Below are 57,671 nucleotides of genomic sequence, written 5' to 3' on the forward strand. Positions count from 1 at the left end.
TATGGCGCAGCGATAACCGCCACAGCGCGGGACGAATCTCCACCCGATAAAAGCTGCGCCGGTGTCCCCGGTCGCCGCGGTGTAGCTCAGCGATTATCCCATGCACGCGGCGCAGCGGCTCGCCGTCCTGCCAAATGGTCAGGGTGGCGTTTTGATCCAAGCAGTCGCTGGGCGACAGGTCGTGGGTGCGGCTGGCAAACTCAACCGAGAGCGCAAACGGCTCCGACAGCGCCTCGCGATGGGTAAAGCGCACCACGGCGGTGTCATCGGCCCCGGGTAGGGTCAGGGTAAATTGCAGGCCCGTTTTGTCCGCCATCGCACCGCTCCTTGGATCAAGTAAATGAGAAACGATCAGGGTAGCGGGCCGGGGCCAGAGAGCAAGGCCTGGAGGGCAAGTGACAGGGATCTCTTACACGCTTGTAAGAGATCTCTTACAAAATTTTAAGCGATGTCTTACAGCTTAAACGCTTAAAGGATGATTGTATGAAAAATGAGCTGCACTCCGTAATGAATCCCGCCCTATTTCAGCGCCTGCCAAATCAAATTAAAACCGACTAAAAACATGGCAAAAATCACCAGTCGGTAGAACAGCGTCTCGTTGACGCGACTTTGTAGCCACAAGCCGTTGCGTACACCGACCCAGGCGATGGGCACCAGCAGCAGCGACGCCCAGGCGCTGGTAACGTTGATTTCGCCAAGCCACATATAGGGCGCTAGCTTGATCACGTTGACCACCGCAAAGGTCACTGCGCAGGTGGCAATAAAGGTCTCTTTCGATAGTTTGCGCGGCAGTAGATAAACGTTGAGCGGCGGCGCGCCCGCATGAGCCATAAAACTGGTAAAGCCGCAGACGCTTGCCGCTGGCAATGCCCAGCGAGTGGAGATCGGTTTCTTGGCAACGGGCTTGAGCAGCATGTAAGCGGCGAACAGCAGGGTGATAACGCCGAGAGTCAGGCGTAAGCCCTGTTCACTCAAACTGCCAAACAGCAGCGTCCCTACCGTCACGCCGATAAACAGCCCCGGCACAAAGCGCCAGACCTCAGTGGCGTCCTGTTTGCCCCACCATGCTTTCACCGCAAACACGTCCATCACTAGCAACAGTGGTAGCAGCAAGCCCGCTGCCTGGGCGGGGCTGATCGCCAGCGCCATGAGCGGCACCGAGAGCGTGCCAAAACCACCCGCGAAACCGCCTTTTGAAACGCCGGTCAGGTAAACGGAAAATGCAATTAACACCCAGGCGATGATGGAGTAGTCGGGGAGCATTGAAGCCTCTGGATAAATGAGATAGCTAACCGTAGGAATAACGAACAATAAAAAGCCCCGCAGCAGCGGGGCTCATTAGCATAGCATTAGATAAACGTTAGCGGGCGAAGTGTCGATCTATCCAGCGTTCATCAGCCATTCGTGATCGGGGTCGTTGTGGAATTTCCATGCCCGCTTGGGCCCCGCCATCACATTTAAGTAGTAGAGCGAGTAGCCATGGGAGGCGCCTACTGGATGGTAGCCCTTAGGCACCAACACGCAGCAGCCGTTCTCCACCGCCATGGTTTCATCAAGGCTGCGGTCATCGGTGTAAACGCGCTGAAAGGCGAAGCCCTGCTCAGGGTTAATGCGGTGGTAGTAGGTCTCTTCCAGATGTGATTCGTGGGGTAAGTTATCCACATCGTGTTTGTGGGGCGGGTAGCTCGACCAGTTACCCGCAGGTGTGAATACTTCGACTACTAATAGGCTATCGGCGGGCTCGGTTTCCGGCAGAATATCGTGAACATGGCGGGTGTTGGTGCCCTGGCCACGGGTGCTTTGCTTGATGTTGTCAGGCGCGATGAGCCGTGGGGCATGGTTGCCATGCCCAGGGGCGGCGCACACCGCTAGCTCTAAGTCTGTGGTCGCTTCCACCGCGTAGCTAACATGGTCAGGTAGGTAAACCGCATAGGGCGGGGTCTGTTCAAAGATATCCATGCGCTGGCCGATATCTTCAAAGCGGTGCTCGCCGCAGGTTACCGTGGCTCGACCGGTGAGCAGCACCAGGCAGATTTCCTGATCATCGCTGCTGGCCTCCAGGCGTTGGCCCTTGGCGAGTTTATGCACCCGAAAGCCAACGTGCGTCCAGCCAGCCGATTCAGGGGTCACGTCAATCACGGTGCCTTGGGCATCTGGGGCGGTGGGGCGTACCAGTAGGGAAGCCATATGTCGCTCCTTCTGATGGTTAGCTGCTCTGTTGGCAGCTAACCGTTTACGATATGAAGGGTCTCCACAGACCCGTTTGCGTCTGTTTAGATCGAGGCGTCGAGCAGAATTTTGCGACCTTCACGCAATGAAAGCTCCGCTGCATCGGCTAAGCGCAATGCCTCTAGGCCATCCTGGGCACCTGCGAGTGGCGCACGTTTCTCCTTCCATGCGGCGACAAAGTCGCCAATTTCAAGTTGGTAGGCTTGGGCGTAGCGCTCCAGGAAGAACCACTTGGGTTTGTCTTCCACTTGGCCTGCTTCACCGGTGAAGCGCAGCCGGGTATCACTCTCGTTCTGGGCTTGCAGCATGCCTTGGCTGCCAAATGCTTCGATACGCTGATCGTAGCCGTAGCAGGCGCGTCGTGAGTTGCTGATCTGGCACAGCTTTCCACTGGTTGTGGTAAGGGTGACCATGGCGGTATCCACATCACCCGCTTCGCCAATCGCTGGGTCGATAATGCTACTGCCGACGGCAAAGACACTTTCGATGGGTTCATCGAGCAGCCAGCGCGCCATGTCGAAATCATGAATCATCATGTCTCGGAACAGGCCGCCGGACTCAGCCACATACTCGGCAGGTGGGGGAGAGGGGTCGCGGCTGATGATGGTCAATGTTTCAAGTGCGCCAATACGCCCTTCGATAATGGCCTTTTTAAGCGCAGCAAATTGAGGATCGTGGCGGCGGTTAAAGCCTAACGCGCAGGTCACCGGATGTTCGCTAAGCACTTGAAGGGCATCACGAGTGCGGGCTAGATCTAGAGCGATGGGTTTTTCGCACAGAATCGCCTTGCCCGCGCGTGCGGCACGCTCCAGATACTCCGCATGGGTGGGCGTGCTTGAAGCAATCAGTACGGCGTCAATGGTGTCATCCGCGAAGATTTCATCCACAGAGGCCGCTCGGCTGGCGTACTGCTCGGCCAACGCTTCTGCGGCAGGCTGATGAAAATCGGCCACGGCGGCCAGGGTAACGTTTGGGTGTGAATAAATGGCCTGGGCATGCACCTTGCCGATGCGTCCTGCGCCGATGAGTGCGAGTTTCATAAGCTCTCCTATTTTGTTTTTGCTGTTGGCTTGCTTTTGGTGTTTAGGCCTTACGTTTTTTGTCACGGCTCTTTTCTTTGTCGCGTGTTTTGTCTTGCCGCACGCCCAGGGCAATCGCCAAGGTCTGGGTCAAGCAGAGCGACGCGGTCAAACTGCGGAAACTTTTTACTTCAGCTTCGTTGACAACGAAGACGACATCCGCGAAACGGGCCAGCGGGCTGAGGTTCGAATCGGTAATCACTACAATAGGTAGACCGCGCTGATGGGCGTCTTCGCAGGCTTTTTGGCTCTCTTCTGCATAGGGGGAAAAGCTGATGGTCAGTAGGGCGTCGTGTTGGCTCATAGCGCGCAGCTGCTCGCCGTACATCCCACCCAAACCATTGACCAGCAGCGCAGGCTTATCCACATGGGCCAGGGCATAGGTCATGTAGCTGGCGACCATGAAGCTTCGCCGTGCCCCCATCACATGAATCGCATGGGCCTTTTCAAAAATATCCAGCGCCTTCTCCAGGCTCTCGGGATCGATACGGCTGGGAAGCTGCTCCAAAACAGCGCGATTAGCATCGGCGAACTCCCACAACAGCTGGGTGCTGTCGGGTGTTTCCCCGGTGGCGCTACGTACTGCGCGAATCCGTTCTGTGTAGTTAGGCAATTCATCGACTAGGCGGCTGCGAAACAGCTGCTGCATTTCGGAAAAACCCTTAAAGCCCAAGCTATTGGCCAAGCGGATTAAGGTGGATGGAGTGACATCTGCCTGCTCAGCAATTTTGGCCACGGTTGCCAGAGCAACCTCCTGGGGGTGATCAAGCACAAAACGAGCGGTTTGCTGTAAGCGTTTGCTTAGCGTGGCGTACTCGGCGGTGATCAGCGTTTCCAGCTCGCGGTAGCTTTGTGGTGGCTGTGGCATACAAATTCCTTCGCGTTAACTCATGTACCACTCATTCACTCATGTACGCCTGGGTAGTAGCGCTGAGCAAAGTGGCTGGTTGTTATGCAGTCTAGTTGATTGGAATAAATATTCCATTTATACCAAAGTATAGAATAAATAATTTGCAAGAATTGCTATTTGGAACCTATATTCCATAGCGCCAAGGCATTCAATGCCACTTCTCTACCAACAACGATAACGTTATGAGGAATTCTTTATGGCACGTCTATCTCAATGGCTTCTAGCCTCTGCCGCCACCACGGCATTAATGGCAGGTGCCGCACAAGCACAAGCACAAGAACCGGAACAAGAAGCGAGCCGTTTCGTCATGGTGACCCATGGTGTTCCCTCTGATCCTTTCTGGTCAGTGGTGAAAAACGGCGCAGAAGCAGCCGCTGATCTCGTAGGCGCAGAGCTGGAGTACCGTGCACCATCGACCTTTGATATGGCCAAGATGCAGCAACTTGTACAGGCAGCGGTGGCATCTGATCCGGATGGCTTGATCCTCTCTTTTACTGACGAAAACGCCCTGGGCGGCGCTGTCCAAAATGCTGTCGATAACGGCATCCCAGTGATCACCATTAACTCCGGTGGTGACGTGGCGAGGGATTATGGTGCCCGGCTGCACGTCGGGCAGAGTGAATACGAGGCGGGCAAACAGGCCGCCGAGCGCATGCAGGAACTAGGTGTTGAGAAAGGCGTCTGCGTTAACCATGAGCAAGGCAACCAGGGGCTTGATCAGCGCTGTGATGGCTTTGTAGAAGGCTTTGACGGCAATGCTGAGCAGCTAGCGACCACCTACGACCCCACCAATATTCGCAATGCCATTGTCGCTTACCTCAACGAGAACAGTGACGTGCGTGGTGTGCTGACCTTGGGTGCGTTGGCCGCTGATCCGATGATTCGGGCCATGCGTGAGCAGGGGGCAACCGATATGTTCACTCTCGGCACCTTTGACCTTTCCCCCGGTATTTTGGAAGCCTTGGATGCAGGTGAACTGGACTTTGCGATCGACCAACAGCAGTACATGCAGGGTTATTTGCCCGTCATGTTCCTAGATCAGTTCGTCAAAAACGGCCTGCTACCCGCAGGGGATGTTGCCACTGGCCCAGGGTTTGTCACTCAAGAAAACGCTGCACAGGTCATTGAGCTGAGTAGCCAGGGCATCCGTTGATAACTACCTAATCGAAAAAGGCTCGACGGTGTCGAGCCTTGGGGGTCGATCGCCATGAATTCTACTGAAACGAAACAGTCGGTTGCGCCAGCAACCGCTCCTCAAGATGAGCGTATCCAGAGAGTCTCTTTCTGGAAGAAGGCGCTTAATCGCCCGGAGCTGGGGGCGCTGGCCGGTGCCGTGCTGGTGCTTGCCTTTTTTATAGCTGCTTCCAGCGGCACTGGGATGTTTACCCCAGCGGGTATTATTAATTTCCTTGAAGTCGCCGCTCAGCTCGGCATTATCGCCACGGCGGCTGCGTTGCTGATGATCGGCGGAGAGTTTGATCTTTCGATAGGTTCGATGATTGGCTTGGCAGGCATTCTGATTGCCATCCCAGCGGTGGAGTATGGCTGGCCGCTGTGGGCCGCAATTTTATTGGCGTTCGCCTGCGCGGGCCTGGTGGGCTGGATTAACGGCAATCTAGTCAATAAAACGGGGTTGCCGTCATTTATCGTTACCCTAGGCTTCCTGTTCATTCTGCGTGGCCTGGCTATTGGTACCAGTCGGTTGTTGACGGGACGTACTCAGGTGGGGGGAGTGCAGGATCATATCCCCGGAGATTGGTTCGCGGCGCTTTTCTCTGGAGAAGTCGCTACGGGACTATTTAGCTGGATGGCGGCAAATGGCTGGATGGCGACCAACTTTGCGGGCAACCCCACGGTCACCGGTATTCCCGTCTCGATTGTCTGGTGGCTGGGCTTAACCGCTGTAGCGACTTGGGTGCTGCTGTGCACGCCTTACGGCAACTGGATCTTCGCCAGCGGTGGCGATGCCAATGCGGCGCGCAATTCGGGCGTCCCCGTCCATCGCGTCAAGATTTCACTGTTCATGTTCACCGCTTTCTCCGCCACCATCTTTGCCTGCATACAAGTCATGGATACCGGTTCGGCGGACACTATCCGTGGCCTGCTAAAAGAACTGGAAGCCATTATTGCTGTGGTGATCGGTGGCGCTTTGCTGACCGGTGGTTATGGCTCCGCTATAGGTGCCGCCCTGGGTGCGCTGATCTTCGGCATGGTGCAAATGGGCATCTTTTATACCGGTGTCAACACGGACTGGTTCCAGGTCTTCCTGGGTGTGATGTTGCTGGTGGCGGTGCTATTCAACAATTACATGCGCAAAAAGGCGATGGAGGCTAAATAACATGACTACACGCACTCCAATGATTGAAATGCGCAGTGTCAGCAAACACTTCGGCAGTGTCATCGCCATTAGTGATATCTCGATGCAGGTCTATTCCGGTGAGGTTATGTGCCTGCTGGGGGATAACGGTGCTGGCAAGTCAACGTTGATTAAAACTCTGTCCGGTGTTCACCAGCCCACCCATGGCGAGATGCTACTGGATGGCAAGCCCGCTCGTTTCAAGTCCCCGGCTTACGCGCTCGACGCCGGTATCGCGACAGTTTTCCAGGATCTGGCGATGGTGCCGTTGATGTCGATTACCCGTAACTTTTTTATGGGCCGCGAACCGACGGTGGGCTGGGGGCCTTTAAAGCGCATTAACTGGAAGTATGCCGACCGGGTTGCCAAAGAAGAAATGGCTAAAATCGGTATTGATGTACGCGACCCAAGCCAGCCAGTGGGCACGCTTTCTGGTGGGGAACGCCAGTGTGTAGCGATTGCCCGTGCCGTTTATTTTGGCGCTAAAGTGCTGATTCTTGATGAGCCTACGTCAGCGCTTGGGGTTAAGCAGGCCTCTGTCGTACTGCGCTACATTGCCAAAGCCCGCGCGGATGGCCTGGCGGTCATCTTTATTACCCACAATGTTCACCATGCTTACCCAGTGGCCGATGCGTTCACCTTATTGTCACGCGGCGGCAGTTTGGGCTCCTTCCGCAAAGAAGAAGTCAGCCGTGAAGAGGTGCTCAACATGATGGCGGGTGGCGCTGAGCTTGAAAGCCTGGATGCGGAGCTTGCGGAATTCCAGCGGGACGATAAAGCCAAGAAGGCCAGCTTAGCCGAACAAGACACTCAACCTTCGGATGAAACAGGCAGCACTGAACCCCCTTCACCGCGAACTGCGAGCGGCTATTAAGGAGCCATGATGAATAAACCTACCCCATCATCCCCGTTCACGCTGGCCGTTTGCGCTGAAATGGTGTTCCGCGATTTACCCGTGTTGGAACGAATTAAGCGCATTTCTGATTTGGGCTTTCAAGTCGAAATCTGGGACTGGACTAAGCACGACATTGACGCACTGGCCAATAGCGGGGCGATGTTTTCATCCATGACCGGCTATGTCACCGGCACCCTGGCGGATGCAGCCGGGGCAGATGAACTGCTACGCACCGCCGCTGAGTCGGTTGAGGTAGCAAAGCGCCTTGGCATTCCGCGCCTTAACCTTCACGGCACCGGGCTGGATGGTAATGGGTTGCCCGTTCAGCCTTGCCAGCAGATGACTGGCGCTATGTGGCTAAAAGCCCGAGACACACTCAATCGGCTGGCGGATCTCGGCGAGCAGAACGACGTCACCTTTGTGCTTGAAAACCTCAATACTGACGTTGATCACCCCGGTGTGCCGTTTGCGCGCTTGGAAGATGTTCTAGCGCTGGTGGAAAGTGTTGATCGGCCCAGCTTGCGCATTATGTTGGACGTTTATCACGCCCAGATTGGCGAAGGTAATTTGATCGAATTGATTCGCCGCTGCGGGCCTTACATTGGTGAAGTGCAGGTGGCTGATGTGCCTGGGCGCTGTGAGCCGGGAACTGGCGAGATTAACTATCCGGCCATTGCCAAAGCGCTGAACGACATAGGTTATCGAGGCACCGTGGGGTTGGAGGGCTGGGCCTCTGGGGATGACGACCTCGCGCTCGACCGATTCCGTGCCGCCTTCTCACTTTAAGCCACGGTTGATAAACCTTATCGATTGCCAGCCAAGACGCTTTTATGCCCAGTGCCATCCTGTGACTAGTACCACGAATTTGTGACGTGGGGAGACATTTATGCTGAATAACAATAGTCAACACCGACCGCTTGACCTGATTTGTCTTGGACGCGTGGCGGTCGATCTTTACGCCGAGCAGATTGGCAGCCGTTTAGAAGACGTGGCCAGCTTTGCCAAGTACCTAGGCGGGAGCTCGGGCAATATGGCTTACGGCACTGCGCGCCTAGGATTGAAATCCGCCATGCTTTCGCGAGTCGGCGACGAGCAGATGGGCAACTTCGTGCGCGAAGAGCTGGAGCGGGTGGGGGTAGATACCTCCGCGCTACAAACCGACCCCGAGCGCCACACCGGCCTAGTGCTGCTGGCCTTAAAAGATCGCGAGAGTTTTCCGCTGCTATTTTATCGCCGCGACTGTGCTGATATGGCCATTGATGCCGAGGCCATCGACCCTGAATTTATCGCCCGGGCCAAGGCGCTGGCGATTACCGGCACGCATCTTTCTACCGATACCACCCGCCGAGCCTGCCGCAAGGCACTGGACGCCGCCGCCCATTATGGCGTGAAACGAGTGCTGGATATCGACTATCGCCCCGTGCTGTGGGGGCTGACTAACCCTGGTGATGGTGAAACCCGCTTTATCGCCGATGATAAAGTGACCACCGACCTGCAGCGCTGGCTGCCAGATTTTGACTTAATTGTAGGCACCGAAGAAGAGTTTCATATTGCCGGTGGCAGCACCGACACCTTAACGGCACTGCGTGCAGTACGTGAGGTTAGCCAGGCGACCCTGGTATGCAAGCTGGGGCCCATGGGCTGTGTGGTGTTTGAGGGCGACATTCCTGACCGCATTGAAGACGGCATTCTAGTCAAAGGCGTTCAGGTCGAAGTGCTCAATGTGCTGGGTGCTGGTGATGCCTTTATGAGCGGGCTGCTACGTGGCTGGCTACGCAATGAACCCTGGCAAACCAGCGCGGGTTACGCCAATGCCTGTGGTGCGCTGGTGGTCTCCCGCCACGGCTGTGCCCCGGCCATGCCCACCGAAGATGAGCTATTCGATTACCTGAAACGTCGCGACGAGGTACCCCGTCCGGATATCGATCAACGCCTGAATCATCTCCACCGGGTCACTACCCGAGTGACTGCTCAGTGGCCCGAAGTGTTGGGGTTGGCATTTGATCACCGCCGCCAGCTCACCGATATGGCCCGCGAAGAGTATGCCGACAGTGCGCGATTACCAGCTCTCAAAAAACTCCTGGTCACCGCCGCCGAAGAGGGTGCCAAGCTGGGCGGCATTACCACTCCCGCGATTCTGGTAGACGATGTGCTGGGTCAGGAAGCGCTCAGTCAAGCCAGTGGAAAAGGCTGGTGGATTGGTCGACCAGTGGAGCTTCCTGGCTCAAGACCGCTGCGCTTCCAGCATGGCGATGATTTAGGTGCCTGCCTGCGCAACTGGCCTAGAGAACAGATTATTAAATGCCTGGTGTTCTACCACCCCGACGATGAAATCTCGCTGCGCTTAGAGCAGGAGGAGCGGCTGCGCCAGCTCTACCAGGCGGCTTGTGCCTATGGGCTGGAGCTGCTGATTGAAGTCATTCCTCCCGCGAACATGCCCAATGACGATACCACCTTGCCGCGCAGCCTTCAGCGGCTCTATAACCTGGGCATTCGCCCAGACTGGTGGAAACTACCTGCCATGTCAGATGCAGCCTGGCAGGCGGTGGGTGAAACCATTGAGCGGGAAGATTCCTACTGCCGTGGGGTCGTACTGCTCGGGCTTGACGCCCCTATGGACGATATGAAACGCGGCTTTGAAGCAGCGGCCAATCATGCCTGCTGTAAAGGCTTCACCGTTGGCCGCACGCTATTTGCCAGCGCGAGTCGCGACTGGCTGGCCGGGCGTATCGACGACGCCAGCTTGGTAGAGCGGGTCGCCCAGAACTATGCCGAACTGATAAAAGCGTGGCGGCAATTAAGACAGGCGCAGCCGCAAACCCTGGCCCACACGGAGGAGGCGTAAGATGAGCACCATTCGACTCACCATGGCCCAGGCGTTGGTCAAGTACCTCGCCGCCCAGCGTATCGAAATGGATGGCCAAGAAGTGGCGCTGTTCGAAGGCGTGTTTGCGATTTTTGGTCATGGCAATGTGGCCGGAATGGGTGAAGCGCTCTACCACGTGCAAGACACGCTGCCCACCTTTCGCGCCCACAACGAACAGTCCATGGCCCACGCGGCGATTGCCTTTGCCAAAGCCAATAATCGTCAGCGCTTAATGGCCGCGACTAGCTCGATTGGCCCAGGGGCGACCAATATGGTCACCGCCGCGGCGCTCGCTCACGCCAACCGTTTGCCGATCCTACTGCTGCCGGGGGACACCTTTGCCACCCGCGAACCCGACCCGGTACTCCAGCAGGTGGAGCATTTTGGTGACCCAACCATTACCGTCAACGACTGTTTTCGCCCGGTGTCGCGCTACTTCGACCGCATTAGTCGCCCCGAGCAGTTGCTGACCAGCCTGCCCCAGGCGATTGCCACCCTGCTTGATCCCGAGCACTGCGGCCCGGCGACCCTGGCGCTGCCCCAGGATGTGCAAACCTTTGCCTACGATTACCCGGAAGCCTTTTTTGCCCCCAGGGTACATCGCATTCGCCGCTCGCCACCGGATGCTTACGAGCTTCGTCAAGCCATCGCCGCGCTACAACAGGCTAAACGCCCGCTGATTATCGCCGGTGGCGGCGTGCATTACGCCGCTGCCTGCGATGCCCTGGCAGAGTTTGCTAAAGCGCGGGGCATCCCGGTAGCCGAAACCCAGGCCGGCAAAGGCGCGTTGGCCGATAGCCACCCTTGCGCAGTGGGTGCCATTGGGGTGACCGGCAGCGCAGCCGCCAACCAATTGGCGGAGCAGGCGGATGTCATTCTGGCGGTAGGCACGCGGTTGCAGGACTTTACCACCGGCTCCCGAGCGCTGTTTGAAGGTAGCGAAAAAACGCTGATTGCCCTCAACGTTGGCCGCTTCGACAGCCTGAAGCATCAAGCGCTGCCGCTAAGCTGCGACGCCTTGGTCGGGCTGGGGCAACTCGACGCAGCGCTGGGCGAATGGCGCGGCAGCGATGAATGGCGCGAACAAACCGGAACGCTCAAACACGAATGGGCCGAAATAGTGCGCAACGTGACCGCCGACCAAGGGCTGGCGCTGCCCACCGATGCCCAGGTGATCGGCGCCGTCAATCGCCAGGCTGGCAACGATACCACTGTGGTATGCGCGGCCGGTGGCTTGCCCGGCGAGCTGCATAAACTCTGGCAATGCTCGGGCCCCGGCAGCTACCACGTGGAGTATGGCTTCTCCTGCATGGGCTATGAAATAGCAGGCGGGCTGGGCGTCAAGATGGCCAAGCCTGACAACGAGGTAGTGGTGATGGTCGGCGACGGCAGCTACCTGATGCATAACTCAGAGCTGGCGACCTCGGTGATGCTGGGACACAAGCTGATTGTGGTCGTGTTGGATAACCGCGGCTATGGCTGTATCAACCGCCTGCAGCAGGCCACCGGCGGGGCGGGGTTCAACAACCTGCTGGAAGATTGCCGCGCTGTCGAGGCGGGCGCTCCGAAAACCGATTTTGCCGCCCATGCCAAATCTCTGGGCTGTGAGTCTGAATCGGTGACCGGTATTGCGGAATTGGGGCAGGCGCTGGTGCGTGCTCGCAGCGCCACCTCGACCTATGTGATTGCCCTGGACACCGACCCGTTACCCAGCACCCAAGAAGGCGGCGCCTGGTGGGAGGTGGCCGTGCCCGAGGTTTCCGAGCGTGAAGCGGTCAATAAAGCCTATCAAGGGTACCGCGAAGCCAAGCAGCGCCAACGCCATTAATACCAACAAACATAATCACAAGGAATACGCTATGCCAACGGTTACTTTAGGCATCAATCCGCTCACCTGGACCAACGACGACTTGCCCAGCCTAGGCGGCGCAACACCGCTGGAAACCTGCTTGCAAGAGGGCCGCGAAGCGGGGTTTAGCGGCTTTGAATTAGGTAACAAGTTTCCCCGCACGCCTGACGCCTTGAACCAGGTGCTTAGCGCCCACGACCTGGCGCTTGTGTCGGGCTGGTACTCCGCGCAGCTGTTGGTGCGAACTCCTGAAGAAGAGATTGATGCCATTCAGGATCACATGAACCTGCTCAAACAGTGCGGTGCCAAGGTGATGGTGCTGTGTGAAGTTACCCACTGTGTACACGGCGATCAGGAGCGCCCGCTCTCCCAGCGCCCGCATCTCTCCGAGCAAGAGTGGCAGCGCCTGCTGCATGGCCTGGAGGTGGTGGGTGACTACCTGAAATCCCAGGGCATTCAGCTTGTGTATCACCATCACCTGGGCACGGTGATCGAAAGCCAGGCCGACGTTGAACGCTTGATGGACAACACCGGCGAAAGCGTGGGTTTGCTGCTTGATTTTGGTCATCTATGCGGCGCTGGCGGTGATCCGCTCGCCATCGCCAAACGCTACAGCCAGCGTATCCATCATGTGCACTGCAAAGATCTGCGCTTCCCAGTGCTGGACGCGGTACGCAACCGCGACAAAAGCTTTTTAAACGGCGTGTTAGACGGCCTGTTTACGGTGCCGGGGGATGGCAATGTGGACTTTCTACCCGCCTTAACCCACCTGTGCGAACAGGGCTACCAGGGGTGGTTAGTGGTTGAAGCCGAACAAGACCCGGAAGTCGCCCATCCGCGGACCTATGCCCGCCTGGGTTTCCGCAACTTACGCCAACTTGCCGAGCAGGCAGGTTTTGACGTTGCCAGCTAAACATAAACAGCGCCAGTGACGCCTTTTAATCAGGAGCTTGTATGAAGACGCTATCCCACTATCTCAATGGTCAGTTCTCTGCTGGTCAGAGCCAGCGCACTTCGCCGGTTTACAACCCGGCCACCGGTGAACAGTGCGCCCAGGTGGCGCTGGCCAGTGCCGACGAGACCCGTGATGCAGTGCGCATCGCCGATGAGGCCTTCGCCAGCTGGTCAAAAACCTCGCCGCTGAAGCGCGCGCGTATTCTGTTCAAGTTCAAGGCGCTGGTCGAGGAGCACACCGATGAACTGGCGCGCCTGATCTCCAGCGAACACGGCAAGGTGTTTTCAGACGCCAAAGGCGAAGTGACCCGCGGTCTGGAAGTGGTCGAGTTTGCCTGTGGCATTCCCCACCTGCAGAAGGGCGAGCACTCCATGAACGTCGGCACCGGGGTGGATAGTTACTCGATGATGCAGCCGCTGGGCGTGTGCGCAGGTATCTCGCCGTTCAACTTCCCCGCCATGGTGCCCATGTGGATGTTCCCCATCGCCCTGGCCTGCGGCAATACCTTCGTCATGAAGCCTTCAGAAAAAGATCCCTCCACGCCGCTGCGCCTAGCCGAGCTGCTTAAAGAAGCGGGCCTGCCGGATGGCGTCTTTAATGTCGTCAATGGCGATAAAGAAGCGGTGGATGTGCTGCTTACCGATGAGCGTGTTCAGGCGGTGAGCTTTGTGGGCTCTACCCCAATCGCCGAGTACATCTACGCTACCGCATCCAAGCATGGCAAGCGTGTTCAGGCATTGGGCGGGGCAAAAAATCATATGGTAATCATGCCCGATGCGGATCTCGACCAAGCCGTGGGTGCCCTGATGGGTGCGGCCTATGGTTCGGCAGGCGAGCGCTGCATGGCGATTTCGGTGGCGGTGCCCGTGGGTGAAGAAACCGCCAACCGCCTGCGTGGAAAACTGGTGGCCGAACTGGAGAAACTGACGGTCGGGCCTGGTCTGGTCGATGGCCCGGATAACGATATGGGGCCGCTGATCACCCGCGAGCATCTTGAGAAAGTGGCGGGCTATATCCAAACCGGCGTGGATGAAGGCGCAGAACTCGTGGTAGACGGTCGCCAGACCACGGTTGATGGCGCAGGCGATGGCTACTTTATCGGCGGTAGCCTGTTTGACCATGTGACGCCCAGCATGCGTATTCACTCTGAGGAGATCTTTGGCCCAGTGCTGGCGATTGCTCGCGTGGCGAGCTTCGACGAAGCGGTCACTATGATCAACGCCCATGAATACGGTAATGGCACGGCGATCTTTACCCGCGATGGCGATGCTGCACGCCAGTACTGTGAGCAGATTCAGGTCGGCATGGTCGGCGTTAACGTACCAATTCCGGTGCCTATGGCGTTCCATAGCTTCGGCGGTTGGAAGCGCTCGCTGTTTGGTCCGCTGCATATGCATGGCCCAGACGGTGTACGTTTCTATACCCGTATGAAAACCATCACCCAGCGCTGGCCCAGCGGCATTCGTGAAGAGACCAACCACTTCACCATGCCGACCATGTAAGCAGTCTACGGGGCACGACATCATTCAACGCCGGGCCCAGCCCGGCGTTATTGTTTTCAAACAGGGATAACCACAATGAAAACCCTCAAGATTGGCCTAATCGGCACCGGTTTTATGGGCAAAGCCCACGCCATTGCCTTTAATGCGGCGTCCAGCGTTTTTGAACTGCCCGCCAAGCCTGTTTGCGAACTGCTGGCGGATGTCGACCTCGCCACGGCAGAGAGCCGAGCGCGGGCCTGGGGATTTGCCCGCGCCACCGACGACTGGCGTGCCCTGGTGGCCGACAGTGACGTGGATGTGGTGGATATCTGCGCGCCCAATTTCCTGCATAAAGAGATGGCGTTAGCCGCCATTGCGGCGGGCAAGCATGTTTACGCTGAAAAACCGCTGGCGCTGAGTACGGCAGACGCTGACGAGATGGTCGCCGCGGCTGAAAAGGCGGGTGTCAAAACCCTGGTGGGCTTTAACTACATTCGCAATTCCGCCACCCAGCTGGCCCGCCAGATTGTTGCCAGCGGCGACATCGGAGAGCTGATCCACTTTCGTGGTCGGCACAACGAGGATTACCTGCTCGACCTGGAAAAGCCCCACGATTGGCATACCAAGCGAGCGACCGCAGGCGCCGGTGCGTTAGGCGATGTGGGCTCGCATATTCTCAATATGGCCGAGTTTTTAACCGGGCAGCGCATTACTGAGGTTTGCGGCCAGCTACAAACCGTCATTGCCATGCGTCCCAATGCTAACGGTAGCGGGATGGCTGCGGTGGAAAACGACGATCAAGCCCAGGCCATGCTGCGGTTTGACCAGGGGTTAATCGGTAATATCGAAACCTCCCGGGTGGCGGCTGGCCGCAAAATGGGCTTGGCCTACACGCTAACGGGCACCAAAGGCGCCATTGTGTTTGATCAGGAACGCATGAGCGAACTGCAGCTATATCGCCACGGCGATGCCCACGGCAGGCGTGGCTTCACCACCCTGTTAGCGGGCCCCGAACATCCCGACTATGCCGCCTTCAGCCCCGCGCCAGGGCACGGTCTGGGCTATAACGATCAGAAGATTATCGAGGTGCGCGATCTGGTGGAAGGCATCATCAACGACCGTCCCCTCTATCCAGACTTCCGCGAAGCCGCGCGGGTTAATCGGCTTATTGAGGCCATCGAAGCGTCAGATCGGATGGGGCAGTGGGTGACGGTATCGTAGTTGCTTCTGCCTTGAGCGCCTGGGCTTTTCAATAAACGCCCAGGCGCCTGCCGGGAGGAAAAAGTTACAGAATAATCAGCGTCGCGAGCCCAAGGAATGATAAAAAGCCAACCACATCGGTCACGGTCGTCAAGATCACCGCACCGGATAACGCAGGATCGATCTGGAGCTTTTTCAACACCATGGGGATGAGTACGCCGGATAAGTTGGCGAGACTCATATTGATAAATATAGCCAGGGTGATCACCAGCGTGATCATGGCGTCGCCAAACCAGATATGGGAAATCAAGCCGACCACTAATGCCCAAACCAGGCCGTTACTCATCCCCACCCACATCTCTTTATTGTATAGCCAGCGAACGTTGTTGCCCGCAAGTTGACCTAGCGCCAGGCCGCGTATAACCACGGTGAGGGTTTGACTACCCGCAATACCCCCCATGCTCGCTACCACCGGCATCAAAATGGCCAGCGCTACAATTTGATCTAATGCCGCTTCGAATTGCCCGATAACGAAGGCGGCTAAAAAAGCCGTTAACAGATTAATACCCAGCCAAATGCCACGACTTTTTGCACTACGTAAAACGGGCGTGAAGACTTCCTCCTCGTTACTGACGCCGGACATATGCTTTAACGTCATGTCAGCGTCGTCTTGGGTGATTTCAAGTACGTCGGCGGCGTTTAGCTGGCCTACCAATAACCCATTGCTATCGCACACGGGCACAAAGTGTAGCTCTTTAGAGCGCAATAACGCCGCTGCATCACTGACTTTCATTTGATCATTTAGGGTGAAAAAGTCATCCATATAATCATCAACCACGGCATCTTGCGGCTGTTTGATTAAATCAATCAGGGTCAAAGTGCCGAGTAAGCGTTTGTCTTTATCCGTAATCATGATCTGCTGCGACTCATCGTCGAGAAGATGGTGGATGCGGATATAGCGCTGCACGGCCTCTAACGACACGCCCTGTTTTACATTGACTGTCTCGGGATCCATGTAACGGCCAACCACGTCATCTTCATAGGCGTGAAGATTCTCAACCTGGGCGCGGATCTCTTGCTCTAGGCTGGCGTAAACGCTGGTTTTTATGGCTTCATCGGCAACATCTAAAACTTCAGCAACTTCTTGAGCATCCAAGCCTTTAACAATTTCCTCTACATCGCTGGCCGATAAGTCTTCGATGTAGTCAGCACGGATGTCTTCGTCAACTTCAGCGAGAACCTCGCCGATTAAATCGTCGGGAACATACTCCCAAAGAAAATCTCGCGTTTTGGCCGGGAAGGATTCCAGTGTTCGCGCAATGTCTAAAATATCGAGTTCAGAGAAATGCGCTTTTAGTGCCGCTGCGTCTGGGTCATCTAGCAGGTTTTGAAGGTAGAGAAGCTGCTCTTCGGAATTGGTGTACTTTTCATCATCGCGCATAGAGTCCGTCCTTGTTGGAAGCTAAGTGTTGAAGAGGTGCAAACTCCTGGCGGCTCGCTTTATGAATGTTATAGACAGGTATGGTTGAACGCCACGCGAACACCCTAGGCTATGCGCTGCTGGGCAAAACGGGCGGTATGTCGGTGTTAGTCATCTCATCATCGGCGCCGGCCCAGGTCGGCGTGCCGTGGGTGAAATCCAGCGGCGCTGGGTACTGGACAAGTTCGTCAAGGGTGAGGGAGGTGTGCGGGAAGCGTTGAAGACATGGCGTATCCGTGAACATCTTATACGCCAAGACTAAAGGGTGTGCTTTATTTGTACAGCAGTAACCGTCTGACCGACGTCATTGAGGCGCTGTATCAGACGGTTTGAGGCAGGTATTTTATTCCTTATCCATTTCTAAACAGGAAACTATAGGCATTTAACGCAGGTACGCCGCCTAGGTGGGCGTAGAGTACTTTGGAGCCGGGCGGGAATTCGCCGTTGCGCACCATGTCGATCATGCCGTGCATGGATTTACCTTCGTAAACCGGGTCGGTAAGCACACCCTCCAGACGGGCACAGAGGCGAATGGCTTCCAGCGTGCCTTCGTTGGGCAGGCCATACTCGGGGCCGCCGTAGCGGGTATCCAAAATGACATCGTCAGCGCTAATACCGCCTTCCAACTCCACCAGCTCGGCCGTATTGCGCGCGATGCGCAGGATTTGTTCACGGGTTTGCTCAGGCTTGGCAGAGGCGTCAATGCCAATCACTCTCTGGGCACGGCCATCAGCGGCAAACCCCACCACCATGCCCGCCTGGGTGCTGCCGGTGACCGAGCACACCACGATATAGTCAAACGTAAAGCCCAGCTCTTTCTCCTGCTGACGCACCTCTTCAGCAAAGCCTACAAAGCCTAAGCCGCCGTATGGGTGCTCGGAGCAGCCAGCGGGAATCGGGAAGGGCTTACCGCCCCGCTGGCGAACATCCTCCATCGCCTGTTCCCAGCTGGGGCGAATGCCGATATCGAACCCCGCGTCATCCATGCGCACATCGGCGCCCATGATGCGCGACATCTCGATATTGCCCACTCGGTCATACACTGCATCGGAGTAGTTAACCCAGTTCTCCTGAACAAGCACGCACTGCATACCCAGGTGAGCGGCCACCGCGGCCACTTGGCGGGTCTGGTTGGATTGAATACCGCCAATCGATACCAGCGTATCGCAGCCCTGTTCCAGTGCCTGAGGAATCAAGTACTCCAGCTTGCGGGTCTTGTTGCCACCAAAGGCCAAGCCGCTATTGCAGTCTTCACGCTTAGCGTAGAGCTCTACGTCGCCGCCTAAATGTTCGCTTAGCCGCTTGAGCGGCGTAATCGGAGAGGGGCCAAAGGTGAGTGGGTAACGTGGGAAGCGTTCGAGGTTCATAGCAATCTCCAGATTTAAATCATTGGGTGCGATATAGGGCGGCTAAGGTTGTTGTGAACAATTGGCGTGATCTCTGCTATTTATAGTAAGTGTTAGCTATTTTTTTTGTGTTGCAAAGTTAGTTGGTTTGAGACAATAAAAGATGGTAAAAAATGATATATAAGGGTTTAAGTGGTGTTTATTGGTAAATCAGGTAAATAATAGTGCGCGCAAAAATCTCCCGTTCACGCTCTGAGCCTGATGATCAGGCGGCTGAACTAGACCGAACCGATCGGCGTATTCTCAAACTGCTCCAGGACGACGCGACGCTATCCAATGTTGCGCTGGCAGAGCAGGTGAGCTTGAGCCCGGCGGCGTGCTTACGCAGGGTGGAAAGGCTCAAGCGGGATGGGGTAATCAGCAGAGTGGTGGCGCATTTAGACCCGGAGCAGCTACAAGCGGGGATGGTGGTGTTGATTGGCGTGGTGCTGGATCGCTCGACGCCGGAATCCTTCGCCTCCTTTGAAGAGGCGGCCCAGAAGGTTTCTGGCTGTATGGAGTGTCACGTAGTAACGGGGGAGTTTGATTATTTTATGCTGGTACGCACCCGGGACAGCCAAAGCTTCAACAGGCTGCACGCTGAACAACTGCTCTACCTGCCCGGCGTGCGTCAGATCCGCTCGTTTATGGGACTGCGTCAGGTGGTCTCTACCCATAAGGTGCTGGTTTAAGCGTGTCGGAGTTACGCTCAAATAATCCTGATCCGTCGTCGTGGGTGTGGATAACGGTATTGCTATGATCTAACTGATCGGCAGTCCAGTAGGTCGTCTGTTTGTTCAGGCAAAGGACTATATATCAAGCGCTCTCTCGAATGATAAGTCTTACGCCTAGATCTACCCTCGTGTCCATATTTGCTGTGTCATCTCCTTTGAGACGTTCGAGTAACAACCGTGCGATATGCGTGCCGATCTCTTGCCGAGGGGGATCCACCGTGGTCATTGGCGGCACTGTGCTGTCAGTGAAGTCTTGGTTGCCGAATCCCACAATAGCCAAGCGCTCGGGTATCGACCAGCCTTGTCGTTGGCATTCAAGCATTGCGCCTAGGGCGACCATGTCATTGGAGCAGAACACTGCTTGAATCTCAGGATGGTCGTTGACAAGAGTGCATAGCAATTGGCCAGCCTCTGCGGTATTACTTCGCCCGGTAAGTTCTCGAACTAGCACCGAGCCGCCAGCGGCGGCGATCGCGTCGTGAAAGCCTAGATAACGCTCGTTAGCACGGATGTCGCGCTGGAAGTTGGTGCTCAAAAAAGCCATGTGCTGATATCCGCTACGCATGAGGTGTTCCGCCACCAGTCGCCCACAAGTGCGGTGCGAAAAGCCCACAACCATGTCCAATCCTTCCTGACCGTAATCCCACATTTCAATGATTGGAATATCGCTATTGCTCAGCAGTGAGACTGACTTTCGGCTATGCGAAAAACCAGTTAGTACGAGTCCCGAAGGATTCCAGCTTAGGATTGAGCGGATCAGTTCCTCCTCACGCGAAGCATCGAACTCGGTGTTGCCTATTAATAGTTGGTAGCCGGCTGCGCGAAGGTTTCTTTCCAGAGTCTCAAGGGTCTCCGAAAAGAAGGAGAAGGTAATCGTGGGAACGATCACGCCAATAATATTGGAGCGCGATGAGGCCAAACCACCAGCCATCGTATTGGGTAGATAGCTCAGCTTATCAATTGCCGTTTGGATCCGCTCGGCCCTACGAGAAGAGACCTCATCGGGACGACGCAAATACAGCGATACGGTACTTGGAGAAACATCCGCGAGCTGTGCGACTTCGCTCATGGTGGCTCGTTGTGAACTTCGTTTGCGTTTTTTCACTTTCCCTCTCTACCCGTTTTTTTGAAACAGATCCTTGCATGCTTTCGATTAGGCTGAACAGTTATTCCACAGCGTCGAATTCATAATTGATCATGCTGAATAAAACACGTGCCGGTAGCGGTATTAGCGCAGACCTTGAGTGATAACCCGATAGCTAGCTATTCGACCAATGGACAATCATTTCATCATTGACCTCTCATATCGTAGCGCTACGATTAAAGCGTGGAAAGTACGAAAATGATAGAAGCTGACGTTAAATTCTAAATAAAAGCATCAGATATACAAAATTTCGTAGCGATACGAAAAGGAGACTACAATAATGAAGCCTATACGCCACTCTCTGGCTCTGATGGTTCTCGTCGGGGCCTCGCATGCCGTTCAAGCCAAAGAGACCTTAGAAATCGTTGTCCCATTCGCGGCGGGCGGCGCCACGGATATTGTCGCGCGCAGTTTCGAACCGATTTTCTCTGAGAAGCTTGGTGTCACCTCTGTGATACGCAACCTTGCTGGCGCAAGCGCCACGGTAGGCACCAGCGAGGTCGCCAAAAGTGAAGGCAATCCCAACATCATCGGCTACGAACCGGCCGGCGCGCTCAGCATCCAGCCCTCCTTGAAAGATCTTTCCTACGGTCCGGAAAGCTTCACCTATATCTGCCGAACCACCTCCAACCCGATGTTCCTGATGGTGTCGAAATCATCTGACATCGAGAGCTTCGATCAGCTCGTTGCCGCCTCCCAGGAGGAGCCGCTGCTGTATGGCTCATCCGGCCCCGGTACCCTGCCCCAACTGGCGGTCGCCGCCCTAGTAAGCGAAAGCGATCTCGATGCTGCACACATCCCCTATAGCGGTTCCGGTCCGGCCATGAACGCGCTGGCGGGTAATGAAATCCAGATCTTCGCGGACACCGAGACCGTACTCACCAATTACGACCTCCGCCCCCTGGCGGTCTTCGCTGAGCAACGCCTGGAAGGCTACGACGATGTGCCGACCATCGGCGAACTCGAGGGTGTGCCGGACATGGACTTCTCCGTTTGGCAGGGTGTCGTGGCACCCAAGGGCATCAGCCAGGAGCGTGCCGAACAGTTTACTCAGGCGTGCAAGGCCACCATGGAGTCCGATGAGTTCAAGAGCTTTGCCGAACGGGCCAACGTCAACATCGCCTACCTCGGGCCGGACGACTTCGAGTCGTTCGTGAAGGAACGCTTCGAGGCCAACAAGCAGGTGCTGCGTGATGCAGGCCTGCTTGATTGAAACGACCAAGGCATAACGATTTAGCGAGGTAAGCATCATGGTTGCGAGATTGGCCCACCCCAGGGTGTTGCTGGCTCTGGGACTGTTCCTGATCGGTGTCGTGCTAGCGTTCCATGCCTGGGGCGGTCCCTCGGATGCCATGCTGGTTCCGCGCATTGTCCTGACCTTGTGGTGCGTGATCGCCCTGGCGATTACGCTCGTCGAGCTTTCACGGGTATCGGGGCTGGGCAGCGGGTCGCTGTCGACACTCCCTGTATTGATGGCGGCCGTACTCATCGCTGCCATCGCCGTGGCGAGCCTGGGGTTTCTGATCCCCTCGCTGCCGCTCGTCGCCCTGACCCTCTGGATGTTTCGCCTGCGTCGCCCACTGCCGTTGGCGGTGGGTACGCTGGTGATCGCCGGTGGCCTGTGGTTCCTGTTTCACCATGTGTTGCTGATTCGATTGCCGACACTCTTAAACAGCGGAGCGCTGTGACATGGATATCATTCTTGCCGCGGTGAGCGATGCCTTCACTTGGCAGGCTTTACTCGCCATCGTCATCGGTACCTGGGCGGGGATAATCATCGGTGGGCTTCCGGGTCTCGGGTCGGTGGTGGGGCTGACAATCTTTCTTCCCTTCACGTTCGGGATGTCCACCATCACCAGCATGGCGCTGTTGATCGGTGTCTACTGCGGTTCCGTTTACGGCGGCTCGATTACCGCCATTCTGATCAACACCCCCGGCACGCCCCAGTCGGCGGCGACCACCTTCGATGGCTACCCCATGACCCAGCAGGGGCGCGTCGACGAGGCGCTGGGCTGGGCGACCTTCGCGTCCTTCTTCGGCGGCATACTTTCATGCGTGATACTGATTTTTTGCGCGCCGCAACTCGCCAAGTTCGCCGTCAACTTCGGTTCGATAGAAGTCTTCGCTCTCATCTGCCTGGCGATGATGTGCATCGTGGGCGTGTCCAAGGGTAGCGTCATGAAGGGGCTGGTTTGCGGTATGATCGGCTTCTTCCTTTCCATGGTGGGCTCGGATCCCATTACTGGTGCCGACCGCTTCACCTTTGGCAGCTATGCCCTGTCTTCGGGGCTGACGCTGATTCCGGTAGTGGTTGGTGCATTTGCACTCTCGGAAATCTTCGTGCGCTTTGCCACGCGAGACGATCCCGGTGCGAAGATCCCTGAGGCCACCTTGCGCTTTCCCAAGCTCGGTGAGTGGTTAAAGCGCTTGGTCGAGTTGGTGCGTGGCTCGTTGATCGGCAGCTTTATCGGCGCACTGCCGGGCACCGGGGCAGCCGCTGCAGCGTTTATCAGCTATGCCACAGCGCAAAAGCTGTCCCCACGCCGCGATCGCCTGGGCAAGGGTGAGCCCGATGGCATCATTGCGTCGGAGTCGTCCAACAACGCGGTGACCGGAAGCTCGTTCATTCCTACGCTGGCGCTAGGCATTCCCGGAGATGTCGTCACGGCGATGATGATGGGCGCGATGGTGATCCATGGCATTACGCCGGGTGTGCGATTGATGGTCGATCAAGCACAGACGGTTTATTCCCTGTTCGTTGTGCTGATCATCGTCAACGTCGCCATGCTGATCCTGAGCAAACCCTCCATTGGCCTGTTTCGCTACCTGTTCCGGCTGCATCAGGGCTACATCATGGCCGCCATCGTGATCTTCAGCTTCATCGGTGCCGCGACGGTGCGCGGCAACCCGCTCGATCTAGTGGTAGCCGCTATGACCGGCATCCTGGCTTACGCCCTGCGCCGCGCTGATTATCCGATGGCACCGCTTGTAATTGGTATGGTGCTGGGCCCAGAGCTGGAAAGTTCCTTGCGTCGCGGCCTGCTGATCAAGCGTGGCGACTTCCTGGAATTTTTCACCCATAGCGGGATTTCCATGACGCTGTTTTCGTTGCTCGCACTGTTTATCGTTTGGACCGTGTGGTCGAGCATCGCGCAGCAGCGCCAGACATCGATTAACCCCCGGCCTGCCGAGAGCGACTCAGCCAAGTAAGGCCCTTTTCGAATTCGTTACTGGATACGCCACATGATCATTACCGATATCAAGACACACGTGCTTTCCGCCCCGCTCGAACAGCCCTTCGCCTTCTCGCAAGGGTGGGTTCATCAGCGCACCGCCATGCTGGTTGAGGTTCATACAGAAGATGGTCTGATCGGCTGGGGTGAGTCGATCAATCATGGCCTTCAGCCGCCGCAGGTCGCCCAGGCCGTCGTGGAGTATGCTCTAAAACCTTTGCTAATTGGTCGCTCGGTGTTCGATCACGAGGTGCTTTGGGAAGAAATGTATAACCACACTCGGCCCTATGGGCAGAAAGGGGCAGCGCTGTTTGGCATAGCAGCGATAGACATTGCCCTATGGGATCTTTTCGGCAAAGCGTTGGGACAGCCGATTCATCGGCTCATGGGCGGCGCGTTTCGGCGAGAGATCCGCCCCTATGCGACCGGATTCTATCGTCGCAAAGACGGGTGCTACCCCGAGGATATCGTGGAAGAGGCATTGCGCCACCAAGCCAACGGCTATCGGGCGATGAAGATCAAGACTGGTTTCGGTGTCGATTCGGACATTCGCGACATGCGCGCCGTGAGAGAAGCGGTCGGTGACGACGTGCAACTGATGATGGATGCCAACTGCGCCTATAACGTGCCGGCGGCACGTCGCATCCTCATGGAACTCGAAGATACGCGGGTGCACTTCTTCGAGGAACCGCTCAGCCCCGAGAATCGTCATGGTTACCGCGAGCTCAAGGGCGTGTCGCGCACTTACGTAGCTGCTGGTGAGAACGAATATACCAAGTTTGGCTATCGCGAACTGATCAGCGAGGGGGCGCTGGATATTATCCAGCCTGATCTAGGAGCCGCCGGCGGATTCACTGAGTGCCGCAAGATCGCCGCGCTTGCCCAGGCTTGGCACGTGCCGCTTATTCCACACGTGTGGGGCACCGGTATCGGCCTTGCCGCTGCCGTGCAGTTCATTGCCACACTGCCGCCACAGCCGCTGTCGCTGAACCCGGACGAACCGATACTCGAGTACGACCAATCAGCGCACCCCTTCCGTCAGGAACTGATTGGTGGTGAATTCGCGCTCAACGCACGGGGTTATGTGGAGGTCCCCGACAAGCCCGGGCTAGGTATCGAGATCGACCGAGACGTCATCGACCGTTATCGACTCTGAAGCACGCACGTTCTAGCCAAGGGAGCAATGTATGTACAACGCGAAAAAAGTATTGGTGCTGGGCGTCGACGGTCTGATTCCCGAGTTGGTCGATAGGTTTTGCCATGAAGGTGTACTTCCCCATATCGATCGATTGCGTCGCGAGGGTGGAACAACACGGCTTATGCCCTATATCTCGACCTGGGGAGATACCAACTTTGTTAACTTTCTAACCGGGCAGGCACCAGGGAACAGCTGGGTCGGGCAGCGCATCTCTCCCAGCGGTACGCGGCACTTGTTGGAATTGATGGCCGAAGCGGGACAAAATTGTGCGCTGGTGCACTTCCCCGAGTCACTCAAGCCCACCGGCAAGAACGATCTCTGCCTAGCGCCGTTCTGGAGCGGCAAAGGTTCGCCCCCCATGGAGATGGCCGCGGCCGGCGTGCATAGCACGGATCTTTCCCAGTGGCCCGACGCTGCCCAGAACGAGGCGCTGGGCTGGCCACCGAGCGGTAGCCTGGCCCATCACCAGAAGCACAACCGTCACGCAATCGAGCGCTCGGAGGATGGCTATCACGCCGTTATCCGGCTCAATGCCGGCGATAGCCTAGCAGTGACCTTGAGCCCAGCGACCGACACGCGGCTCCAACTGACGCTAAACGAGCGCGCGGCGACACTGGGCGTAGGCGAATGGAGCGACTGGTTGCCCGTCGAGGCCGGAGACGAGCGGGGGCATGTGCGCTTCAAGCTGCTGGCCTACGATGCCGAGCGGAGGCATGTGGATCTGCTGCAATCACAGATCACCATGCCCGAGCAGTTGGGCAACCACCTGGCCCTGGCCGAGAAGCTGACACAACGCCACGGGCCATTCATCTCCAAGTGGACTGTGTCAGCGGATCCCGACTCGCCCTATTTCGAGACCAGCTTCGAAGAGGGCCGCTACCAACTGGATTGGCTCGTCGATAGTGCCCTGACCTTGCTGAACGAGGAGGACTTCCACCTGTTTGCCACGGTGTTCCGTCTCAATGACGAAACCCATCATACCTGTCTGGCCTATTGCGACCCGGAATCTCCATTCTTCGCTTCCGATGGACAGGAACGTTACTTGAATACCATCCGAACTGCCTACCAAGTGCTCGACGATGCAGTGGGTCGCCTGCTGGCCGGGCGCCGCGAGGACACCGTGATCGTGCTCGCTTCGGATCATGGCGACGTGCCGAACCATTACCTGTGTGATATCCACCGGCGACTGGCTGCGTTTGGGCTCTGTACACTCGATGAAAATGGCCGACCAATACGTCAGCGTAGCCAGGCCTTCCTCAAGGATGAGCGCGGTGGCCTGGAGGTCTTTGTCAATCGAGATATCCTGGACGAGGGAATCGTTTCCGAGGCTGATGCGGCCGAGGTGCAGACGCGAATCCTTAAGGCGTTGAGCACGTGGTACATCGATACCCCTCAAGGCGAGCGTAACGTGGTCGCTTTCGCCCTCAAGAAACAGGATGCCAGTGTACTGGGGTACTGGGGTGAAAACGCCGGGGATGTGCTGTTCGCCTACGCCTCGGGGTTCGTTTGGGGTGTTAACCGACGTGGCGATACCGTGGCTGCCGTTGAAAGTGCCGGAGCCAACCATGGCCCTCAAGTACCGTCCGCCAGCACCGCATTCGCCTCCAATCATGGTTTGGCGATCCTGCACGGTGAGGGAATACTGCCCGGCTCCAGGTTGCCCTTCAATACCCAACGCGGCATCCAGCGAATGGACAATGCCGGGGCCACGTTCGCACGCCTGCTGGGGCTAGACACCGCCACCCTCGATGGCATGCCGCTGAATGCGCTATTAGACGAAGATGTTAGATAGCGTACTCCTGAGCCAGCACACTCCAGCCTACCGGGCAGAGTGTGCTATGCACCACCTGCCAGACTATCTGCAATGGGCTATGGTTGCTTCGATGGGATAGGCACTGCACATCGAGAGCTTTGACATTCACTTGGTGGTTATAGGGCAAGTTTCATAGTTTATTTAAGTTTTGGCTAATGAACACCAGAAAACGATGATCGTTGGCATGGGCAATATTAATGCGCATTGAATTGGCATCGGTGCTGTCGAGGCGCAGTGAAAAAATGGCGCCTGGCGCGATAAAGATACCTTTTTCAGAGGCACGTTTAGCTAGCTCAGTGGTATTGATATGGGTTGGCAGTTTGGCCCATAGATAGTAGCCACCGCCGGGCCCAATCACATCATGAACACCTATTTGTCCCAACACTCTTACCGCCGTAGCACTCGCTTTAGCCACTCTCTCGCGCAGTTGTGAGAGGTGGCGGCGGTAGCGGCCTCTGGCTAATAGCTCATGCACGATCATCTCATTGAAAGTTGAAGTGTTTACGACAGTGAGCATCTTAATATCGACCAGGGCGCGAATGATGGATCTCCCTCCTGCGATATAGCCACAGCGCAAACCGGTGGAGAGCGTTTTGGAAAAAGTGCCTACGTAAATAACCCTTTCTAACCCATCAAGCGCAGCAAGATGAGCGCTGCCCTTGGGCAGTATGTCAGCGAAAACATCATCTTCCACTAGGGTGACACCATAGTGGTCGGCGAGCTTTAGCAGGCGATGCATATTACTCAGCGACATGGTGCTACCAGTAGGGTTGTGGGCATTGGGTTGCAAGAAAAAAAGCCTAGGTCGGTACTGCTTAGCTTTTCTCTCAAACTCTTCTAGGTCGGGGCCATCGGTCGTGCGTGGAACGCCCACCAGTTTCGCTTTAGCGAGACGAAGCTTTCCAAACAGTGGGTAGTAGCCCGGTGTTTCAACCAGAACACACACTCTCTCTTATTCATTTGCGATCGCCCAAGAACTAGTTGGTGAGCCCCGCGATGGAGCTGCATTTTGATCCTGAATTCAACTAATAAGTGCAGCACCTGCGGTTTCTAGTGCTCCTGAGTATTCACCCAAGAACACCTGTGCTGGGGTTCGGTATCCCAGCCGCTTTCTTGGTCTATCGTTTAGCTTATTGACGACACTTCGTAGCTCGGCATTGGTCACTTTTGGAAAGTCAGTGCCTTTAGGAAAATACTGCCGAATCAGACCATTGGTGTTTTCATTGGTACCACGCAGGCATGAGCGGTACGGGTCGGAAAATAGGTCGTTGCCGAGACGGCCTTGGCTACTTCCCTGTGCTCGGCGAATTCCGACCCATTATCTAAAGTGATGGTGTGCACTGCCCCTCGGCGTGGTGCCAATAACCGCGTCATTGCCTGAGCCGTTCTGGTGGCGGTGATCGTTGGCAGACGCGCTGCCAAGAGATAGCCACTGCGCCTTTCGACCAGCGTCACCAATCCGGATTCTTTGTGGCCCTTGAGTACCGTGCCGCCTTCCCAATGCCCGATATAAAGCCGTTTTTTCACTTCGGCAGGGCGCTGCTCAATACCGACCCGGTGCGGGATCTTGCCTAGCCCCGCTCGCTTAGCCAATTGGCGCTGATAGCGTCGCTGGCGTGGCAGTCGGAGCCGTTTACATAATGTTCCACCGTGCTTCTTGTCGTCCCAAATTAGTGAGTAGATCCACTGATGGCTCACGCAAACCCCGTTGGCATTGGCCATAAAACCACTGATTTGTTGAGAACTCCATTCGTCCATCAATTGGCTAGTGACCCAGCGAATCAGGCTGGGCAGCCGCTTCTTCACTTTCCAAGCGGTACGTCGGCGCTGATCACTTGCCGATTGGGCCTGTTCAGGCGCATAACCACTGGTCAGCCCGTTGCGCTTTATTTCACGGCTAATAGTGCTGCTGTGGACGCCAATGGCCTTAGCTATCTTGCGCTGGCTAATGCCGGTCTCAAGATAGGCAAAAATTTGGTATCGTTGGACTTGGGTCAGTTGTCGGTATCCCATGTTCTGCTTCACTTTGGTAGGTAAGGCAGAGAGGGTACCGGCGCTGGCCCTCTTGCCTCTACCTTGTGATCCAAAGTGCTGCGGTTATTCTATGAATCCAGGATTTATATGTTGGCTTCATGAATTGTATTCTAATAGCCTATTGTCATGTGCTTGGTTATCGGGTAAAAAGACACAAGCACCCCTCAAGCTTTAACTATGCAGTGCAACCACTGCAATCATCCTTAATGTAAGGACATATGCTACTATGGATTACGTTGAGACTGTAATACGCAATATTACGAGGTCTCGCGAGGCGTAAGGTAAATAGCAGGGGTGCTTTTTTATCCTGGTAATATACAGGCTGGAGTCTGTCTTGAAACTACTGAATCCCTCTAGTCGATCAATTGCTAAACTCAATTCCCTTGACGAGCTATGCAATCTTTTAGGTATTAACAAAGGGCACTTGCTTTTTATCTGCTATAAGCGTCCAGATGAGTTGAAATATAAATCATTTGAAATGCGGAAAAAGCGAGGTGGGTTCAGAAAAATTGACTCACCACAAAAAGGCTTGCGAGTGATTCAGGGAAAATTAGCTGAGCTTCTTGAGGAAAATGTCGAATTCAAAACTTGTGTTCAGGGGTTTGTTAAAGAGCGAGGTGTTCTCGAAAATGCTACATTGCACAAGAAATCTAATTGGGTCTTAAATGTCGATATAAAAAATTTTTTTGGCTCAATTAATTTCGGTAGAGTGCGTGCAGTTTTTGTAGCAAAACCATTTGAGATTCATCCCGATGTAGCAACTGTTATTGCTCAGATTTGCTGTTTTAAAAACTATCTCCCTCAAGGGGCCGCGACGTCGCCAATTGTTTCAAACATAGTCGCTAGCACGCTGGATAATCAAATCATAAGACGTATTCGAAATCATCGGCTACTTTATTCTCGTTACGCTGATGATATAACCATTTCGGCAAAACGAGTTTTCCCTCGAGAACTTGCTTATATTAGCGAAGGAAGGACTATTGTCGGTGAAGATCTCGTAAATATTTTCTCAAGAGCAAGTTTTGAGATAAATCAGAAAAAAAGCCGGCTTCAATCGAAATATAGTCGTCAAGAGGTCACTGGTTTAATTGTTAATAGAAAGGTGAATGTTCCTGCTGAGTATAAGAATAAGTTGCGTGCTGCGATTCACCATTGGGTTGATGATCCAAGAGAGGCAGAAAGAAAATATTATGTTGATATATTAGGTTTGACACCAGAAGAGGCAGAGCTAACTGATGATGGGAGTAAGTTAAGGCGTAATATATATGGTCGACTTTCATTCCTCAATATGGTCAAAGGGGGTGACGACCCTACCTATATAAAGCTTATTTTGAAAATGGCGGAGCATGATCCTTTACCACCTAAGTTTGTTAAGAATATAAAGGCAGAGTATAAAATGTATGATGTTTTTTTGTGTCACGCCTCAGAAGATAAAGCAGATATTGTTGAGCCTTTGTATCAAGAGCTAAGTAAGATTGGTGTGCATGCTTTTTATGATAAGAAAGAAATTGGTTGGGGAGACTCTCTGGTAGGGACGATAAATAAAGCACTTTTGAAATCAAAATACGTTATTGCTGTAATGACAGATAATTCTGTTGGTAAATCTTGGCCTCAGCAAGAGATTAACTCTGTCCTTAATGGTGATATTTCAGGTGGGACAAAAAGGTTGCTTCCACTTATATTTGGGGATAAAGAAAAAATCCTTAATAATAATTTTTTGATGAATGACAAGCTGTACGTTGAATGGAAAGATAACCCTACAGAAATTGCTCAAAAAGTGCAGGAATTGCTCGCACAAAAATCAAACGAATAATGAATCCATCTAATAACCCTTGGCAGGTGCTCATGCCTATGCCAGTAGGATTAATCGGCGGCGCGACGAGAGCGCACCCCACTGCACGACGGTGTCTTGAAATTTTAGGCGTCAACAGCGCTGATCGTTTAGCCCGTATCATAGTGGCTGTTGGGCTAGCGCAGAACTTTGCAGCGTTAAAAGCGTTGGCTACGACTGGTATTCAAAAAGGGCATATGGCGCTTCACGCTAAAAATATCGCCCTGATGGCAGGAGCAGAAGGGGCAGAAGTTGGCCTGGTAGCCGAAGCACTTGTGAAGCAGGGTAGCGTGCGTGTTGATCTAGCGCAGGCGGAGTTAGCCAAGCTACGGTCTAAATAAAATGGCTTGAATACGCAGTGCAAGCATGCATGAGCCTTACTCTGCAGAAGAGGAGGGCTCGGGCCGAGTAGCCAGCCAAACGGCAATCAGCATCAGTAGAGCGATCACGCCCCAGCGAGTCCAGCCGGGGCCGAGTGACCAAGCGGTGATCAGAGCACTCAACGCTATCATGCTAACAGCCGCCAACTTAGCGTGCCGGGGGATGGCGCGCTCTTGCTCCCAGGTAACCAGCAGTGGCCCGACATAGTGGCGGGAGCGGATCCAGGCCTCAAAGCGCGGTGAGCCTTTGGAGGCACAGTAAACAGCCATTAGCATAAACACGGTGGTCGGCAGCAGGGGCAGAAAGATGCCTAATACACCGATGCTAAAACTCATCCCTGCCAACACGACCCACATGAGGCTGATCAGTCTCATTCTTGCTCCCCAATTGGCACACGGTGATGCATATATTGCCCGTTACGTATGGATAAGTATGGACTTATATGAGGGCTTTGCCACTCGACTCGTTGGCTGCTGAAAGCTGTCTTAAGGCGCCAGGGCGAGCAGAGGCTTGCCATGGGGGCCGCCCTCAATGTGCTGAAGTTCGGCTGCGTAAATCTTCGCAATGGTCGCGGGGTTAAGCACCTGGCTGGGTAGTCCGTGGCCAATACGCTGCCCTTGATGCAGCAACCATACCCGGTCAGCGTAGGTGCTGGCGAGATTAAGGTCGTGGAGCACGCAAACAATGGCCATGCGGTGCTGTGCGGCCCAGCCGCGTAGTTGCCGCATCAAGCGCTGCTGCTGGCCGATATCCAAGGCACTGGTCGGCTCATCCAGCAATAAAATACCACCATCCTTGGCGGTGGGAGAGCCCCTTGAGAGTAGTTGGCAGGCGCCTCGGGCGATCATCACCCGCTGGCGTTCGCCGCCGGAAAGCGAGAGCACGCTGCGCTTGGCGAGATGGGTTAGATCCAGGTCGTTAAGTAGCGCTGCGACCAGTGATTTAGCCGGGTTACTGCCTAGACTCAACAGTTCGTTGGTTTGCCAGTCAAAGCCGGGTAACTCCTGCTGGGCGACCAACGCTCGGCGATTGGCAAGTTCGGCGATGGGCCATTCGCGCAAGGGTGTGCCATCCAGATGTAGCTCGCCCTGCTCGGCAGGGCGAAACCCCGACAGCATGCTGAGCAGCGTGCTCTTGCCCGCGCCGTTGGGGCCGACAATGGCCAGCAGCTCGCCAGGGCGAATCGTGCCATCCAGTGGAGCGATAGTAGGTGTGGTGGTTAAACCAGCCTGATGGAGCGTTAGCATGCTCGGTTCCTGCGCATCAGTAGGTACAGGAAGTAGGGGCCGCCGAGCAGACTGGTCAGCAGCCCAACGGGGATTTCTGCCGGGGCAGCGACGGTGCGGGCTAGCGTATCAGCAACGACCAGAAGCAGCGCGCCGCCGAGCATTGAGGCGGGCAGCAGCAGCCGATGGCCAGGCCCTAACCAAAGCCGTAGGCAGTGGGGTACCAGCAGGCCCAAAAAGCCAATTACTCCGGTGAGCGCTACACACAAACCTACGCCCAGCGAGGTCGCGACCACCACCCGGCGTTTTAAGCGGCTTGCATCCAGCCCCGCCGCATGGGCGGTCGCTTCGCCTAGCTGGAGCAGGTCAAGTTCACGAGCGCTACGCATTAACAGCCACAGGGCAACGGCAATGAGTACCAGGGCGAGCGCCGTGGTGCGCCACAGGGCGTTAGTCAGCGTGCCCATGCCCCATAAACTAAGCTGGCGAAGCTGCTCATCGCTGGCGATAAAGGCTAAAACCCCACCGCTAGCCCCGGCGAGAGTATTGATGGCCAAACCAGCCAGCAACAGGGTCATCACAGCGGCACTGCCGCCGCCTTGACGCTTGGCGATGCCAAAGACAATCAAACAGACGCATAAGGCGCCTAAAAAGCCTGCCGCAAACTGACCGTAAAGGCTGCCTGCGCTGCTGTCTTGAAAGAGCACAATCCACACTGCTACGAAAAGCCCAGCACCACTGGCAAGGCCGAGCAGGGTCGGGTCGGCCAGCGGGTTACGAAACAGCCCCTGCATGGCGGCGCCGCTACCGGCAAGCATCGCTCCCACGGCCACGCCCAGCAGTAAGCGCGGCAGGCGCAGCTGCCACCACACCTGCACGCTGAGTGGATCGGCTTGGCCGCGGAGTACTCCCCAAGGGGAGATGCCCAGTGCGCCAGAGGAGGCCGCCCAGCCTAAAGCCAGTAGCAACGCAGCGGTTAATCCGACGAGAACGCGGGTAGTGCGGCTAACCGGCAGCCGCGCCCGGAAACGGTAAGTGTTAAAAATGGCTATCATGGGCTGAGCTGGGCGGTGCTGTTTTGAGCGGTACTGTTTTGAACGGAACTGTTTTGGACAGAATTAGCCTGGGCGCTAGTCGGTGCGCCCAATAGCGCTTCAACGTCCTGGCGCAGGGCGAGTAGCTGATCGGGCGTGCGCGGGCCAAAGCCAAGCAGCGCTTGGTCATCAATGACAATCAGCTGTTGCTCTCGGCCTGCGTGGGTTAACGCCATACCGGGTAACTGCCATAGAGCGGCTTCGCCACCCATTGCCGCCAGGCCCCGCTCGGAGACGATCACAACCTCCGGCGCTTGCCGGGCCAGGGCTTCGGCACCCACGTTGTGGTAGCCCTGCATCTCGGCGAAGGCATTTGCCAGGCCCACCGCTTCGAGCGCGCTATGCGCTGCCGTGTCGCTGCCCGCCGCACGGGGGGTTAAGCCGCTATGCTGCATGATAAACATAGCGCGGGTCGTCGGTAGGGCAGGCAGGTTGGCTAGCCGGTCAAGTTTCTCGTTCAAGGCGTCTGCTAAGGCTTCTGCTGCGTCGCGACGGTCAGTTAATCGGCCGACGGCGTGGACTTTATCGGCGATGGCATTGAGGGTGGGTGGGGCGTTGATAATCTCTACGCTGACACCGACAGCCGCTAGCTGCTCCAGCACTTCCTTGGGGCCTGCGTGCCCGGCGGCTAACACCTGGTCAGGTTTAACCGATAGGACGCTTTCAGCGGAGAGCTGGCGCAGGTAACCCACCGAGGGCAGCTCCGCCATGGCGGGTGGATGCACGACTGTGTCATCCCGAGCAATGACATTGATATCGGCATCTAACGCGGCCAGGGTTTCCGCGATATCGCCACCAAGCACCACCCAGCGTTCGCTGGCCAATGCGGCCCCGGTGGTTAGCCACCCCATCAGCAGTACTGCCAGTGAGCGGCGCATCAGGCGTTTTGCGTTCATGCCACCGCCTCTTGGCTGCCGAGTTCATCCAGCAATTGCCGCCACTCGCGACGCTCAACGCGGCCTTCCTGGCGTTCCGCGTAAAGTTGCAGCACTAGCGAGCCTTCGGCATCGAAGGCTTCAATGCTGGTCACGCCGCCGTCTCGGTTGGGCTTGCTGACTTGCCATACTTGGTCAATCGCAGTGTCATCAAGGTGCAGGGTGAACTGCTCGCCAAATAGATTCAGCCAGCCGTGGGCGCGTTGAGGGGTGGGCAATGTGCCGGTGCGGATCTGCACGCAGCCGGGGCTAGCGACAAACAGCATCAACGGCAGCGCGCGAAGGCTGGCGTGCTGAAGCACCGTTTCCAGGGCATTGACGGGCAGCGTTTGGGTATAGCGTCCCTCCATTAACTGGTTGGCCTCAATACGCTCCAGATGATGGCGCTGGAGGAGGGCAAAGAACTGGTGCACATCGCGCATCGCGCCCCACTCGCTGGCCAGGGTCGGCGCCTCAGGCAGCGGGCGCTTTAGGCGAGGCATGCTCTGGGTAAAGGCAGGCGAGTCACTAGTGCCTAGTGCCGCAAGCGCCACCCAGGGGCGCGGCAGCGGTTTCTCCAGGGCAAAGCATTTGTGAACGGCGCAGCCATGCTGGTTGAATATTTGCAGGCTCCAGCGCCACTGCGCTTCTTCCGCGCTGGTGGCCGGCATAGGATCACGAATCAGGCAGGCCCAGTGCCAGCTCGTATAGAGCAAGCGTAGATCCAGGCCACCTGGGTCGAGTAACAGGCCTGTTTGTGGCCCGCCGCTAAGTTCAGGGTAGTCGCCGGTTTGCTCTAGCACGGCCAGCCGGGAACGAGTCAACGCCTTAACCCGCCCCAGTTGGGGCAGGTAGGCAGCGATATCGCTGGGCGAGAGCGGCAGCGTCCACACGTCGCGCCCTAAACGGGCGGCCTGCAGCTCGCCTTCACTGATCGATAAGCGTTCGGCAATCTCAATCGCAGGTAGCCGCGGTTGCGCGGCGCGCGCCGCGTCAAAGGCTTCGATAATTGCGATCTGTTGGGATGTAATCATGACGCACCTCTATCGGGTTGACTGCGTGGATTTACCACTGCCAGTTGAGGGTGGCGAACAGGCTGCGCCCATCGCCCAGGCTGCCGTCGGGGCGGTACCACACCTTGTCGCCAATATTGGCAAGGCGCAGTGAGGTATCCACGGCCGGGGTGATTTGCCAAGCGAGATGCACATCGTGCAACCCATAGCCGGGCAGGCGCTCGTCATCGCCCTGCTTATCGAAAGATTGGGCAAAACGCGCTTGCCAGCCCAGGCGGATATCGCTGTTATACAGAACCACCTCGCTTCCCAGGGTGGCTTCCAACGGTGTTTGACTGCCTAGGGGCTCGCCAGAATCGCGGTCTTTACCGGAGACTTCCGAAAGGCCCACAAAGCTTGTGAGAAGCGGGAAGGCGCTGGGCTGCCAGGTCATCCGGGCGTCATAGCCCCATAGCTGGGCGCGCTGAACGTTCACTGCCTGGGTGGTGCCCGCCATGATGTCGACGTGGGTGTCGATAAAATCGTCGGCGCGAGTATCGAAGTAGCTGGCACGAACCTGCCAGTCGCCCTGATGCCAGACAACGCCGCTTTCCCAGGTGTGGCTAGATTCAGGCGAGAGACTAGGGTTGGGAATCCAGTAATTGTCCGGTGTGCAGAAGGCTGGCCCGGCGCAGAAACCGGCAAAGTGGCGCTCGTTGGCGTAAAGCTCGGATAGGCTAGGAGCGCGGAAGGCCTCAGCGTAGCCCGAAAACAGCATCAAGGCGTCATCGGGCCGCCAGGCAAGACGAAAGCGCGGTGACACTTGGTCGTGGACGCTATCGGATTCATTTTGGCCGCTGGCGTCGTAACGGTCGTAGCGGGCTCCCAGGCCAATATCAAACTGCCCGGCGCCGCCATCGGCTAAATAGCGCCCAGCGGTAAGAGTAGTGTCGAGATAGGCTGACTGGGTATCGATATCGGCTTTAGGAAAGCCATTGGCATCGCCACTTGGCCGTTGGCGGGCCTGCTCCAGTTCGGCACCGAACACCAGCGTTTGCGAGAGCCAGCCGTGATCCATAGTGCGGAAGCCGTCGCTCTGAAGCCCGACGCGCTCTAGGGTGCGGTTGGCCTCGGGCTCGTCGATATCCTGCTGGCTAAAGGTAAGCTGCGAAGTGACTTCGGTGGCAGCGCTGGGCTGCCAGCGGTGGCCCAACTGGACGTTGTTGCTTTCCACATCGCGGTCGCGCAGCGGATTGCTGGCATCGGTTGAAAGCTGTTGTGGGTTGGCGGGCTGGGTGGCGCGTTCGTCGTAGTGCTGCCAGCTGATAAATACCCGCTGGTCGTCGTTTGGCTCCCAACCGCCTTTTAGCAGCAGACTATTGAGCGTTGCATCCTCTTCGGCTTCATCGCCCCCGGCGCGGCGAATATCGCCGGATTCACTGCGGCCGATTGAAAACAGGCCATCCACCAGGCCGTTGGCGGTATTGCGGCGGCCGAAGCCAGTCAGGCTCCCCCGCATTTCGTCGCTGGCCGTCGCACCGCCTACGGAAAGGCGTACGCCGCTATCTTCGCCGGGGGCAAGCAGGTCGTTGGCATTCACACTGGTGAAGCTGACGACACCGCCCATGGCATTGCTGCCGTATAAGCTGGAGAGCGCACCGCGTGCTATCTGTACTTCTTGAATCAAGCCAGGGTCGAGAAAGAAGTTACCGATGTGGCCGGTGGAGATATCCTGACGAACGCCATCCAAACGTACCAGCACACCTTTGCTGCCAAAACCGCGCATACTTAAGGTTTGGCCATTTCGGCGCCCTTGGCCAGCCACATGCAGGCCGGGTTGGCGGCTAAGCACGTCTTCAACCCGGCTGGCGGTGGCCAGCACAGCATCATCACGATCAATAATATCGATAATCAGCGGTGCCCGTGAAAGGTCCGTAGGTGCTCGGGTGCCGGTGACCGTCACTGGGTTAAGCTCGGCGTCGTCTGCTTGGGCGGTTAACAGTGGAAGCAGCGTTAAAAAGAGGCCACCAAAAGCGCGTGTGTGGTTCATAAGCCAGAGATTTCCAACAGGGATAAGTGGAAGAGGTCGCTGGCTGGGTGCGATGGGCTACCTGGCTGGCTTTGCTGTATAAGTCTTTAAATTAATCAGGGGCTGAAATATTAAGAGCTTTAGGCGTTAAGAATTAACTTGCCGCTTTTAGTACGGCGCAACACATAGCGGCGCTGTTCATGGTGGATAACCAACTGGTCTGAGTTGCCAAGTAATTCTTTGCTATTCACCTCGTGGGCCACCTCGCGGGTCGTCGAGGCCGACGTATCTCCCTGGCCAGTGCCCTTAGCGGGTAACTGCATGAGAGAGTAACTCCTGTGTTAATGATAACTATTAGCGTTAATTTAGCAGAGTTGCAGACATCCCTCAATAGGGTTTGGGGAGTAAAAGTGACTAGCATTCGACCTTTCTTCATCTAAATGCAGGCGCTCCGTCATCGTGCTGTCATTAAGCTTCTTTAGTGTCTCGTAACGTTCAATCGTTGACCTACAAACGATCAGGGGGAGACTAAAATGAGTAAAGAGATCGAAGATCATCGCCTGTTTAACCACAGCGGCAACCAACCTTTCGCGGATGTATTGGCGCGTCATGTATCCCGGCGTGATGTGATGCGCGGTGGTTTGAGCATGGCGGCTGCCTCGATGCTTAGTTTTGGTGGCGCTGCTCAAGCGCTTGCCTCAAGCAGCAGCCAAAAAACACCCCTGACACTGGCGTTTGAGGCGGTTCAAGGATCACGCACCGATGCCGTGGTGGTGCCGGAAGGTTATGTGGCCCAAGTCTTGGTGCCGTGGGGCACGCCGCTGAACCAAAATGTTACCTGGCAGCCTGAACAGCCGATGACCGCTGAGCGTCAGGCGGAGAGTGTGGGCATGCACCATGACGGCATGGCCGGTTTTGCCCTGGATACCGACAACGCCTCGCGCCGTTTTGTGCTGGCGCTCAACAATGAGTATATCGACCAAGCCGCGCTATGGGCGCCGCAAGGAGGCCCCACTAATGCGGATGAGGGCCAGCGGCCAGCAGCTGAGTCGCGCACTGAGATCAACGCTCACGGTGTCACCCTTGTTGAGGTCGAAAAGAACGCCAGCGGCCAATGGGCGCATGTGCCGGGTTCGCGTTATAACCGTCGCCTCACCAGTGCGACGGTGATGGAACTTTCCGGGCCAGTGGCGGGCAGTGACTACGTCAAAACGCGCTTTTCGCCTGAGGGTACCCAAACCCGTGGTACCAACAATAACTGTGGTAACGGGGTAACTCCCTGGGGCACCTATATTGCCTGTGAAGAGAACTGGCCCAATGTGTTCGTTAATCATGGCGAACGCTTCCAGGACGACGCGCGGATTGGTATTCCCACCGCTAAAAGCCGCTATGGTTGGGATACTTCGGCGGGAGACGCCTCTGAACAGAATGACGAATTTGCTCGCTTCGACATTACCCCGCGCGGCGAGCGTGCTGAAGATGATTATCGCAACGAAGCACGCACGTTCGGCTACCAGGTGGAGGTCGACCCCTATAGTGATGCATTGGCGGTTAAGCGTACGGCACTTGGCCGTTTCCGCCATGAAGGGTGTTGGTTAGGCAAGCTGGAAGCCGGTCAGCCAGTGGTTTACTACTCGGGGCACGATTCCCGCAACGAGTACGTATATAAATATGTTTCTGATGCTGCCTGGGATCCTGCCGATGCCAACCGCCCAGGTGAAGAGTACGATCGTCTTGCCATTGGCAACAAATATTTGGATAACGGCACCCTCTATGTGGCTCGTTTCCATGCTGACGGCAGCGGTGAGTGGCTACCGCTAACGCCTAGTGCTCAAACGCGCGATGGTCGCACGCTGGCGGCGGCGTTGGGGCTAGCCGACGACGATGCGGCAGGTATCATCATCAACACCTGCGATGCAGCGGATTTGTTGGGTGCCACGCCAATGGACCGCCCTGAGTGGGCTTCCGTCGATCCTGCCTCCGGCGAGGTGTATCTCACCCTAACCAATAACACTCAGCGTACCGCTGAAGAGACAACCCCAACTTACACTAATGACGGTGAGCATCTGGAACAAGTAGGTGTTGGTTACGATTTAGCGCCCACCAATGCCGCCAACCCTCGCGCCAATAACGAAGCAGGGCATATTATTCGCTGGCGCGAAAGCCGGTTGCCCAACGCCTTTACTTGGGAGGTGTTTGTGTTTGGCGCGGCCGCTGACGATGCCGATAATCACTCGGGCCTGACAGAAATGAATCAGTTCGCCAGCCCCGATGGGCTCTGGTTCGACGAGCGAGAGGACGGTCAGGGTATCCTCTGGATCCAAACCGATAACGGTTATGATGGAGTAACCGAGTACACCAACGATCAGCTGCTTGCCGTGGTACCGAATGGGCTAGACGACATCCAGGGAACCGGCCCGGTGATTAACAGCAGCAACCAGCAGCAACTTAAGCGCTTTGCGGTAGGGCCGAACGGCTGTGAAGTCACCGGTATTTTTGCCACGCCGGATAAAACCGCGCTGTTTATTAACATTCAGCACCCCGGTAACTGGCCCGCGGATGGTAGCGAGCTAGTGCAAGATGCCACTGTTGCAGCCAGCGGCCAAGTACGCCCTCGGGCGTCAACCGTTGTTATTCAAAAACGCGATGGCGGGCCGATAGGAGTTTAAAAGCTGGCGTTGAGCGCAAAGCTTAGTAACTATATGAGGTGCTTAAAACGCTATTAAGGGCTTCATTAAAAGCTTCGAACCTGGGAGAGGTTCGAAGCTTTTTTGATTCTAGGCCTGCTGAACTTGCCGCTTTTTCTGCCGGGCTTCTAGCGCGTGAATGGCATCGACCTTCAATGGGAGCTGGTTGGCCCAGAGAATATCTTCTCGACAATGGCCAATATCCAACAGTACGTGGTCATCGTAGGCTAGTAGCGGCAGTATATGGCGGCGGAAAAGCCAACGCCGCCGGTAACGCCACCAGCCCATATCAAGCGCACGAATTAGCCGCATCGACGGCATGGCAGGCATGTAAAAATGCAGTGCTGGTGGCTTGGGCGGCGGCGCCAGTTGGCGAGCTTTTTCCCAGGCGTTATGGGCATGTTGGGCTGGGCATTCACACTTCATCGCGCACCTCCTTTTATTCACAACGGCTGTACAGTAAGCGGCGCCTGGGCACCGACTGAACCGATGTGACCTGTGATTAATAAGTGGAGGGTCGCGACCTCTGGTTATCAGCTTGGCGCTTTACCTTGGATCAATCAAACGAAAAGAACTACACTGTGGGTTAAGTTTTTCTGAAAGGTGGGTGTGATGAATCAACTCTCTAGCATAGCTCCCAGCCGGGCCGTCTTGCCGCTACTGGATAGCGAGGTGCTGCGCACCTTTGTGACCATTGCCGAAAGCGGCAGCTTCACCCGCGCCGCCCAGCAGCTATTTCGCACCCCTTCCGCGCTGAGTATGCAGATCAAACGCCTGGAAGAGATCCTCGGCCAGACGCTGTTTGTCCGCGAGGCGCGGCACGTACGCCTGACTGCTGAGGGGGAAGTGCTGCTGGGTTATGGGCGGCGGCTACTGAAACTCAATGCAGAAGCCGTGACCCAGTTTTTAGCCCCTACCATAGAGGGGCGTGTAGGGCTGGGGATAACGGATGACGTGGTAGGGCGTATTTTACCCACGGTACTCGCCCAGTTTGCCCGCTCGCACCCGGCGGTGCAGGTTGATGTCGAGGTGGGACGCAGCAAAGACCTGCTCGCCAGGTTGGACGAGGGCGAGCTTGATCTTGCCCTGGTGATGGCTGGAGGGCCTGGTCAGGCGACGCGGGGAGAGATCGTCCACAGCGAACCGCTAGTGTGGGCGGGCCGTGAGGATGGCGTTGCCGTGCAGCGAACGCCACTGCCTGTGACCCTGGCCCAGCAGGGGTGTGCGTGGCGCAGAATTACCCTTAATGCCCTTGATCAAGCGGGGATTGCTTACCGAATCGCTTACTCCTGCGACCACTGTGCCGGGCAGGAAGCGGCCATGCTGGCCGATCTGGCCGTGACGGCTTTTCCAAAAAGCTTGATTCGACCACCGCTCAAGCGTCTCCACAACGAGTCACTGCCACCGCTAGGGGATTATCAAGTAGCGCTGGTGAAGCGTGCAGGTAGTGGTGATGCCAGCGAGGTATTGGCTGAGCGGGTGGTGGAGGCGTTTTGTGAGGGGTGAGTGGTAATGAATTATCATTAGCTTTTGAGCGGTAATGATTTTTTAGCGTGATGGTGCTAAAGATTACATGACCACACTCTTGCTTAGTGAGGCCATGTAATAGGGTAACGAAAGTGGTTAGGCAACCTGACTTTCAAACTCGTTAGGAATCAAAAAACCGCGCAGAATTTTCTCCATTCGTTTGCGTGCATCAGCATGCTCGAGATCAAGAAAATGTCCTGCATTGGGCACGACTTCGAACTCGCATTTCGGCATATAGTCGTCGACGGTCAGGATGTCTTCTGGTGTTGTGTACTCATCCAGTTTGCCATTCACGAACAGCGTCGGTATCTCAATATTACCCAGTAGCTGCTCGTAGTCGGTGTCGTTCATGGAGAGTATTTGTTCAATATGAAAGCAGACCTGTTGAAGCTCTTGATCATCTAACCGTGAGAGATGCCGGTAATTAATATATTTTAGTAAGCGGGGTAAGTATTTGCCCACTTCTTCATTAAGCAGGTTAGCCGCGGTTTTAACATCGCCAATTTGAATATAATGGCGAGCACCATTGATATAGCGCAGCATGCCGTCGTTAAGCTGAGTTGAAAATGAGGCTAGCACTGCTCTTTTAATCGATGAGGGGGATTGCGCCAATGCCATCATGGCGGCATAGCCTCCCCAAGAAACGGAAAGTAACGACGTTGGTTGGTAACGTTCAATCAGAGCTAGGAGGATATTGACTTCATCCTCCTTGGTAATGATGCCACCCACAGGGTTATGTGGTTTTGACTGGCCAGCAAAAGGCAAGTCAAACAGGATAACGTTTAACCCGTCACTCAAATATTTAACACAGTTGGTAAAAGAGGCGGTAGTAGCTAGCGCGCCGTTGACCATAATAATACTTTCAGTATTTTGTGGCTGTTGATAGATTTCTACATGCACGCAATGATTGCCTATCTTAACGAGCTCGGTGTTGGCTTTCATGATGTTTTCCTTGCAGTAATTGGGTCAGTTAATGCGAGTCTAGTGCGTGCATGTCTGCGTAATGGGTTCTGAACCTAATAAGTTCATTAGCTGTCACAAGTGTGCAAGTTTTTTAGTATTTCTTTATTTGTGTTTACCTGATTGTTGAAGGTATAGGCGACTGCGTATGTAGGATATTGCTGACAGCATTTGTAAGAGATTCGCTATGCTTATGTAAGAAATGTCTTATAAGTAATTTTTTAATACACAGTTGTTGAGTAATGTGTGGTCAAGTGAGATTGGATTAATTAACATTGTTAAATATGACTGATGGTTTTACGGCGATGAACGATAAGTTCAGCAAAAAGGTGAAAGAGTAAATAGGTGAGGGTAACGGGAAAAGTGGGCGGGGAAATAGAAGAAAGAGGCAACCCCTCACCTATCTCCAGTGAGGGGCATAACGACTTAAATAGCGATTTGATCAGTACGCGACGCAGAAACGTTGGTTGGTGTTATGTGGGTTTTCCAGCTCATCAATCATGGCGATGGCATAATCCTGCACGGAAATACGACTATTACCTTTGCTATCGGTGAGTAGCGTATCGCCGCCAAGCCGGAAACTACCCGTGCGCTCGCCGGGGAAAATCTCAGCGGCGGGAGAGAGAAACGTCCACGCTTGCGCCGTTTGCCCGCGCAGCGTTTCAAGGGCCGTTTTCGCCCCTTCCGCCGTGGCCCGGTACTCTGCTGGAAAACCCGGTGCATCTAACAAAAGCTTACCCGGCGCTACCTCGAGCGTCGCCGCGCCACCCACTATCAGTAGCCTAGGCACGGCAGCTTGTTGAGTGGCTGACAAAATCGAGTGAAAGCCTTTGAGGTAATAGCCGTAAACATCCTCTTGGGCATGGCCACTAAAGGCGCTGATAACGGCCTCGGCACCGCGTAGCTGATCGGCAAGCGCATCGGTATTTAACACGTCACTTTTAACGATAGTGAGATTCTCCTGTGGCGCTACCCGCTCAGGTCGGGTCACTAACGCCGTCACGTGATGGCCGCGGGAGAGCGCTTCGGTTAATAGGGCAGATCCAATGAATCCGCTAGCGCCAATCAGTGCAATCTTCATAACAGTTCTCCTTAAGTAGGTTGTCGCTGCATTGTCGGACGCTTTATTGATTTGAAAAATAGCGATTAACGTAATTTACTGTTATCGATTTCATAACAGTAGGGCGATGAATGACCACCGCCAACGAGTTCGATTTAAACGGTTTGCCGATCTTTGTCGCTCTGGTGGAAGCCGGCAGCTTTACCAAAGCAGCGGAGCGGCTAGGCTGCACGAAAACCCGTGTCAGCCTGCAAATTCGGCAGCTGGAAACGCGCCTGGGTGTCACGCTGTTCCTCCGCACCACGCGGCGGGTTCAGCTCACCCAGGCCGGAGAGGCGCTCTACCATCAGTGCCACCCGCTGTTAATAGATCTACAGGGGGCGCTTGCCAGTGCTGTGAGCGATACCCAACAGCTGCACGGCGAGTTGCGTATCACGGCGCCCGAAGATTACGCCGCCGGGGTGTTGAGCGACGCGGTAGTGGCGTTTAGCCGCTTGCACCCTGCGCTGCATATAGAACTACGTAGCGGCGACCAAGTAAGCGATATGGTGCAGGACGGCATCGATTTAGCGTTTCGTCTAGGCTGGCTAAAAGACTCCACGCTACGCGCCCGTCGAATAGGCACTTTTCAACAGCATGTGGTGGCTGCTCCTGATTATCTGAAACGCTACGGCACGCCTTCACACCCCAAGGCGCTGGAAGACCATGCATGGATCGCTTTTACGCCGTTAAAAGCGCCGTTAACCTGGGCTTTCCAGCGACGCGATGAGCGGTATGAGGTGCAAATGAGCGCAGGGTTGGCAGCCAACTCAACGGTGAGCTTAGTCGCACTGATGGTCGCTGGCGGCGGTCTCTCCGTATTGCCGGATATGACCGCGGCGCCAGAGATCGCGGCTGGGCGTTTAGTGCGAGTACTTGAAGAGTGGACACTGCCGGAAGGCGGCGCCTATGCAGTCTATCCGCCGGGGCGGCACATAACCGCCAAAGCGCGCGCATTTATGACCTTTTTTGACGCCTGGTTACAAGAAGAGCCTTAACGGGGTGCTGCATTTAATTCGCTGTCACTGTCATAAGTTAGGTTGGTTTCCCAGCTTTCGCTGCTAACGGCTATCGCTGCATGAATACCGGCGGTATCGCCTGCTTTGAAGGCCGCATAGATAGCTTTATGGTCCTTCAAGGCGGTTTCCGGTAGTGAGCGCATAGAGGTTTCCAGTGCGGCTTCGATCAGTTGCAGCAAGGTTTCGCCGACGCGGATGGTCATGGGGTTATGAGTGCTGTGCAGAATGGCGCGATGGAAGGCAATATCGTGCTTGGAGGTTTGAGCACCCGCGCGGATGGCTTCTTCCATGGCGTCGATACTCTGCTGAATACGTTGATGATCCTCTGCCGTTGCCCCGCTCATTGCTTGAAGCGTGTAAGCCGGTTCGAACATACGGCGAAACTCCAGTACATCCCGCGTCATGCCTCGCGCCAGGATCATCCCGAACGCCATCGGGTCGACGAGCGGCGTGCCTGGTTCGCGGCGGATCATGGTGCCTTGACCCCGTTTGACCTCAACGATCCCTATCGCTTGCAGCATCTTGATGGCTTCACGCACGCTGGATTTACCAATGCCCAGGGTGTGAGTGAGTTCCGTTTCCGAGGGCAGGTAATCCCCTGGCTTGAGGTCGCCTCGTATAAGAGCGCTTTTAATACGCTCTAGCAGTTGCAGCGCAACTGAACTGCGATCCATTGAATCTCCAAAAGAGGCTGTACGGGTCGAGCTAATCTCGGGCTGGCGTTTAAAACTCATGAGGGCCTCGCGTGGCTCATCGGTGTTTCCTGCATTTTATCAATGCCCTAAGCCTAGCGGCTTAAGACAGCCGATTGCATATATTTAAAAGGCATATTCTTATTTTCCATTGTTTTATGTGACTGCCTTGCTAATGGTTTGTTCTTTAGTCTAGTCTGAAATCAGACATCTGATGTCTGTTGTCTGTGACGCAAAGCATAAAAGATGGGAACCTGAATGACCAAAAAGCACATCGTGGTATTGACCACGGGCGGCACTATTGCCAGCAAGCCCAGTGATTCAGGCCGAAGCCAGTCAGGGGAGCTAAGCGGCGAGCAGCTGCTGGATCAGGTAGCGCTGCCGCAGGGTGTCGACGTCACGTTAGAAGTGATGTCGATCCTGCAGAAACCCAGTAATGCCGTCACTCTCGCCGATCTTGCTGAACTCCATTGCCAAGGGCGGAGAGCATTGTCGCGAGCCGATGTGGACGGTCTGGTGATCACCCACGGTACCGATACCTTGGAAGAGACCGCTTACTTTCTATCGCTCACGCTGCCAGCGGATAAACCGTGTGTGATCACCGGTTCCCAGCGGGCGCCTCACCAGTTAGGTACCGACGCCTTTAAAAACATCTGCGATGCCATCGTGGCGGCGGTTAGCCCCCAACTGAGTCAGCTTGGCTGTGTCGTGGTATTCAACGAGTCGCTGTTTGCTGCGCGCTATGCCCGCAAGGTGAGCAGTTTCCAGTTGCATGGATTTGATGCCCCCGGCGCTGGTTCGCTGGGGTATATCGACGGTCAACGGCTCAAGCTTTATCACACAGGGACTGCGATTGAGCCCCCCATTGAAGGCTGGGATGTTCCGCTGCCGCGTGTCGATCTACTGCCCGCCTATCTGGATGCCTCGCCAGCACTGCTGAAAGCCTGCTTAGAGAGTGGCGCGAAGGGGGTGGTGATCGATGGCTTAGGCCGGGGCCACGTGCCACCTGGCTGGATGAACGAAATACGAGCATTGGTTAGCGCAGGTGTCCTTGTAGCGGTCGTGAGTAGTTGCGCTCAAGGGCCGGTGAACACCAGTTATGAGTTTAGCGGCAGCCTGGCTGATTTGGTCTCGGCTGGGGTGATCGCGCTCAACGATATCAGTGCACGCAAGGCAAGGCTTGCACTTGCCTTGCTGCTGAGTAGTACCCCGCGCGAAGCGCTGGGGGATGCGATGGAACGCTTAATGGCGTGAGCGGCCTTTTAACCTTGCTCAACTGCAATAACAGGAAACTAAAAAGCAATTCCCCATAACTAAATAAGGTGCTGGACATGAAACTAACGCTGACAAAAGCCACTCTCTCCGCTGCTATTGCTGTTGCTTCTCTAAGCGCGGCTCAGCTTCATGCGGCCGACTATACCTTCAGCTTCGCACACGTGTTGATTGAAGAAACGCCGAACGGCCAGGCGGCGCTGCGCTTTAAAGAGGAGGTAGAGGAGAAGTCCGATGGTCGTATCGAGATTAACGTGCTGCCGGCCGCTCAGGTAGGTGGCGACGTTGAAATCATTGAGCAGATTCAGATGGGTCTGGTCGATATCGGTATCCCGCCAACGGCCACCCTGGGTAACTTTGAACCGCGCATGCAGATTTTGGATCTGCCGTTCTTGATTGCCGATTACGACACCATGGTGGAAACCCTGGATGGTGAAGTGGGTCGCGAAATCCTCGATACCCTGAATGGCCATAACATGTACGGCGTCAACTTCTGGGGAGCGGGTTTCCGCCATATCACCAACAATGATCGCCCGATCGAAACCCCCGAGGATATGGACAGTATCCGCATGCGCACCATGCAGGCGCCGATCATCATCTCCACCTATGAAAACCTGGGCGCTAATGCCACCGCAATGGCCTTCACCGAGGTTTACAACGGCCTGCAGCAAGGCGTGGTGTCGGGGCAGGAAAACCCACTGGCCAACATCTATACCATGCGTTTCCATGAGGTGCAGGATTATCTCTCGCTGACCAATCACGCTTACCACGCCTATGCGGCGGTAATGAACCAGGACTCCTGGGACTCGCTGCCGGAAGATCTGCAAGCGGTCATGCTGGAAGCCTTCGATAACGGCCGAGACACGTCCCGTGCGCTAACGCTGCAGGACGAAGAGACCATCATGGAAGAGATCAAAGACGAAATTGCGATCAATGAGCTCACCCCAGAGCAGCGCGACGCCTTTATTGAAGCCAGCATGCCGGTGCACGAAGAGTATGAAGATATCGTCACCACGGAGTTGCTGCATAAAGTATATGACGCTGTGGGTATCGAGTATTGATCCAACGGGTCTACTAAGGCCTGGCTCCTCTCTTCTTACCCCTTTCAGGGTGTGGATATCTCATGTTCGAAGCGCTCAACAAATGTCTTGATCGCTTGGAAAGTGTGGCGATGGTCGTTTTCATGTCGATTGCGACCATCCTCACTACCATCCAAGTCGTGTATCGCTACGGCTTTAGCGGTTCGCTATTTTGGGCTGAAGAAGTCGTTATTTACTCCATTATCTGTATGAGTTTTGTAGGCGCCAGTATGGGTGTGCGCCATGGCACGCATATTTCGGTGGATGTGCTGAATGCCATTGCCTCGCCCGCTGTGAATCGCTGGCTGCACATGATCGCAGCACTGATCGGTATCGTGTTCGCTGGCTTTATGACCTATTACGGTTTTGTTCTCTATTTCAGCACGCTGGATCGCGGACAGTTAACCGCTGCACTTCGCCTGCCGATGGCATGGTTCTATCTGCCGATTGGCGTTTCCGGTGTGCTGCTGATTCTGCGTTATCTATGGGTAATCAATGAAGTCTGGAAAAAGCCTCCGGTGAGTCTCTCCGAAGAGCTTGTGGCTGAGTCGGATAAGCTCATTTAACCCTGGAGGGCGACCATGATTACTGCATTATTACCGATCTTTTTTGCCGTTCTACTGCTTGGGCTGCCAATCTTTGCTTCCTTGGCATTGGCGGTGTTTCTTGCCATTGAATTCTTTGGCGCTACCAATCCGGTAATCGTGCCGATGCGCATGTTTACCGGCATGAACAACTTCTCGCTGATGGCGATTCCGTTCTTTATCCTGGCGGCGGAGCTGATGCGGATTGGCGGGCTTTCCGACCGGTTGATCAATCTTGCCAAGGCGTTGGTAGGGTGGGTGCCAGGGGGCTTGGCAGCGGCCACGGTGCTGTCATGTCTCTTCTTCGGGGCCATTTCCGGTTCAAGCCCCGCCACGGTGGTGGCGATTGGCTCGATCATGTTCCCGGCACTTGTCGCTGCTGGCTACGATAAGCGCTTTGCGATTGGGTTGATCGCCACCGCCGGTACCTTGGGGCCGATCGTGCCGCCGAGTATTGCGCTGATTATCTATGGCTCAGTGACCGGTACTTCAGTGGGGCGGCTGTTTGCAGCGGGCCTGCTGCCTGCCATTGTGATTGCTTCGATTCTCATCGCCTACTGCATCGTCTTTAGCAGCATCAAAGGCTATGAGCGCGCCCCTTTCCCCTCGCTGAGGCAAATCTTGGTAGCCTTTAAAGATGCTGCCTGGGGCCTTGGCCTGCCGGTGATTCTGCTGGGGGGCATCTACAGTGGCGTCTTTACCCCGACCGAATCGGCGGCGGTCGCCTGCGTATATGGCCTGTTTGTCGGCATGGTGGTTTATCGCACCATTAACGTAACGGAACTGGTGGGAACACTAAGAAGCTCTGGATTGATTTCCGCGACGCTGCTGCTGATTACCGCAGGTGCCTCTGCTTTCTCTTGGCTGCTCGCTATTACCGGTACGCCTAGCCAACTGGCAGGTGAGGTGCTGTCGTGGACAGACGATCCGTTTCAGGTCATGGCGCTGTTTAATGTCGTGATGATCGTTGCTGGCTTCTTCCTCGATAGCGCCTCGGCCATCATTGTGCTCTCGCCACTGCTGCAACCGATTGCGGCCCAGGTAGGCGTGGACCCGGTGCATTTTGGGGTGATCACGCTGATCAACTTCTCGGTGGGGATGATTACGCCGCCGGTAGGGTTGAACCTGTTTGTCGCCATGGCGATCTCCAAGATGTCGCTGCAGGAAGTGTTCAAGGCCTGTTTGCCGCTGATTGGCTTGATGCTGTTAGCGCTGATCATCATCACCTATATACCGTGGCTGAGTACCTGGCTGCCCTCGTTAATCTATTAAAGGTGGAAACGTTAACAAGTAAGGTAGCTTTTGTAGCTGAAGCAATTTTGCGGTACATAGAGCACCCCACAGAGGTACGTAAAGCATGCAGGATTCACCCATTTTTCTACCGTTGCGTGAGCAGCGCGAGCGGCTGCGGGCGGGCACGCTGACCGCTACCGCGCTGGCCGAAGCGGCAATCGCTGCTTATCAGCAGCGCGGCAAACACGACCACGCCTACCTCACCTGGAACGGCGAGCAGGCACTGGCAATGGCAAAAGCTGCCGATGCGGTGCTCGCCCAGGGTGGTGATGCGGGGGCGCTAATGGGCATGGCGGTATCGATCAAGGATATCTACGCCGTGACGGGGCTGCCGACTTATGCGGGCTCTTCCCAACGCCTGCCGAAGCGCTGGGAGCGCCCCGGCCCGGTGGTGAGCACACTATTGAAACAGCTGCCTTCTGTGATGGGTAAAACCCACTCCGTTGAGTTTGCCTTTGGCGGCTTGGGCACCAATGCCCATTGGGGAGCACCACGCAACCCCTGGGATGCACATCAGCACCGCACGCCTGGCGGCTCAAGCTCCGGGGCGGGTGTTTCACTGGTGGGCGGTACGGCAAGTTTGGCATTAGGCACCGATACCGCCGGTTCAGTGCGTATTCCCGCCTCAATGACCGGCGTAGTCGGCCTGAAAACCACCGCCGGGCGCTGGTCGACCGAGCAGATCGTACCGCTTTCAAGCACGCTGGATACCCCAGGGTTACTGGCGCGTCGGGTAGATGACCTTGCCTTTGCGTTCGATGCGTTGGATGGCGGCCTTAGCGGTCAGGATGATCGAATGCCAGCAACACCGACGCTTGCCGGGTTGACCTTTGGAGTACCAGAAACGTTTTTCTGGGACGACTGCAGTCCAGGTATCGCGGAAACCGTACGCGGTGCCATTAAGCAGCTGGAAGCCGCCGGGGCGCGAATAGTGACCCTCGAGTTGCCCGGCATCGACGAAGCGTACGAACTCTTCAAGCTGGGCGGTGTGGCTGCGCCGGAATTGGCAGCGTTTCTAAACACCGAGCTACCCGAGATGATTGACTCCCTGGATCCTAACGTCGCCGCCCGCGTTAAAGCGGCAGATGACATGCCTGCCTGGGAGTATGTGCGTCGTCGCACGGTGCTGGACTCGCTTGCCGCCTCTGCTGCCGCTCGCATGGCCGATGTAGATGCAGTCCTTACTCCCACGGTGGCGATTACCCCGCCCACTATCGAGAGTCTTCAGCCCGAAGGTGCCTATCCCAAAGCCAACATGCATGCCCTGCGCAACACGGTGATCGCTAATTTCCTAGGCCTGTGTGCCTTAACGCTGCCGGTTGGGAAAGACGCCGCAGGTATGCCCGTTGGCCTGCAAGTGCTGGCCGGGCCGTGGCAAGACGCCAACCTGCTGGCAATCGGTCAGGCAATTGAAAACGAGCTGGGATCAGGCTTGGAGGTTCTTGGTCAACCGCCAGCGATATGAGCGCTGAGGCGGCCTAAGTACTCCCGCCGGTTTGGAGCGTAAAGCCCACATCGTGCTGGCGGCGGTAGACGTTTTTACCGCTTAGCCGCCGAATGAGTTCTTTGGCGGCTAAGCGGCCCATCTCTTCTCTGGGTGAAAGAATGGTAGTGAGCTGAGGAGTTACGTGCTGACCAAGGGGCAGGCCGTTAAACCCGGCAATGGCGATATCCCCTGGCACCTTTAGCCCTTGACGTTGAGCAGCCAGCAGGGCGCCTGCCGCCAGGTCGTCATTGGCAAAGTGAATGGCTTGGGTATGAGGGTATTGCGCGAGCACTTGGGCCAGCCCTTCAGCGCCCGCTTGCAGGCTGCCCAGGGTGTCTAGTTCCAGTAGTGGGGCGTCGATCCCTTTCTCCTTTAGCACCGCTTTATGTCCATCAAAACGCATGCTGGCGCGATAATCCTGTGAGAGCCGTGCGCCCACATAAACAATATTGCGGTAGCCTTTGTCGAGAAGATGACCGGCCATGCAGCGGCCTGCCGCCACGTGATCCAGCCCAACGTTAAGATCCATGCCTTTGCCCAGCTCCATCACCTCCATAATGGGGTGATCCCAGTTCGCCAGCAGCGTATGGCACGCCTTGTTATGGCGCAGCCCAGCGGTGACCAGTGCAGAGCATGACCAGCCCAGAAAAGTACGTACCAACTGATACTCGCGGTCTAGATCGTAGTCGGTGTTACCTAGCAGTATCTGGTAGCCCTCGGCTTCCAGCGTCTCCTGCAGCCCCTTGATGACTTCCACAAACACGCTATTGATCAGTGACGGCACGATCACGGCAATCAGCCGTGATCGGGATGAGGCCAGACTACCGGCTACCAAGTTGGGTACGTAGCCCAGTTTCTCTACGGCTTGTAGAACACTCAGGCGTGCACTATCGCTGACCTTATCAGGGTTGTTCAGTGCTCGAGATGCGGTAATCGGTGATACCCCTGCCGCTTGCGCCACTTGGCTGAGCGTGACTTGGTCGGAGCTTCGGCGCTGCCTGGCAGGGCTGGGAGAGGCAGCGTTGGGCGAGTCTTTAGACATTGGTCGCACGTCCCTGATTTTCAGCTTGTCGTAACGCCAACAATAATCTAAAACGAATGGTAGCGCTATCATGACAGCGCTACCATTTAGCTTCTAATTGCACCGCGACGATAGCAACAAACACAACAACGTTCTCAGTAACAGTCTCAACAGCCGTCTCAACAACAGTCTCAACAACCAAGAGGTGCCGTTAGGTGAGCCAACACGATAAGCAATCACTTCAAGTAGGTCTTATTGGCCTGGGCGCCATGGGCATGGGTACGGCCACCGCTTTGCTCAAGCAGGGATTTAATGTGACCGGGTGTGATATTTCCGCTGGGGCACGCGATGCCTTCGTGGCAGCAGGGGGGCAAAGCGTAGCCACTCCTGCCGAGCTTGCTCACTGCCATATCGTGTTGGTGGTTGTCGTTAACGGGGCGCAGGTTGAGCAAGTGCTGTTCGGTGAACAGAGTGTGGTAAGCCACTTGGCCCGGGGCAGTCTGATCATACAGTGCGCCACGGTGGCGCCCAGCCAGGCCAAACAGCTTGGTGAGCGTGTGGCGGCAGAGGGTTTGCTGCTGCTGGATGCGCCGATTAGCGGCGGTGCTGCTAAAGCCAAAAGTGGTGAACTATCGGTAATGGCATCTGGGGCAACGGAGGCATTTACCTACGCCGAAGCAGTGCTAAACGCTATGGCTGCCAAGGTTTATCGCCTTGGCGATGCGCCTGGCGTTGGCTCAAGTATGAAACTGGTCAATCAACTGCTGGCAGGTGTGCATATCGCCACCGCCGCTGAAGCCATGGCGTTGGGCATTCGTATGGGGCTCGACCCAGAGGTTATTTATGACGTCATTACCCACTCGGCGGGCAACTCCTGGATGTTCGAAAACCGCGTGCCGCATATCCTGAGTGGTGACTACACGCCGCTTTCGGCGGTGGATATCTTCGTCAAAGATCTCAACATCGTGCATCAAACCGGCCGCGAGCTGGCGCTGGCAACGCCCGTTGCTTCAAGCGCTCTGCAGCAGTTTACCGCTGCCAGCGGTGCAGGTTTTGGTCGCGAAGATGACTCGGCAGTGATTAAAGTCTACCAGCGGTTATCGGGCATCGTGTTGCCAGAAGCTGCCAACGACGCTCAGGGAGCCGAATAAAATGGGGAGGGGAGCGAACATTGTACTGGGCGCCATTGCCGATGACTTCACTGGCGCGACCGACCTTGCCAATAACCTGGTGCGCGGCGGTATGCGCTGCCTGCAGGTGATTGGCGTGCCTCAGCAAGAGGTCGACCTCACTGATATCGATGCGGTAGTCGTGGCGCTGAAATCGCGTTCCTGCCCGGTAGACGAAGCCGTGGCGGACTCACTGGCTGCCCTTGAGTGGCTTCGCCAGCAGGGCGCCCGGCAACTGTTCTTCAAGTACTGCTCCACCTTTGATTCCACTGAACAGGGCAATATCGGCCCGGTGGCGGATGCGCTGCTGGAAGCCCTGGACGCGTACCAGACGGTGATGGTGCCCGCCTTCCCGATTAACGGCCGTACGGTCTACCAGGGCCATCTGTTTGTAGGCGACCGCTTGCTCAACGACAGCGGTATGCAGCACCACCCACTGAACCCCATGCAGGACGCGGATCTGATGCGAGTACTCTCCCGCCAAACGCTGCACCCGGTGGGCTTAGCCAACCGCGCGGTTCTGGTTCAAGGCGCAGAGGCGACCTGTGCTCACTTAACGATGCTGGCAGATCAGGGGGTTCGCCATGTGATCTGTGATTCCCTGGATGAGCAGGATCTGGATGTACTTGCTGAAGCTACGGTTGCGATGCCCTTGGTTACCGGCGGTTCAGGGCTAGGGCAGGCGTTGCCCGCCCAGTATCGTGCCCAGGGCTGGCTGGGCACGATCAGTGAGCCGGGGCGTTTATCGCCTGCCTCGGGCGGTGCGCTGGTGCTCTCCGGTAGTTGCTCCCGGGTCACGCTGTCCCAGGTGGCGGATTTTCTGGCCAAGCACCCTGCTGGTGGCTTTGCCCTGGATCCCTTGGCGTTGGCCGAAGAAGGACAACAGCAGGAGCAGGCGCTGGCCTTTGCCCGCAAGCGCTTATCTCAAGAGGCGCCGGTACTGCTCTATGCCTCGGCTGATACTGAAAAGGTTAACGCCGCCCAGCAAGCCCTTGGCGTTGCGCATGCGGGTGCGTTAGTGGAAGAGGCGCTGAGCCAGTTGGCTGTCAAGCTTGTAGATGAAGGCGTTGGCCGGTTGCTGGTCGCCGGGGGCGAAACGTCAGGTGCAGTAGTCTCGGCGTTGGGCATTACCACTCTGCGCATCGGTGAGCAGATCGACCCTGGCGTGCCCTGGACGCAAACCCCAATGGTGGGTCGCGAAGCGCCGCTGTCGCTGGCGCTGAAGTCCGGCAACTTTGGTGGCGTCGACTTCTTTACCCGGGCGTTTGAGGTGCTGGTATGAGCATCCACTTGCATCGCCATCCCCAGAACAGTTTGCGGGAGCAGATCAGCACCCTGGGCAAATCGCTGTTTGACCGCGGCCTGACCATGGGCTCCAGCGGCAATATCAGCGTGCGGCTAGACGATGGCGGCTGGCTGATGACACCCACTAACGCCTGCTTGGGGCGGCTGGATCCTGCGCGTATCTCTCATCTAGATAACAACGGCCAACTGCTGAGTGGCGATAAGCCTACCAAAGAGCAGTTTTTGCATATGGCGATGTATGAGGAGCGCCCGCAATCCGGCGCGATTGTGCACCTACACTCTACCCACTCGGTGGCGGTCTCCTGCTTGCCCGATGTGAATCCCTGCGACTGCATACCACCGCTGACCGCCTACTACGTGATGCGGGTGGGGAAACTGCCGCTGGTGCCGTATCACATTCCTGGCGACCCCAAGCTGGGCGATGCAGTGCGGGGATTAGCGGGCAAACACAGCGCGGTATTGCTGGCCAACCACGGCCCGGTGGTGGCGGGTAAAAACCTCGAGGCAGCGGTCTACGCCACCGAAGAACTGGAAGAAACCGCCAAGCTTTACCTGTTGCTGCGGGGCGAGAACCCAAGAGGATTAACACCTGAGCAGGTGGCTGAGCTGGAAGCGCGCTTTCCACGGGATTAACGACGCACTTAACAATGACGTACTGAACAACAAGAGCACCACGATGATTCGATTAGCCGCCAACCTCAGCATGCTGTTTAACGAGCACGCCTTTATGGATCGCTTTGCCGCTGCTGCGAAGGCGGGCTTTAAAGGCGTTGAGTACCTGTTCCCGTACGCCTATGCCGCCGATGAGTTAAGAGATGCGCTGAACAAGCACCAACTGGAGCAAGTGCTGTTTAATCTGCCGCCAGGTGATTGGGATGCAGGTGAGCGGGGCTTGGCGAGCTTGCCGGGTCGAGAAGGGGAGTTTCGTGACTCGGTGGTTGAAGGGCTACGTTACGCCGAGGCGCTCAACTGCCCTCGGGTGCATGCCATGGCGGGGCTGCTCCCGGAAGATGCCGATGCCGCGACCCAGGCTGAACACCACGCCACCTATATCCGCAATCTGCGCTTTGCTGCGAGTGAAGCGGCCAAGGTTGGTCGGGACATACTGATCGAGCCGATTAATACGCGCGATATGCCCGGCTTTTTTCTCTCTCGCCAGGCCCAGGCCATGGCGGTATTGGAAGAGGTAGGGGCAGGAAATCTAAAGCTACAGTTTGATCTCTACCACTGCCAAATTATGGACGGCGACTTGATTCGTCACCTTGAACGCCAGTTCAGCGCCATAGGGCATATTCAAGTCGCAGGCGCACCCGGGCGCCACGAACCGGATGTGGGGGAGGTGCATTACCCGGCCATCTTCGAGCGCTTAAGCGCGCTGGGCTATAGCGGCTGGATCGGCTGCGAGTATCGCCCCCAGGCCGACACTCGCGCGGGGCTGGGGTGGGGCGAGGTGTGGGGCCTAACCACACACTGATCGGCACTATCTGCTCGACTCCCACTGATCGGCCCCAACTGAATGAACAATAACAACACTACAACAGGATCCTCACGATGCATATTGCCATTACCGGTGCTGCTGGGTTTCTCGGCCAGCGTTTAGTCAAGCAATTGCTTGAACGTGGTGAGCTTCGCCAGCAGCCTATTACGCGCTTGACACTGATTGACCAGATCGAAGCGCCGCAGCCTGCAGCGGGAAGTGTTGCTGTGACATCAGTGGCGCTGGATATTACCCAACCCGGCGCACTGGATAGCGTGTTAGAGCAGCGACCTGATGTGATCTACCACCTGGCGGCGGTCGTAAGCTCCGCCGCAGAAGCCGATTTGGAACTCGGTATGCGGGTTAACTTCGATGCCACACGGGCGCTGCTGGAAGGCTGCCGGGAGCAGGAGCTATCCGATACTCGCTTGATTATGGCCAGCTCCGTGGCGGCCTACGGCGGTGAGTTGCCGGAGGTACTGGATGATATGACGGCACTCCATCCGCAAAACTCCTACGGTGCACAAAAAGCCATGTGCGAGCTGCTCATCAACGATTACAGCCGCCGAGGGCTCATTGATGGGCTAGTGCTGCGCCTGCCGACGATCGTGATTCGACCCGGCCGCCCTAATGCTGCGGCCTCCAGCTTTGCTTCCAGCATCCTACGTGAGCCGCTCAAGGGCGAAGAGGCGGTTTGCCCGGTGCCTACCGAGCTGCCGATGTTTGTGATGTCACCGGGCAGAGTGGTGGCGGCGCTGATCCATGGTGCGGAAGTACCAAGCGAAGCCCTGGCCCCTTTTCGTGCCTTTATGCTACCCGGCATTACCGTCACGGTGGCCGATATGCTGGCAGCACTGCGCGATGTGGCCGGCGAGCAAGCGCTTGCGCTGGTACGCCATGAGCCTGACCCGCGCATTGAAGCCATTGTGGCGAGCTGGCCGGCGCGTTTTGAAACCGCGAAAGCCAAGCAGCTTGGTTTTGTGGGCGATGACAACTTTAAACAGATTATTGATGCATTCGTTACTGAACCGTCGTGAGTTCCGGTCTGCCGCATGCGGCAGACAAAACCTGGGGCGACGCTAGCAATAGCGTGTGTCGCTCCAAACTCCACCCTCACAACAACATAAAGAGGGCACTTCAATGACTAAGCAACACTCTACAACGACACCCACAATTACACGCCATGCCCTGGTGGCGGCGATTAGTGGTATTGCTACCGTCGGTATTGCACTACAAGCCAACGCGGCGACGGAAGTGAACCTGGGGCACACCCTTTCAGACAGCTCCCACTACTCAGTGGGCGCCGACGCCTTTAAAGAGGCGCTGGAGCGTTTGTCGGATGGCGAATTTACGGTGACCGAGCACACCTCGGGGTCGCTGGGCGGCGAGCGGGAGATGATCGAAGGGCTGCAAATCGGCACCGTCGATGTGGTGATTACCTCCACCGGCCCGCTAGGTAACTTCGTTCCTGAAACCTATGTGCTCGACCTGCCGTTCCTGTTTGAGAACTACGACCAAGCGCGCTGCGTACTGGATAGTGAGCTTGGCGACGAACTACTGGAAAAAATGGGCGATCACGATTTGATCGGCCTGGCTTGGACAGAGAATGGCTTCCGCCATCTGACCAATAGCCAGCGAGAAATCGCCACACCAGCAGATGCTGAAGGCCTGCGCGTTCGCACCATGGAGAACG

The 57,671-nt window shown here is 56.2% G+C and carries 51 protein-coding genes and 2 pseudogenes (1 of these 53 running past the window's edge); 31 read left to right on the forward strand and 22 right to left on the reverse strand.

Going from position 1 to position 57,671, the window contains the following annotated elements:
* The 5 genes from K7H09_RS01615 to K7H09_RS01635 form a co-directional block, all read right to left on the reverse strand.
* On the reverse strand, window positions 1-316 hold a 316-nt coding region (locus tag K7H09_RS01615), incomplete at its 3' end, for a contractile injection system protein, VgrG/Pvc8 family (protein WP_269063929.1).
* 203 nt (window positions 317-519) lie between these two features.
* The gene (locus K7H09_RS01620; protein ID WP_027957152.1) at window positions 520-1,263 is read right to left on the reverse strand and encodes a sulfite exporter TauE/SafE family protein; all 744 of its coding nucleotides are present in this window, start codon (window positions 1,261-1,263) and stop codon (window positions 520-522) included.
* 117 nt (window positions 1,264-1,380) lie between these two features.
* Window positions 1,381-2,187 (reverse strand): 5-deoxy-glucuronate isomerase, encoded by an 807-nt coding sequence (gene iolB / locus K7H09_RS01625; RefSeq protein ID WP_027957151.1) that lies wholly within the window; start codon window positions 2,185-2,187, stop codon window positions 1,381-1,383.
* Window positions 2,188-2,273: 86 nt separating this feature from the next.
* A complete protein-coding gene (iolG, locus tag K7H09_RS01630) occupies window positions 2,274-3,269 on the reverse strand; it encodes an inositol 2-dehydrogenase (RefSeq protein ID WP_230803289.1) in 996 nt (331 codons plus the stop codon).
* A 43-nt stretch (window positions 3,270-3,312) separates the two neighbouring features.
* Complete coding sequence (locus tag K7H09_RS01635) at window positions 3,313-4,176, reverse strand: MurR/RpiR family transcriptional regulator (RefSeq protein ID WP_230803291.1); 864 nt, start codon at window positions 4,174-4,176, stop codon at window positions 3,313-3,315.
* A 238-nt stretch (window positions 4,177-4,414) separates the two neighbouring features.
* Here K7H09_RS01635 and K7H09_RS01640 point away from each other — a divergent pair, with 238 nt between their 5' ends.
* From K7H09_RS01640 to K7H09_RS01680, 9 genes are all read left to right on the forward strand, one after another.
* A complete protein-coding gene (locus K7H09_RS01640) occupies window positions 4,415-5,371 on the forward strand; it encodes a sugar ABC transporter substrate-binding protein (RefSeq protein WP_230803292.1) in 957 nt (318 codons plus the stop codon).
* Between the two features lie 54 nt (window positions 5,372-5,425).
* A complete protein-coding gene (locus K7H09_RS01645; protein ID WP_009285992.1) occupies window positions 5,426-6,556 on the forward strand; it encodes an ABC transporter permease in 1,131 nt (376 codons plus the stop codon).
* Window position 6,557: 1 nt separating this feature from the next.
* Entirely contained in the window at window positions 6,558-7,448 is an 891-nt protein-coding gene (locus tag K7H09_RS01650; RefSeq protein ID WP_230803293.1) for an ATP-binding cassette domain-containing protein, read from the forward strand.
* Window positions 7,449-7,457: 9 nt separating this feature from the next.
* The gene (locus tag K7H09_RS01655) at window positions 7,458-8,255 is read left to right on the forward strand and encodes a TIM barrel protein (protein ID WP_230803294.1); all 798 of its coding nucleotides are present in this window, start codon (window positions 7,458-7,460) and stop codon (window positions 8,253-8,255) included.
* A gap of 100 nt (window positions 8,256-8,355) precedes the next feature.
* Entirely contained in the window at window positions 8,356-10,314 is a 1,959-nt protein-coding gene (locus tag K7H09_RS01660) for a bifunctional 5-dehydro-2-deoxygluconokinase/5-dehydro-2-deoxyphosphogluconate aldolase (protein WP_230803295.1), read from the forward strand.
* Window position 10,315: 1 nt separating this feature from the next.
* Window positions 10,316-12,163: a 3D-(3,5/4)-trihydroxycyclohexane-1,2-dione acylhydrolase (decyclizing) gene (gene iolD / locus K7H09_RS01665; RefSeq protein ID WP_230803296.1), complete on the forward strand. Its 1,848-nt coding sequence runs from the start codon at window positions 10,316-10,318 to the stop codon at window positions 12,161-12,163.
* 31 nt (window positions 12,164-12,194) lie between these two features.
* Window positions 12,195-13,097 carry a myo-inosose-2 dehydratase gene (gene iolE, locus K7H09_RS01670; RefSeq protein WP_230803299.1) on the forward strand — a complete coding sequence of 301 codons (903 nt, stop codon included), beginning with the start codon at window positions 12,195-12,197 and terminating at the stop codon, window positions 13,095-13,097.
* 41 nt (window positions 13,098-13,138) lie between these two features.
* Window positions 13,139-14,641, forward strand: coding sequence for a CoA-acylating methylmalonate-semialdehyde dehydrogenase (locus K7H09_RS01675; RefSeq protein ID WP_230803301.1), 1,503 nt, complete (start codon window positions 13,139-13,141; stop codon window positions 14,639-14,641).
* 75 nt (window positions 14,642-14,716) lie between these two features.
* Window positions 14,717-15,841, forward strand: a complete 1,125-nt coding sequence (locus tag K7H09_RS01680) for a Gfo/Idh/MocA family protein (protein WP_230803303.1) — start codon at window positions 14,717-14,719, stop codon at window positions 15,839-15,841.
* Between the two features lie 64 nt (window positions 15,842-15,905).
* Here K7H09_RS01680 and mgtE read toward each other — a convergent pair whose 3' ends face one another.
* Entirely contained in the window at window positions 15,906-17,261 is a 1,356-nt protein-coding gene (mgtE, locus tag K7H09_RS01685; protein ID WP_230803305.1) for a magnesium transporter, read from the reverse strand.
* A 389-nt stretch (window positions 17,262-17,650) separates the two neighbouring features.
* Window positions 17,651-18,667, reverse strand: a complete 1,017-nt coding sequence (locus K7H09_RS01690) for a 1-aminocyclopropane-1-carboxylate deaminase (RefSeq protein WP_230803307.1) — start codon at window positions 18,665-18,667, stop codon at window positions 17,651-17,653.
* Window positions 18,668-18,870: 203 nt separating this feature from the next.
* On the opposite strand from K7H09_RS01690, the gene K7H09_RS24520 reads away from it, so the two are divergent.
* Window positions 18,871-19,377: an Lrp/AsnC family transcriptional regulator gene (locus K7H09_RS24520; protein WP_230803309.1), complete on the forward strand. Its 507-nt coding sequence runs from the start codon at window positions 18,871-18,873 to the stop codon at window positions 19,375-19,377.
* Between the two features lie 124 nt (window positions 19,378-19,501).
* Here the strand turns inward: K7H09_RS24520 and K7H09_RS01700 are convergent, their stop codons facing one another.
* The gene (locus K7H09_RS01700; RefSeq protein WP_052475657.1) at window positions 19,502-20,488 is read right to left on the reverse strand and encodes a LacI family DNA-binding transcriptional regulator; all 987 of its coding nucleotides are present in this window, start codon (window positions 20,486-20,488) and stop codon (window positions 19,502-19,504) included.
* Between the two features lie 355 nt (window positions 20,489-20,843).
* Between K7H09_RS01700 and K7H09_RS01705 the strand changes: the two genes are divergently transcribed.
* Genes K7H09_RS01705 through K7H09_RS01725 form a run of 5 tightly spaced genes read left to right on the forward strand, consistent with a single transcriptional unit; the run spans window position 20,844 to window position 26,786 of the window.
* Window positions 20,844-21,776, forward strand: coding sequence for a Bug family tripartite tricarboxylate transporter substrate binding protein (locus K7H09_RS01705; RefSeq protein WP_230803311.1), 933 nt, complete (start codon window positions 20,844-20,846; stop codon window positions 21,774-21,776).
* 37 nt (window positions 21,777-21,813) lie between these two features.
* Window positions 21,814-22,251, forward strand: a complete 438-nt coding sequence (locus tag K7H09_RS01710; RefSeq protein WP_041158758.1) for a tripartite tricarboxylate transporter TctB family protein — start codon at window positions 21,814-21,816, stop codon at window positions 22,249-22,251.
* Between the two features lies 1 nt (window position 22,252).
* Complete coding sequence (locus tag K7H09_RS01715) at window positions 22,253-23,773, forward strand: tripartite tricarboxylate transporter permease (RefSeq protein WP_190374477.1); 1,521 nt, start codon at window positions 22,253-22,255, stop codon at window positions 23,771-23,773.
* Between the two features lie 33 nt (window positions 23,774-23,806).
* Window positions 23,807-24,952: a mandelate racemase/muconate lactonizing enzyme family protein gene (locus K7H09_RS01720; protein ID WP_190374478.1), complete on the forward strand. Its 1,146-nt coding sequence runs from the start codon at window positions 23,807-23,809 to the stop codon at window positions 24,950-24,952.
* 31 nt (window positions 24,953-24,983) lie between these two features.
* Window positions 24,984-26,786: an alkaline phosphatase family protein gene (locus tag K7H09_RS01725; RefSeq protein WP_230803318.1), complete on the forward strand. Its 1,803-nt coding sequence runs from the start codon at window positions 24,984-24,986 to the stop codon at window positions 26,784-26,786.
* A gap of 151 nt (window positions 26,787-26,937) precedes the next feature.
* On the opposite strand, the gene K7H09_RS01730 is transcribed toward K7H09_RS01725, so the two are convergent.
* Window positions 26,938-27,753 carry an aminotransferase-like domain-containing protein gene (locus K7H09_RS01730; RefSeq protein ID WP_230803319.1) on the reverse strand — a complete coding sequence of 272 codons (816 nt, stop codon included), beginning with the start codon at window positions 27,751-27,753 and terminating at the stop codon, window positions 26,938-26,940.
* A gap of 75 nt (window positions 27,754-27,828) precedes the next feature.
* Window positions 27,829-28,820: pseudogene (locus K7H09_RS01735) on the reverse strand (IS30 family transposase).
* A 355-nt stretch (window positions 28,821-29,175) separates the two neighbouring features.
* Between K7H09_RS01735 and K7H09_RS01740 the strand changes: the two are divergent.
* Both K7H09_RS01740 and K7H09_RS01745 read left to right on the forward strand, forming a co-directional pair.
* Window positions 29,176-30,654 (forward strand): TIR domain-containing anti-phage reverse transcriptase, encoded by a 1,479-nt coding sequence (locus tag K7H09_RS01740; protein WP_230803321.1) that lies wholly within the window; start codon window positions 29,176-29,178, stop codon window positions 30,652-30,654.
* Window positions 30,654-31,013, forward strand: coding sequence for a hypothetical protein (locus K7H09_RS01745; protein WP_230803322.1), 360 nt, complete (start codon window positions 30,654-30,656; stop codon window positions 31,011-31,013). The genes K7H09_RS01740 and K7H09_RS01745 overlap by 1 nt, the downstream gene beginning before the upstream one ends.
* A 36-nt stretch (window positions 31,014-31,049) precedes the next feature.
* Here the strand turns inward: K7H09_RS01745 and K7H09_RS01750 are convergent, their stop codons facing one another.
* From K7H09_RS01750 to hemP, 7 genes and pseudogenes are all read right to left on the reverse strand, one after another.
* Complete coding sequence (locus tag K7H09_RS01750) at window positions 31,050-31,427, reverse strand: YbaN family protein (RefSeq protein ID WP_230803323.1); 378 nt, start codon at window positions 31,425-31,427, stop codon at window positions 31,050-31,052.
* A 111-nt stretch (window positions 31,428-31,538) separates the two neighbouring features.
* A pseudogene (locus tag K7H09_RS01755) lies at window positions 31,539-32,240 on the reverse strand (ATP-binding cassette domain-containing protein); the annotation flags it as partial.
* A gap of 53 nt (window positions 32,241-32,293) precedes the next feature.
* Window positions 32,294-33,334 carry a FecCD family ABC transporter permease gene (locus tag K7H09_RS01760; protein WP_052475656.1) on the reverse strand — a complete coding sequence of 347 codons (1,041 nt, stop codon included), beginning with the start codon at window positions 33,332-33,334 and terminating at the stop codon, window positions 32,294-32,296.
* Complete coding sequence (locus tag K7H09_RS01765) at window positions 33,331-34,269, reverse strand: heme/hemin ABC transporter substrate-binding protein (protein ID WP_138799246.1); 939 nt, start codon at window positions 34,267-34,269, stop codon at window positions 33,331-33,333. Before K7H09_RS01765 ends, K7H09_RS01760 begins: the two co-directional genes overlap by 4 nt.
* Entirely contained in the window at window positions 34,266-35,321 is a 1,056-nt protein-coding gene (locus tag K7H09_RS01770) for a ChuX/HutX family heme-like substrate-binding protein (protein WP_230803325.1), read from the reverse strand. The genes K7H09_RS01765 and K7H09_RS01770 overlap by 4 nt, the downstream gene beginning before the upstream one ends.
* 31 nt (window positions 35,322-35,352) lie before the next feature.
* The gene (locus K7H09_RS01775) at window positions 35,353-37,329 is read right to left on the reverse strand and encodes a TonB-dependent receptor domain-containing protein (RefSeq protein WP_230803327.1); all 1,977 of its coding nucleotides are present in this window, start codon (window positions 37,327-37,329) and stop codon (window positions 35,353-35,355) included.
* Window positions 37,330-37,448: 119 nt separating this feature from the next.
* Window positions 37,449-37,631 (reverse strand): hemin uptake protein HemP, encoded by a 183-nt coding sequence (gene hemP / locus K7H09_RS01780; protein ID WP_141440563.1) that lies wholly within the window; start codon window positions 37,629-37,631, stop codon window positions 37,449-37,451.
* Window positions 37,632-37,841: 210 nt separating this feature from the next.
* Between hemP and K7H09_RS01785 the strand changes: the two genes are divergently transcribed.
* A complete protein-coding gene (locus tag K7H09_RS01785) occupies window positions 37,842-39,977 on the forward strand; it encodes a PhoX family protein (protein ID WP_230803329.1) in 2,136 nt (711 codons plus the stop codon).
* A 108-nt stretch (window positions 39,978-40,085) separates the two neighbouring features.
* Here K7H09_RS01785 and K7H09_RS01790 read toward each other — a convergent pair whose 3' ends face one another.
* Window positions 40,086-40,421, reverse strand: coding sequence for a hypothetical protein (locus K7H09_RS01790; RefSeq protein WP_230803331.1), 336 nt, complete (start codon window positions 40,419-40,421; stop codon window positions 40,086-40,088).
* Between the two features lie 186 nt (window positions 40,422-40,607).
* On the opposite strand from K7H09_RS01790, the gene K7H09_RS01795 reads away from it, so the two are divergent.
* On the forward strand, window positions 40,608-41,501 hold the full coding sequence (locus K7H09_RS01795) for a LysR substrate-binding domain-containing protein (protein WP_230803333.1): 894 nt from the start codon (window positions 40,608-40,610) through the stop codon (window positions 41,499-41,501).
* A 117-nt stretch (window positions 41,502-41,618) separates the two neighbouring features.
* On the opposite strand, the gene K7H09_RS01800 is transcribed toward K7H09_RS01795, so the two are convergent.
* A complete protein-coding gene (locus tag K7H09_RS01800) occupies window positions 41,619-42,464 on the reverse strand; it encodes an alpha/beta fold hydrolase (protein ID WP_230803335.1) in 846 nt (281 codons plus the stop codon).
* A 460-nt stretch (window positions 42,465-42,924) separates the two neighbouring features.
* On the reverse strand, window positions 42,925-43,563 hold the full coding sequence (locus K7H09_RS01805) for an NAD(P)-dependent oxidoreductase (RefSeq protein ID WP_141440567.1): 639 nt from the start codon (window positions 43,561-43,563) through the stop codon (window positions 42,925-42,927).
* 110 nt (window positions 43,564-43,673) lie between these two features.
* On the opposite strand from K7H09_RS01805, the gene K7H09_RS01810 reads away from it, so the two are divergent.
* A complete protein-coding gene (locus tag K7H09_RS01810) occupies window positions 43,674-44,579 on the forward strand; it encodes a LysR family transcriptional regulator (protein WP_190374489.1) in 906 nt (301 codons plus the stop codon).
* Here the strand turns inward: K7H09_RS01810 and K7H09_RS01815 are convergent.
* The gene (locus K7H09_RS01815; RefSeq protein WP_223828087.1) at window positions 44,576-45,274 is read right to left on the reverse strand and encodes a FadR/GntR family transcriptional regulator; all 699 of its coding nucleotides are present in this window, start codon (window positions 45,272-45,274) and stop codon (window positions 44,576-44,578) included. The genes K7H09_RS01810 and K7H09_RS01815 overlap by 4 nt on opposite strands.
* A 276-nt stretch (window positions 45,275-45,550) precedes the next feature.
* Between K7H09_RS01815 and K7H09_RS01820 the strand changes: the two genes are divergently transcribed.
* The 5 genes from K7H09_RS01820 to K7H09_RS01840 all read left to right on the forward strand — a co-directional run bounded on the left by K7H09_RS01820 (window position 45,551) and on the right by K7H09_RS01840 (window position 50,985).
* The gene (locus K7H09_RS01820) at window positions 45,551-46,546 is read left to right on the forward strand and encodes an asparaginase (protein ID WP_027957126.1); all 996 of its coding nucleotides are present in this window, start codon (window positions 45,551-45,553) and stop codon (window positions 46,544-46,546) included.
* Between the two features lie 77 nt (window positions 46,547-46,623).
* Entirely contained in the window at window positions 46,624-47,625 is a 1,002-nt protein-coding gene (locus K7H09_RS01825; protein WP_022521621.1) for a TRAP transporter substrate-binding protein, read from the forward strand.
* Between the two features lie 62 nt (window positions 47,626-47,687).
* On the forward strand, window positions 47,688-48,209 hold the full coding sequence (locus tag K7H09_RS01830; protein WP_039857381.1) for a TRAP transporter small permease: 522 nt from the start codon (window positions 47,688-47,690) through the stop codon (window positions 48,207-48,209).
* Window positions 48,210-48,224: 15 nt separating this feature from the next.
* Window positions 48,225-49,499: a TRAP transporter large permease gene (locus K7H09_RS01835; protein ID WP_009285971.1), complete on the forward strand. Its 1,275-nt coding sequence runs from the start codon at window positions 48,225-48,227 to the stop codon at window positions 49,497-49,499.
* An 85-nt stretch (window positions 49,500-49,584) separates the two neighbouring features.
* Window positions 49,585-50,985 (forward strand): amidase, encoded by a 1,401-nt coding sequence (locus K7H09_RS01840; protein ID WP_230803337.1) that lies wholly within the window; start codon window positions 49,585-49,587, stop codon window positions 50,983-50,985.
* A 13-nt stretch (window positions 50,986-50,998) separates the two neighbouring features.
* Here the strand turns inward: K7H09_RS01840 and K7H09_RS01845 are convergent, their stop codons facing one another.
* Window positions 50,999-52,048, reverse strand: coding sequence for a LacI family DNA-binding transcriptional regulator (locus tag K7H09_RS01845; RefSeq protein ID WP_230803339.1), 1,050 nt, complete (start codon window positions 52,046-52,048; stop codon window positions 50,999-51,001).
* 194 nt (window positions 52,049-52,242) lie between these two features.
* Between K7H09_RS01845 and ltnD the strand changes: the two genes are divergently transcribed.
* From ltnD to K7H09_RS01875, 6 genes are all read left to right on the forward strand, one after another.
* Window positions 52,243-53,178, forward strand: coding sequence for an L-threonate dehydrogenase (gene ltnD, locus K7H09_RS01850; RefSeq protein ID WP_330165613.1), 936 nt, complete (start codon window positions 52,243-52,245; stop codon window positions 53,176-53,178).
* Between the two features lies 1 nt (window position 53,179).
* On the forward strand, window positions 53,180-54,478 hold the full coding sequence (gene otnK / locus K7H09_RS01855) for a 3-oxo-tetronate kinase (RefSeq protein ID WP_230803348.1): 1,299 nt from the start codon (window positions 53,180-53,182) through the stop codon (window positions 54,476-54,478).
* Entirely contained in the window at window positions 54,475-55,134 is a 660-nt protein-coding gene (gene otnC / locus K7H09_RS01860) for a 3-oxo-tetronate 4-phosphate decarboxylase (RefSeq protein ID WP_180089693.1), read from the forward strand. The genes otnK and otnC overlap by 4 nt, the downstream gene beginning before the upstream one ends.
* Before the next feature lie 43 nt (window positions 55,135-55,177).
* The gene (gene otnI / locus K7H09_RS01865) at window positions 55,178-55,975 is read left to right on the forward strand and encodes a 2-oxo-tetronate isomerase (RefSeq protein ID WP_230803350.1); all 798 of its coding nucleotides are present in this window, start codon (window positions 55,178-55,180) and stop codon (window positions 55,973-55,975) included.
* 77 nt (window positions 55,976-56,052) lie between these two features.
* Window positions 56,053-57,015, forward strand: coding sequence for a D-erythronate dehydrogenase (gene denD, locus K7H09_RS01870; RefSeq protein WP_230803352.1), 963 nt, complete (start codon window positions 56,053-56,055; stop codon window positions 57,013-57,015).
* Between the two features lie 103 nt (window positions 57,016-57,118).
* Window positions 57,119-57,671 carry the 5' portion of a TRAP transporter substrate-binding protein gene (locus K7H09_RS01875; RefSeq protein WP_230803353.1) on the forward strand. Its footprint extends 467 nt past the window's final position, so 553 of the gene's 1,020 nt are visible here — the first part of the coding sequence; the start codon lies at window positions 57,119-57,121; its stop codon lies off the right edge, out of view.

This window comes from Halomonas sp. IOP_14 (assembly GCF_021021315.1).
Taxonomy (GTDB): Bacteria; Pseudomonadota; Gammaproteobacteria; order Pseudomonadales; family Halomonadaceae; genus Vreelandella; species Vreelandella titanicae.

Excerpts from the sequence above, each read along its gene's own strand:
- iolD (WP_230803296.1), top strand. The coding sequence starts at position 10,316 with ATGAGCACCATTCGACTCACCATGGCCCAGGCGTTGGTCAAGTACCTC.
- denD (WP_230803352.1), top strand. The coding sequence starts at position 56,053 with ATGCATATTGCCATTACCGGTGCTGCTGGGTTTCTCGGCCAGCGTTTA.
- K7H09_RS01765 (WP_138799246.1), bottom strand. The coding sequence starts at position 34,269 with ATGAACGCAAAACGCCTGATGCGCCGCTCACTGGCAGTACTGCTGATG.
- K7H09_RS01655 (WP_230803294.1), top strand. The coding sequence starts at position 7,458 with ATGAATAAACCTACCCCATCATCCCCGTTCACGCTGGCCGTTTGCGCT.
- K7H09_RS01830 (WP_039857381.1), top strand. The coding sequence starts at position 47,688 with ATGTTCGAAGCGCTCAACAAATGTCTTGATCGCTTGGAAAGTGTGGCG.
- K7H09_RS01690 (WP_230803307.1), bottom strand. The coding sequence starts at position 18,667 with ATGAACCTCGAACGCTTCCCACGTTACCCACTCACCTTTGGCCCCTCT.
- iolB (WP_027957151.1), bottom strand. The coding sequence starts at position 2,187 with ATGGCTTCCCTACTGGTACGCCCCACCGCCCCAGATGCCCAAGGCACC.
- K7H09_RS01635 (WP_230803291.1), bottom strand. The coding sequence starts at position 4,176 with ATGCCACAGCCACCACAAAGCTACCGCGAGCTGGAAACGCTGATCACC.
- K7H09_RS01660 (WP_230803295.1), top strand. The coding sequence starts at position 8,356 with ATGCTGAATAACAATAGTCAACACCGACCGCTTGACCTGATTTGTCTT.
- K7H09_RS01705 (WP_230803311.1), top strand. The coding sequence starts at position 20,844 with ATGAAGCCTATACGCCACTCTCTGGCTCTGATGGTTCTCGTCGGGGCC.
- otnC (WP_180089693.1), top strand. The coding sequence starts at position 54,475 with ATGAGCATCCACTTGCATCGCCATCCCCAGAACAGTTTGCGGGAGCAG.
- K7H09_RS01795 (WP_230803333.1), top strand. The coding sequence starts at position 40,608 with ATGAATCAACTCTCTAGCATAGCTCCCAGCCGGGCCGTCTTGCCGCTA.
- K7H09_RS01750 (WP_230803323.1), bottom strand. The coding sequence starts at position 31,427 with ATGAGACTGATCAGCCTCATGTGGGTCGTGTTGGCAGGGATGAGTTTT.
- iolG (WP_230803289.1), bottom strand. The coding sequence starts at position 3,269 with ATGAAACTCGCACTCATCGGCGCAGGACGCATCGGCAAGGTGCATGCC.
- K7H09_RS01710 (WP_041158758.1), top strand. The coding sequence starts at position 21,814 with ATGGTTGCGAGATTGGCCCACCCCAGGGTGTTGCTGGCTCTGGGACTG.
- K7H09_RS01815 (WP_223828087.1), bottom strand. The coding sequence starts at position 45,274 with ATGGATCGCAGTTCAGTTGCGCTGCAACTGCTAGAGCGTATTAAAAGC.
- K7H09_RS01820 (WP_027957126.1), top strand. The coding sequence starts at position 45,551 with ATGACCAAAAAGCACATCGTGGTATTGACCACGGGCGGCACTATTGCC.
- K7H09_RS01825 (WP_022521621.1), top strand. The coding sequence starts at position 46,624 with ATGAAACTAACGCTGACAAAAGCCACTCTCTCCGCTGCTATTGCTGTT.
- K7H09_RS01700 (WP_052475657.1), bottom strand. The coding sequence starts at position 20,488 with ATGAGCGAAGTCGCACAGCTCGCGGATGTTTCTCCAAGTACCGTATCG.
- K7H09_RS01720 (WP_190374478.1), top strand. The coding sequence starts at position 23,807 with ATGATCATTACCGATATCAAGACACACGTGCTTTCCGCCCCGCTCGAA.
- K7H09_RS01675 (WP_230803301.1), top strand. The coding sequence starts at position 13,139 with ATGAAGACGCTATCCCACTATCTCAATGGTCAGTTCTCTGCTGGTCAG.
- K7H09_RS01845 (WP_230803339.1), bottom strand. The coding sequence starts at position 52,048 with ATGTCTAAAGACTCGCCCAACGCTGCCTCTCCCAGCCCTGCCAGGCAG.
- K7H09_RS01810 (WP_190374489.1), top strand. The coding sequence starts at position 43,674 with ATGACCACCGCCAACGAGTTCGATTTAAACGGTTTGCCGATCTTTGTC.
- K7H09_RS01770 (WP_230803325.1), bottom strand. The coding sequence starts at position 35,321 with ATGATTACATCCCAACAGATCGCAATTATCGAAGCCTTTGACGCGGCG.
- K7H09_RS01790 (WP_230803331.1), bottom strand. The coding sequence starts at position 40,421 with ATGAAGTGTGAATGCCCAGCCCAACATGCCCATAACGCCTGGGAAAAA.
- K7H09_RS01725 (WP_230803318.1), top strand. The coding sequence starts at position 24,984 with ATGTACAACGCGAAAAAAGTATTGGTGCTGGGCGTCGACGGTCTGATT.
- hemP (WP_141440563.1), bottom strand. The coding sequence starts at position 37,631 with ATGCAGTTACCCGCTAAGGGCACTGGCCAGGGAGATACGTCGGCCTCG.
- otnI (WP_230803350.1), top strand. The coding sequence starts at position 55,178 with ATGATTCGATTAGCCGCCAACCTCAGCATGCTGTTTAACGAGCACGCC.
- K7H09_RS01760 (WP_052475656.1), bottom strand. The coding sequence starts at position 33,334 with ATGATAGCCATTTTTAACACTTACCGTTTCCGGGCGCGGCTGCCGGTT.
- K7H09_RS01840 (WP_230803337.1), top strand. The coding sequence starts at position 49,585 with ATGCAGGATTCACCCATTTTTCTACCGTTGCGTGAGCAGCGCGAGCGG.
- K7H09_RS01785 (WP_230803329.1), top strand. The coding sequence starts at position 37,842 with ATGAGTAAAGAGATCGAAGATCATCGCCTGTTTAACCACAGCGGCAAC.
- K7H09_RS01805 (WP_141440567.1), bottom strand. The coding sequence starts at position 43,563 with ATGAAGATTGCACTGATTGGCGCTAGCGGATTCATTGGATCTGCCCTA.
- K7H09_RS01800 (WP_230803335.1), bottom strand. The coding sequence starts at position 42,464 with ATGAAAGCCAACACCGAGCTCGTTAAGATAGGCAATCATTGCGTGCAT.
- K7H09_RS01775 (WP_230803327.1), bottom strand. The coding sequence starts at position 37,329 with ATGAACCACACACGCGCTTTTGGTGGCCTCTTTTTAACGCTGCTTCCA.
- mgtE (WP_230803305.1), bottom strand. The coding sequence starts at position 17,261 with ATGCGCGATGATGAAAAGTACACCAATTCCGAAGAGCAGCTTCTCTAC.
- K7H09_RS01745 (WP_230803322.1), top strand. The coding sequence starts at position 30,654 with ATGAATCCATCTAATAACCCTTGGCAGGTGCTCATGCCTATGCCAGTA.
- K7H09_RS01620 (WP_027957152.1), bottom strand. The coding sequence starts at position 1,263 with ATGCTCCCCGACTACTCCATCATCGCCTGGGTGTTAATTGCATTTTCC.
- otnK (WP_230803348.1), top strand. The coding sequence starts at position 53,180 with ATGGGGAGGGGAGCGAACATTGTACTGGGCGCCATTGCCGATGACTTC.
- K7H09_RS01650 (WP_230803293.1), top strand. The coding sequence starts at position 6,558 with ATGACTACACGCACTCCAATGATTGAAATGCGCAGTGTCAGCAAACAC.
- iolE (WP_230803299.1), top strand. The coding sequence starts at position 12,195 with ATGCCAACGGTTACTTTAGGCATCAATCCGCTCACCTGGACCAACGAC.
- K7H09_RS01835 (WP_009285971.1), top strand. The coding sequence starts at position 48,225 with ATGATTACTGCATTATTACCGATCTTTTTTGCCGTTCTACTGCTTGGG.
- K7H09_RS01640 (WP_230803292.1), top strand. The coding sequence starts at position 4,415 with ATGGCACGTCTATCTCAATGGCTTCTAGCCTCTGCCGCCACCACGGCA.
- K7H09_RS01715 (WP_190374477.1), top strand. The coding sequence starts at position 22,253 with ATGGATATCATTCTTGCCGCGGTGAGCGATGCCTTCACTTGGCAGGCT.
- K7H09_RS01645 (WP_009285992.1), top strand. The coding sequence starts at position 5,426 with ATGAATTCTACTGAAACGAAACAGTCGGTTGCGCCAGCAACCGCTCCT.
- K7H09_RS01680 (WP_230803303.1), top strand. The coding sequence starts at position 14,717 with ATGAAAACCCTCAAGATTGGCCTAATCGGCACCGGTTTTATGGGCAAA.